A 57,671-nucleotide genomic window follows, 5' to 3' on the forward strand; every position below is an offset into this window, starting at 1 on the left:
TCCTCCTTCTTCGTAGATTCCGAGGAAGCAGCTTGGAACACGAACCGTAAGGAAGAAGGCGGCAACCTGGCCTTTAAAGTGGGTGTGAAGGGCGGCTATGTACCTGTAGCACCAGTAGACACCCAGCAAGACATTCGTAGTGAAATGTGCCGTTTGCTTGAAGAAGCAGGTCTGAGAATTGAGCGCCATCACCATGAGGTGGCTACGGCAGGCCAAGCGGAAATCAACTTCCGTTTTGATACACTCAAGAAAACAGCAGACAACCTGCTCGTTTATAAATACATTGTACACAACACAGCGCGTCAATATGGTAAAGTGGCAACATTCATGCCGAAACCGATTTTCGGGGACAACGGAAGCGGTATGCACGTTCACCAATCTATTTTCGATGGCGACACTCCTTTGTTCTACGAAAAAGGTGGTTATGCTAATCTGAGCGAAATGGCTCTTCATTACATTGGCGGTATTCTGTACCATGCACCTGCGTTGATCGCTTTGACCAACCCAAGCACCAACTCGTTCAAACGTCTCGTTCCTGGCTACGAAGCGCCGGTTAACCTGGTATTCTCCAAAGGTAACCGTTCTGCGGCTGTACGTATTCCAGTAGCGGCTGTAACGCCTAAAGGCTGTCGAATCGAGTTCCGTACACCAGACTCCACAGCTAACCCATACCTTGCTTTCTCAGCAATGCTGATGGCGGGTCTGGATGGCATCAAGCGCAAACTGAACCCAGTCGAATTGGGCTATGGTCCACTCGACACTAACATCTATGAGCTGTCTGACGCTGAAAAAGGCAAAATCCGCAGTGTACCTGGTACACTAGATGAAGCTCTGGACGCTCTGGAAGCCGATTACGAATTCCTGACTGAAGGCGGCGTATTTACGAAGGACTTTATCGATAACTATGTAGAGTTCAAACGTTCTGAAGCTAAATCAGTGAACATCCGTGTTCATCCACATGAATACAGCTTGTATTTTGACTGCTAATACTACATTGATAGCATAGCAGATTTGAATAACACTCATTAGCCTGCGGGGAATAGTTGTTGTTCAAGATAGGTCTCCGGTCTTATGCCGGAGACCTTTTACCATTATGATAAATACTACAAAATGAAGATGTTAAATATATTAACATTCACAGCTTTGTCACATCATAAAGGAAATCGGAAACATTTTTATACAAGTCTTGAACGCATTTATGAATACTGCTATCATAGCGATAATATCCACACCAGAGTAGAGAAGGGATGGGAAATTGTTGAGTAAGAGAGCCTACAATTTTAATGCAGGACCAGCGGCATTGCCGCTCAAAGTACTGGAACGTGTACAAGCTGAATTCGTAGATTTCCAGGGGACAGGGATGTCCATCATGGAAATGTCTCACCGTGGAGCCGTGTATGAATCTGTCCATAATGAAGCGCAGGAACGTCTGCTATCTCTGCTGGGCAATCCACAAGGCTACAAGGTGTTGTTCTTGCAAGGGGGCGCAAGCACGCAGTTTGCCATGCTGCCTTTAAATTTCTTAGGCGAAGGACAGATCGGAAGCTATGTAATGACAGGCAGCTGGTCGGACAAGGCATATAAAGAAGCTAAGCTATTGGGCAAGGCTCACATTGCCGCCTCCTCCGCTGATGAGAAATTCATGCGTCTTCCGAATGTGGATTCCTTGGACTTGCCTGAGAATACTGCATATGTGCATATGACGTCCAATGAGACGATTGAAGGTACACAATTTAAGCAATTCCCGGATACGGGTTCCGTACCGCTGATTGTGGACATGTCCAGTGATATTTTTTGCAAGCCTTTTGATGTTACTCAATTTGGATTGATTTATGCTGGTGCGCAAAAAAATCTGGGACCTTCTGGTGTAACGGTCGTGGTTGCCCGTGAAGAGCTACTGGCTTCCTCACCAGGCAATATTCCTACGATGCTGCGTTACAGTACTTATGAAAAGAATAACTCTCTCTACAATACTCCCCCATCCTTTGCCATATACATGGTGAATGAAGTGCTCAAATGGATCCAGGAGGAAGGCGGTTTAGAAGGCATCGAGCGTGTGAATCAGCAGAAAGCTGATCTGCTATACGACCGTATTGACAGAAGCGAAGGCTTCTATCGTGGTTGTGTGGACAGCGCTGATCGTTCTATTATGAACGTAACCTTCCGCCTTGCGAATGAGGATCTGGAAAAACAATTTATTAAAGAATCCGAACAAGCGGGTTTCATCGGATTGAAGGGGCATCGCAGTGTAGGAGGGCTTCGCGCCTCAATCTACAATGCGGTTCCACTGGAGAACTGTCAAGCATTAGCCGAGTTTATGGATGGATTTAAGCAACGTAACAGTTGATTATACAGACATATATTTCGATACACGATATTTGATATCGAAAAAGTAAAAATAAAGCCTTCCCTGAATGTGTATAGGGGAAGGCTTTTAGTGGTGTAGGGAAATTGATATTTTTTTGTCGTTTGATGTCTATATCCCTCTGATTTTGTTAAAATGAAGAAAGTGTATGTTTTCAGTATACACATTTTAGTTAGACTTTAGGTTATTTGTCTAATGAATTTAATAATGAAAGGAACGAAAAACTGATGCCATTACATATTGTGCTTGTCGAGCCGGAAATTCCAGCTAACACAGGGAATATTGCCAGAACGTGTGCAGCAACCGGAACTCATCTGCATCTGGTTAAGCCACTGGGCTTCCGTACCGATGATGCTACGTTAAAACGGGCTGGGCTTGATTATTGGTATGCTGTTCACATTGAGTATCACGATTCTTTTGCTGAAGTACAAGAGAAATATCAAGAAGGTCGCTTTTTTTATGCGACGACAAAGGCAAAACAGCAGTATAGTGATATTGAATTTCAGGATGGAGACTTTTTGGTGTTTGGTAAAGAAACGAAAGGTTTGCCTCCTGAACTGTTAGCTGCTAATCCTGATACATGTATCAAGATGCCTATGTCAGATAAAGTAAGATCTCTAAACTTGTCGAATTCCGCTGCGATTATCGTATATGAAGCGCTGAGACAATTGGATTTTCCAGGTTTATCGTAAAGAACATCAATCGATCAAGTATAAATGCGAATAAAGAACCAGGACCTTAGTTGCTGATAAAAGTTGCACTATTATTGCTCGAAAGTACATGACAGTAGAGCTTAAATAAAGGATATATGGTCATAAATTTGCGGAAATTCTCTGTGAAGGCTAATGATAATTGGCTTTCCGGTCGATAAAAATATTATAGACATTCTGTACCATACTTTGATATGGTTCATGATTTTATGAAAAAATGTAATAAAATTTCCTGTGATCAGCAGGATTCGACAAAAAGACAGCGAATACTACATAAAGAATAGTGTCTTTGTACCTAGTTTTTCGCCTGGAAAGAAAATTGCAAGCTAATACTCAATAGGAGAGGTGTACGATCACGATGAAACCTGCCGGTGTGGTACGTAAAGTTGATCAGTTGGGGAGAATAGTTCTGCCTAAGTCATTGCGTAAAAGATATCAAATGAATGAGGGAGACCCTGTCGAAATTTTGGTTCAGGGCGACCATATTATTTTGGAGCGTTATCGTCCAAAATGTGTATTCTGCGGCTCAATAGAACAAGTGAACGATTTCAAAGAACGTTATATTTGTGCTCAATGCCTGACAGAAATGACACAGTACTCCTCCTAAATGAGGCAAAAGCATCACGACATTCGTTCGTGATGCTTTTTTTCGGATAGAGCTATGCCTGAACAGCATATATTTAATTGGATAGTAAACTACACTACACCTAACTATTTATAGAACAAAAAATGAGTAGGGACTGGACGCAAATTACCATCTGACGGTTTGTTTACGATTCGGCCGTTTAGTATAAGGGACGATGAACCGCCGCCGTCCAAATTATAAGCATCTTGAACACCCAGATTGAACATCTTCCCTTGGAGTTCTTCGAGCGTTGCACCTGAACCCCCGCTTTCATTGTAGCCGTCTACGACAATAATGAGCAACTGATCATCTTTATAGTTGCCAATGACTGTACGTGGAGCCCGCTTGGGAGAGACTTTCCATTTGTCAGGAATAGGCACTTTTTGTCCCCTTTGCAACAGAACGGGAACAAAGGTAGCTCCAAAGGCAGGTTTTAAGCTGTCAAGAGCACTTTGATTGTAAAATTTGCCCCCAATAAGCTTGCCGTCGTTACTCAATCCGACGAATGACAAGTCCTTAAAACTCGACTGAAAGCCAGTAAGATAGCGGCCGTTCAAGACAGTAGTGCTTAATGGATAGCGTTTGCCATCTCCATCGGCAAAGCCGCCTGCGTTGATGCCTGCAATAGCTCCGTGTCTCAAGACTGCACGCATGGTCGTTTCTGAGCCACCCAATTTGTCATTTCCCAAAGACATTTTCATTGCCGTAGGATCTTTAAGTTTGACTTTCATAGCGTATCCGTGATAAATTCCCGGGTTTACTTTAAACAATTCAATGGTAATCCGGTTGCTATCTACCTGGTAGTAGGGAACCCCCAGTTTGGCAGTGATGCGCCGATTATAGATAACCGCGGGTCGCTTGGACTGCGTAGAGGCAGTCACGACAAGCTGATTCATCGTTTGGGTCGTTTGTTTGTAGAGCTCAGACGTCCGGCGAATCGTAGATAAGGTATACGTTGCTGTTTGCTTGGCTTCATCAAGCTGCTTGCCTACTGATTGCGTTTGTAAAGTAATTTCGGCTTTTTGCAGACTCGGAGATGTAGATTCAGGAAAGCTCAAAGGGGGATGCACTAACAAAATACACCCTAACAAACCGATAAAAGGAGCAAGGGCCAACATAAAGAACCGGTTTACTAGCTTTGCATCTACATTCATTTTAGCAAGTCCATTTTTTTCTGAAGTGTATTGAGCTGCTGCTTGACTTCATTTAATTGAGTATACAGTTTATTACTATTATCGGTCTTGTTATTGGCATTATCCTTTGTAAAGGTCAGTAGTTCGTTGAAGGACTGAACCTTGCCCTGCAATCCGCTAACTTCCTTGGAAAGTGCAGTCAATTGCTTTTCATAGTCAGATTTGAGTACTTGAATTTGTTGGTCTGTATGGGTTTGCATTTCGTTTAGCATTTGCTGCTTTAAGTGATTGCTATACAAATAGGTTGCGAGAGCACCTAGTATAATAAGAATGAACCAAAATAGCAGAAAAGTCTTTACGGGCAACCCCTTTCTTGAATTGCTCCGCCGGGCTTCGGCAGGAGGACGTTCAGGTGAAGCTTGCATGTGATTTTCAACTCCCGTGTAAATTCAAATTTCCAGTCTTTATTTGCAGTACCAATTCTATCATGGGCCTATTTATTTCGCAAAAGCGAAATAGTCATATAAAAATATTGGAAAAAGAGATTGCATCGGAAGGAAGTCCTAGGATACAATTTCCTTAAATCGTTTTCGCTTCCTATACGTTCACATTTACGCAATTTCTACATAAGCACTCTCTAGTTTTGTGATTACTTTCGCTAAATATGTATTTTTTTGTAAATCAGGAGGTTTAGATATGAGAAAAGTATGGCAGGTGGTCATCATAGATATCCATCCTACAAGTATGCTGGGAACAAAGCTTATTTTGGAAGACCAGCAGGATTTGCTTGTTAGAGGGATGTCTTCCTCCGGCACAGAAGGCCTGGAGCTGGTTTGCTCCATTCGCCCGGAAATTATTTTAATGGACTATAGGTTGCCTGAGGGAACGGCGGAACCGTTTTTGACACAAATGCGGGTCTTGTCTCCGGACAGCCATATTGTTATTATGACGGATGAGGACAATATTACGTTGTTCCAGCAGTTAATCTCGCTTGGCGCAAATGGAATGCTATCCAAGCAGGCATCACCGAGCCAGTTAATTCACCTGATCAACGGTTTGCGCGAAGGATTTGCTTCATTACCAATGGATTGGATTCGTTGTGGAAACTGGCCATTTATGCCGTTAATGGGTTCTGAGCCTTTTGACGAATTGACGCAAACCGAAGTTTTTATTATGGAACGTATTGTACAAGGAATTACATATGACAAAATTGCTATCGAGATCGAAGTTAGCCGGCGCTCCATTGATAATTATTTACGTAAAATTTATGCGAAATTAGGTGTGTCCAGCCGGGCGCAGGCGATTGAACGTTATGCCTTATATGCGCGTCAGATGAAGCAGTTATATGCTTGACGCGTCAGCCCGGAGACATGACTATTTTTCAGGAGAAGGAGGATGTTCATGCAATATTCCTTTGCTTCACGAACGGCTGCGATGTTGGCTTCTCCAGTGCGTCATATCCGGGAAAATGCGAGAAGACATTCCTTTATATCTTTGGCTGAAGAATTGCCTGCACAAGAGCTGTTTCCGGTGAAACTGTTGGAAGAAGCAGCTCATGATGTGTTTGGCTCCGGCCCTGACGCCCTCCAGTATGGTGAACCGGAGGGCTATTTTCCGTTGCGGGCATGGCTTGCGGGAGAGTGGGAGCAGCGTAAGGGAGTAAGAGTACCGCCAGGTCAAATCCTTCTCACCACAGGCAGCCAGCAGGCCATTGACTTGATCGTAAGGCTGATGGTGGATGAACGTGATCCGGTATTGGTCGAGAACCCGACATCCCCTGGATGTTTACAGGTACTATCTATGCAAGGGGCGCAGGTCGTTCCTGTAGAATCGGATGGGGAGGGCGTTATTCCCGATAAGCTTGAAGCTTTAATGATCCGTTATCGCCCCAAGCTTTTTTTTGCTACGCCAACGTTTACGAATCCGACAGGCGCCTTATGGAGCGCGGCTAGACGGCAGGAAATTTTGGACCTCTGTAGGCGTCATGAGGTGTTGGTCGTTGAGGACGATTCTTACGGTGAATTGCATTTTAAGCAAAAACACGAAACCCATGATAAGAGTCCACATGCCCAGAGCCGAAAGTTTGCAGAGGCTTACCCCTCACTATTCGCACTGGATCATGCGGGTCAGGGCGGTCAAGTGCTATATATCGGTTCATTTAATAAAACAGTTGCCCCTGCACTGCGAACTGGCTGGGCGGCTGGTCCTGCGCCGCTGATCGAAGGGATGTACGCCTTGAAGCAGCTGGCTGACGTGCAATCCAGTACGATGAACCAACGGCTGCTGTTCCAATTGCTGACCAATTCGCGTTTTCAATGGCATGAGCACTTGGCAATGTTGAACAAGGAATATTCAACTCGGCTCCAATTACTCTTAGAGCTGCTGAAGCGTCCGTTTTGGAAAGACGTGACGTATCATATTCCATCTGGTGGGATGTATGTGTGGGTAAAATTGCCCGCTGGGCTGGACAGCGCCTTGCTGCTCAAAGCGGCGCTACCCAAGGGCGTAGCCTTTATGCCAGGTGCGTTGTGTGCGGTTGGCGATGAAGGTGCGGCCCATATTCGCCTTAACTTTAGCCACCCGGGTCGAGAACAACTGCTTATGGGCATGAATTTAATCGGTGAGACGATCGGTGAATTTACAGCGCGAAGCTAGTAATAACCACTATCCGAGGTCAGTCATCCTCTGCCATCATTCCAGCCGCCGCTTCAATGCCCTGTTGCTGCAGTACTTCTGCATACTCGCTCAGAGCGGCTTCACCGAACGGAGTCAGCCGATAACGCCCGCGGGCTACACGTTCAAACCAACCGTAGTAGTTGCGCTGGAGTACGGCAGCAGCGTCGCTGACGGCTGCTGTGCGGGCGAGCTGCGCCGGGGCGGCTTCCCCCAAACCCTGTAAAGCAGCGGCTACGCGCAGCGCTTTTTCCCGGTAGGCGGTGACCAGCTTGCGCCGGGTGCTCCCGCCGACATTGTGGTCACCGCTGCGTGCGTGAAATTCCCGCAGCAGCTTTTCCTTGCGCGAGCCGCGGCGAACGGTAGTCGTTTTGTAAACATCATCACTAGATGCGACGGGCTTACACAGCACCTCAACGAGCGGAGGCTTTGTTTTAAAATGCGTGACGGTGAGCAAGCCAAGCCCCAACTGGCGGCACAGTCCGACCAGCTCATTCCAGCGTTGATTCACCGCCCCTTTTTTGGCACGATTCCGTTCTACGGCCACATATACATTGCTGCTTAGCTTCAAGCGCTGCATGCCTTGCAGTACCAGCGCCAGGTTAAACGTCTTTTTTATCTCCACAATTAGAGGCGCTTGCTGCCCTGGCTTGATCCCCATCAAATCGCAGTTGCGCACTTCTCCTTTGACTTCATATCCCAAATTTTCAAAAAAGGCTTTGACCGGAGCGTACAGCTCCGTCTCATGCCGAACCGCCATGTATTCTCCCGCTCCTTTATCCCATTATTCCGAGCTTATATTGTACCATAATGCGTCAGGTCCGCGTCGTTGTTGTCTATTTTAGCATAGTGAATCCCTTTGTTTTTGGAAAAAGCCTAGAGACCTGTCACAAAAAAATAGGTCAATTCTGAAATCAATCTGCATAGGTATGTATTACACTTTTTTTAAGAGGATCGCATTATATCCTGAAAGGCGTGACGAGTGTAGCCATAATCATCAAGAGTGGAGGATAGTCATTACGCAGTCATGGGAGGAACCGAGCATGAATATTTTTGACCGCCTTGCGGAGTACCGAGCGGAGAACAACCGCTTGGCCTGGAACGGCACTTTTAGAGAGTACATCGAGATACTCAAGAAAGACCCGACACCGGCGATGACCGCTCATGCACGGGTTTACAAAATGATTGAATCTTTTGGTGTAGAAGAGGTTGGGGGACATAAGCGATATAAATTTTTTGAGCAGGAGATTTTTGGGCTGGATCGTGCACTGGAGAAGTTGGTGGAGGAGTACTTCCATTCCTCAGCCAGGCGGCTCGATGTCCGCAAGCGTATCCTGCTTTTGATGGGACCTGTTAGCGGAGGGAAATCAACACTGGTCACTTTGCTAAAGCGTGGTCTGGAGAAGTTTTCGAGAACAGATCAGGGAGCCGTGTATGCCATAGAAGGCTGCCCTATGCACGAAGATCCCCTTCATCTTATTCCTCATGAGTTGCGTCCCGAATTCGAAAAGGAACTGGGTGTGCGCATTGAAGGTAATCTGTGCCCATCCTGCCAAATGAGATTACGTACGGAATTTGATGGTGATATTGAGAAGGTTCGCGTGGAGCGGGTATTTATATCGGAAGAAAACCGGATCGGCATAGGTACGTTCAGTCCTTCTGATCCGAAGTCACAGGATATTGCCGATTTGACAGGCAGCATCGACTTTTCCACCATTACAGAGTATGGTTCGGAATCGGATCCACGCGCCTATCGATTTGACGGAGAGCTGAATAAAGCGAATCGCGGACTGATGGAATTTCAGGAAATGCTGAAGTGCGATGAGAAATTTTTGTGGAATTTACTGTCTCTGACCCAGGAAGGAAATTTCAAGGCCGGACGGTTTGCGCTCATCAGTGCAGATGAATTGATCGTAGCTCACACCAATGAATCGGAGTATAAAAGCTTTATTGCGAATAAAAAGAACGAGGCGTTGCAATCGCGGATGATTGTAATGCCAATTCCCTATAATCTGAAAGTTTCCGAGGAAGAAAAGATTTATGCCAAGCTCATTGAGCAAAGTGACATGCGTCATATTCACATCGCTCCTCATGCGCTGCGAACGGCTGCCATTTTCTCTGTACTCACCCGGTTGAAAGAAACCAAGAAGCAGGGGATGGATCTGGTTAAAAAGATGCGCATGTATGATGGTGAGGAGGTCGAAGGCTATAAGGAGGCCGATCTGAAGGAGATGCAACATGAGTTTCTGGAAGAAGGCATGTCCGGTGTAGACCCAAGGTACGTCATTAATCGTATTTCCAGTGCGCTGATTAAGCAAAATGTGGAGTCCATCAATGCTCTGGATATTTTACGAGCCATTAAGGATGGTTTAGACCAGCACGCTTCTATCACAAAGGAAGAGCGGGAGCGGTATCTGAATTTCATTTCCGTGGCTCGTAAGGAATATGATGAATTGGCGAAAAAAGAAGTACAAAAGGCCTTTGTGTACTCTTTCGAAGAATCAGCCAAGACGCTGTTTGATAACTATTTGGATAACATCGAGGCTTTTTGCAATTGGGCGAAAATCCGCGATCCGCTCACAGATGAGGAGCTCGACCCGGATGAGCGGCTTATGCGCTCCATTGAGGAGCAAATCGGGGTGTCGGAAAATGCGAAAAAGGCATTCCGTGAGGAAATATTAATCCGTATTTCTGCCTATTCCCGCAAGGGGCGAAAGTTTGAGTATCATCATCATGATCGGCTGCGAGAAGCCATTGAAAAGAAGCTGTTCGCCGATTTGAAGGATATTGTGAAGATCACAACTTCGACCAAAACGCCTGATGCTAATCAGCTCAAACGGATGAATGAGGTGATTAAGCGGCTGATTGAGGAGCATGGCTACACTGGAGCCAGCGCCAACGATCTATTGAGGTATGTAGGCAGCCTCCTGAATCGGTAAGGGGAAATAAACAATTGTGTAATGAGGCTATGGATTGAAATGGATGGTGAAGAGAATCCGGCAGGCACAGAGCGTTTGAGGTGCTGACGGGTTCTTTTTTTGTATGAATAGAGAGTTGGATTTATATGTTTTTCTGAAATTAATATGTAAACAATCACAATCAATCTTCTGCTTTTTTAACATTTTCTAAAAAGTTGCCGATAAATATGGTAATGTAAAATCTATGTAAACTATTATTTGGAGGAACTTATGATTCATGTCGCTGAGAGTAGATTAAAACAGATACAATACATTGGTATTACTGATGGCGATTTGGCTTTATTGCATCATTATCAGGGGCTATTCCAATCTATTGTAAATGAGGTAGTGGATCGTTTTTATGAGCATGTAGAAAAGGTTCCCCATCTCATGTCGATTATCTCTAAATGGTCGAATATTGAGCGACTAAAGCAAACACAACGTGAATACTGGCTTTCTCTCGCAGATGGGAAAATAGATGATCAGTTTATCGAGCACCGCCTTTTTGTGGGGCAGGTACATTCCCGGATTGGATTATCTTCCGATTATTATTTGGGTACGTACATTGCTTATCTGGATATTGCAGTAGACATTTTAAAGCGTTCGGGGATAGAGGATTGGTATTCTATTGTGCACGCTCTTTCCAAAATGTTCAATCTGGATTCCCAACTTGTGCTGGAAGCTTATCAGGAAAAGGAAAAGGAACAAGTTAACGAGCTAGCCGATGAACAAACGCAGATGCTGACTGTGGTGTCCCGAATTGCACAAAATTTGACGGGGATGATTGCCGAACTTAGGGAAAATACCGATAATATCGCGGAGAGTGCCTGCAACACTGCTTCTTCACAGGAACATACAGAGGAACTGGTACTGCAATTGAGCGATGAGATTAAGCATATTGAACAGATGAGCAGTACCATTCGAGAATTGTCCGATCAGACTCATTTGCTGGGACTGAATGCGGCAATTGAGGCAGCCCATGCACAAGAAGCAGGGCGTGGATTTCAAGTGGTGGCGCAGGAAGTGCGAAAGCTGGCATCTAATTCAAAGCAAGCACAGGAGCAAATTCAGCGCAAGGTGCTGGATATTGCCCGTATGCTTGACAGTGTGCAATCCGAAACCGCTGCCACAACAGCCAGTGCCCGGCAACAGGCCTCCAGCTCGGAAGAATTGGCTTCATTCACAAAGCTGATTGAAAACATGGTGAAGGAATTGGAAATGTTGCAGCACTCCTCGGAATTGCTGGAGGTGTGAGATGTAGCTTGAGCAGTATATCCTGGGGAACTGGAAGTTTTCGGGGCGTTAGCTGGCTGGATACTGGCAAAGCGGCGATCTTCCTGTTGGCAGTCCAGTCAACACAACAGAGGCAACAGAGGAAGTGCATATTCCTATGAAAGAATGACCGAATTTTTGAAACAAGGAATTAGAGGAAGCTTTTTTTCCAATCCATATGAGCCGCAAGTACTCTTTTCCATAACTCGTCCCGTTCCTGGTGGCTGTAGTTAACGAGCGGCTCACCAAATACATCAGCCAATACTTCCAGCCACTGCGATTTCTTATCCAGCTCTATTTTTTCCAAACCGTTTAGCCCGCGTTTTTTCCACATACATCCTCTGAGTTCATTCGCTTCTAATGCTTGCCTTTGCCGAATTAGAAACAGGTTAAACCATGGAGATTCCACGGAGCGGCTATAGAAATGATGTTTCGGCTTAAATTCTTCCAAATCCTGAACAACCGTAGGGGCAAAATCAACGCCAACAAATGAAGCGAGCGGGTCATGTTCTAAACGCCAACCTTTAGTAACAACTTCAGATTCCATAACTTTATAACGAAGAGGGGCTTGTTCATAAGTCCCCATAAGGAGTGGAAGAGGCTCATATGGCATATCGCCCAGTCCGACATCTACAATCCATACTTCATCTTCTTGCTGCTCATTTAGCAAGTTCACTGTTAGTCCAAGATGAAATGAATTAATGCGTGGCTCAGCTCCTAAAGGTTGTACCCCAGCATGATGCAAAGAAACTTTGTACCCTAGCGAATGTAGCAGCGCACTAAAGGCACCATTCAGATGAAAACAATAACCACTTCTCCCATGTAGAATGAGCTGAACGGATTCTTGAAAACCAATGGATGCCGGCTTTCTTGCAAAAATGTCCAACGTTTGCCATGAAAGATTTTTTACATGTGCCTTATGCAACTCCACTAAATAGGATGGGGTAGGAGGCTGAACTTCGGAAATTCCAATTCTGTTCAAATAAGCCTTTATTTCTTCTTTTGTCATGGTGTACATGTGCAGTCACCTCTATTGTTAGTTTGCCAAATTCTCTTCTCGAAACAAATGAGCATTGAGTCTTAGCATCATTGTAAAAGGGGTACGTGCTGTGTACAATGCTATAAATTTATGGCTGTACCGGTACAATCAGCAAATCAATTCGTTTAGTAACATGTCGATTTCCCGTAGATGGCTGTCAGAACACAAAAAAACAGACCTGATTATCGGGTCTGTTTTTTTTCTTATTTTCAAGCTAACTAATTATAGCAGTGATCTAAGTTCACGTCGGTATTTGTTCAAATGCACGAACGATGGAATGACTCGCTTGGCAGAACGGAAGCCACCTATTCTAAGGTTGCGGACCACATGATAGGGAGAGATCAATAGCGTATGAAGCAGATGCAGATCCTGAGTACTCAACGGTCGATATCGTTGATAAAAGTCTATCGCGCGCAGCATCTTTGTCGCGTTCCAAAGACAATTCCGATGAAGAAGATGGGAGAGATCTTTCATCCTTACGTGTAGGGAACAATTTTCAAAGTCAATCAAATGGATTTTGAGCTGCCTGTCTTTGACCAGATTGGGATAGTTATAGTCACCGTGTATTAATGCAGCTGCTTTTTGCTCCTGCTGGATTGCAGCTCGAACTTTGGGCTGCTGTAGACGATATAACACTTCTTCACAAAGAGCTAGGAGATGTGCTGTGCCTTTGTAAGGACTGAGACGTTTTTTATATTCAGCTATTTCATCGCTCAAGCCTTCATAACGGATTCTGGAAGGCGGCGCTTCCGTGACAGGAAAGCCTACGGCACTGGTGTGGAATTTGGCTAAAGTAGAAATTCCCTTTTTGAAGTCTATTCTTTTTGTAAATTCCGGTCTGGGTCCATGAACCCAATTAGTTAGTGTATACGAAACACCTTCATAGGTCATGTAGGCTGTTTGCTGTACGGTTGGATAGACCTTTTGGCTACGTGTAAACCCGCGTTCATCCAGGTAGGACAAGACACGTGTAATAAAACGAATCTCTTCTTCCGGAAATTTGTAGGGTTTTAAGCAATAAGTTGTATTAGCGGTTTCAATCTTGTGAATGTCCTTCATTTGACGGCTACGCTGAATTTTGATTCCGTACATTTGCTCAACGTTCGATAAAATCGACATTTTGCTCCTCACTTTCTTTTATACACGGGCCCATTCCTGCAAAATATGGATGATTTGTAATCGAAGAGGCCACGACTGATCCCAGTTGTCTAGGATTTCGCGGTCTCTTGAACGATTCGGATGTCGAGAAGCATGCCAAGCTTCTCGTGGCAGTTTATATAAAGCTGTAACAATCTTCCGCTCAGTTCGGCTGAGTGGTTTGCGTTTTTGATATCCCCTTAACAAGGATTGCACAAATTCAGGATTGAATTGAGTTGTATTCATAAGAGCCTTTGCCAAATCAGCATAGACGGAGCCAATCTTAGCCCGATCCCAATCAATGATTTTGAGATGACCGTCGTCTGAAATAATGACATTCGGGGTGGTGATATCACTGTGTATCAAGGAGGGATGCCGGCGTTCCGTTCGAAGTAGTCTTATAATGGATGCGTCCTGCAAATCCTTCCATGCACGTCTGGATAAACGTATACAGTCCTTGCCATGAGTGTTGTACCAGTTGCGATACTCTTTATCCTTGCGGCTGATTTTTGTCATTTTTTTTTGGAAAAGACGGTCTTGCTTTTTCCATATCCGCAATTGTTGAATGGTTGAAGGGGAATTTCCTTTCTCCATCCGATGTAAGCCGGTGGATGTAGCGTGAAGTGTGGCAAGGGCTAACCCTAGTTTTTCGAAATCTTCAGCGGTTTCCAGTCCCCGTCCTTTGATCCATTGACTTACATAAAATGGCGTTCCTTGATGTAGTGTCCATAGCTTGCCGGAATGAGTAGGGAGCCATGTGGGCATGTAGTTATACTTTCTCTTTTTCAAAAGCCTTATATAGCTCGCAGCTCGTTCCATCTGTTGAATCGTATTGGAACGAGCCATCTTTGAACGACTAAAGGGCTTTAATGCATAAGTTCCCTTTTTCGTTTTTACTTGGATTACTGCATTTTTTCGGTACAGTGATGAGACTAAGCTTGATTTTAAGGGGATCAGGCCGAAACGACGGGTGATTTCGCGAATCTGTGCTTTTGTGTAGGATTTCGCCATAAGAACCTCACTTGACTTTTAATTGAAGAAAAAGGTAATCCTCTGTTAGTTATCAGTCTATTCATGAGGAAATAATAGGTGCAGTTTTATGGAGCTATTCTCTTACTTTTCCTGTTCACATTCGTCAAAAAAACGGAGCAGCGAAAGTTCGCTGCTCCGTTTTAATTTGCTCTGTATTACGCAAGCCTGATTATGAATGATTGATCAGTTATCGTTGTCATCTTCTTCGTCTGTATCCACGATCGCTCCAGACGATGCATGGATTTCAAGCTCGATAGTTCCTTCGTTGGTGAGTACCTTGACCTCATAGATGAACTGTCCGTCTTCCTTATCTAATTTAGAAGACAGAAGGGTACTCCCAGGCACATGCTTAAGTGCAATTTGTCCAGCCTGCTTTTCAGTTAGAGTGACGTGGTTGGGCTTGTAAAAGGAAGACTCGTCATTCGAGTCATGATCAAGCTCAGAATGGGAACGGATAGTTTTCCCGGTATAAGCATCAACATCTATATCCCAATCTTTATCTCCTTGCTGAAGATCCACTTCATAGTATACCTTTCCGTTCTTGCGCTCCAGTTCGACATCCTCAACTTGCGCATCATTTCCCACAGCCTTCTTGGCAATATTGGCAGCAGCAGTCGCTCCAATTAATCCCGTAGGTTTAGCAGCCCATACGGCATTTGCCGAGACACCTGTAACCGTAACTCCAAGCAGAACCGTGGCTGCTATTATTCCTAATGTATAGTTTTTTTTCATTACTTAATTCCTCCTTGAACTGTATGCTTGAATACAGCTTAACCCTTAAATATGAGAGGAACATAATAGAATCATGAGAAAACAATGAGAAGCTATAAGCAAGATCATCAGGGCGTCATGATTCGTCGTGATCCTGTTTTTCTTTTTCCCAAGTGATAGAGTCGATTGAGCCTGATACTGCATTGATCTGCACCACTGCCTCACGCCCATCTTGTATCTCAACCTCAACAAGATAATAGAGGCCTTTGTCATTGCGGTGCAGTTCAATATCATCGGATGTTCCATTCACTGCTTTTGCAGCAAGCTTGGCTGCTTCATTCTCTGTAATGACAAGAGAAACCGGGTCAGGTTTATGGACTGGATTTGATTTGTCACTGGGTTGTGAGGAACCGGGGGGGTGATCTTGGGGTTCCTGCTTTGCATCTGTATACATCTGTGTCCGCTTAATGGATTGAATGACACCATCATAGGCATTGACTTTTATTACATACTTCCCTTTGGTGCGTTCTAGCTTGATCACATAAAAATTATCCAAACGTTGGGATTCGAGCACCTCACCGGGATACTGATGCAATACAGATTGGACCACGGTTTTTTCTTCCAAGGGCGAAGCTGATAACGATCGTGCCCAGGGCCACTGTAAAAGGCAAATGGTGATTAATATAGCCGCTACCATACCTCCAATCATCCAGGTATAGATCGTTTTCATTGGTTTTGCCTCCTTTGGCTTATTATTCTGGAACAGTAGGGAGGATGATCGTTGCAGTTGTTCCACTTCCCTCTATGCTTTCTAGCCCAATTTGTGCTTGAATAGCTTGAGCAATTCCTGTAGCTAATGATAAGCCTAGCCCGGCCCCACCTTCCTCGCGGCTTCTGGCTTCGTCCACACGATAAAAGCGGTCGAAAACTTTAGATAACTTTTCTTCAGGGATTCCAATTCCTTGATCTGTGATTCTTATGCAAGGTTGAGCCGTACCGCCCACAACATCAATCATCAGGTGTATCGGCTCGTCACTGTATTTGCGCGCATTATCCAAAAATATAAATAAAAGTTGTTTTAATTTATTTTCGTCCGTATAGGCGATGCAGTCTGTTTGTACATCCAGTTGAATTTGTCTGGCGAAAGCATTTTCAAATGTAGCTTTCAGTTCTGTCCCTACTTTGGTCAAGCGCACAGGTTCTAACACGACATTCCATTGTTCTTCGTTTCTGGCCAATAGAAGAAGCTGCTCTGCCATATCCTTCATTCGGAGCGCCTCAGAATGGATCGCTTCAACGGATTCGGCAAAAATACTGGGATTCTGCAATCCCCGTCGTTTAAGCAGACTGGCATAACTTTCAATAATGGTTAGAGGTGTTTTCAATTCATGGGACGCATTCGAAACGAAATGTTCTTGGCGAACAAAATTCCGCTCCAGCAATTCAATCATGTCATTAAACGTTTCTCCCATTTCGACTAGCTCGTCGCGTGATGACGAATTGAGCGGAAGACGTTTGAATTTCCCGCTACGTTGAATCTCTTTCATCGTGTTAATCATGGATGTGATTGGATGTGTAATCAGTCTGCCCAGCAGTCTTCCCGATAGGACGACAGGAATAAAAGCAATTCCTGTGACTGCAATAAGTACGATCCTGAGTACCTGAAGCGTCTGCATCGTCGGTTGCAGGCTCTCGGTCACCTGAAGATTGACAACCTCTCCATTCGACCAAATCATGGGGACCGATACGTAAATATAACGGTTGCTTTCATAGGTAATGATGCGAACCTGCCGTGTTTCATTAAAAACGCCCTTCACCAAGCTGAGAGACTGCTCTGATGAAGAGGTGATAGGGGCAAGAAAGTCGCCTTCCGGTCTCATTAGCCGAAGCATACCATCCAGCGGCACATAAGCTCGTAGAAGATCCTCAGTGGCTACGGATACTGGAGCGCGTTGAATGCCATGAATCATGTTTTCTGCTGCGGCTTCTACCTGGTTTTTTCGACTGTCTATCGAAAGTTGGCTGAATAGAAAATAGACTAAGAAATTAATGACTACAAGTAAAACCCCGAATAGTAACGAGGTGTACGTATGGATTTTGTTCTGCAGCTTCATAACGATTCCTTCAGAACATAGCCAATTCCGCGTACAGTATGAATCAGCTCAGGGAGTTGGCGCGAAGGGTCAATTTTATTCCGCACGTAGCGAATATACACATCGACCACATTGGTATCACCAATATAATCAATGCCCCATACATTCTCCAGTAATTGTTCACGACTAAGTACCTGCCGCTGATGTCGAAGTAAATGAACGAGCAAGTCAAACTCTCGCGGCGTAAGCTCAATGTTGTGCTCTCCACGAAGAACTTCACGAGTACCTTCATGGAGACGTAAGTCCCCGGCACTAAGCCATTGATCTGCCACTTGTGAAGCCATGTCTTTCGTTGCACCTACCCTGAGCGCGGCCCTTACACGTGCAAGCAGCTCTTCGATCACAAAAGGTTTGGTAACATAGTCATTGGCTCCCAAATCGAGTCCCTCTACCTTATCCGCAATGGAACTTTTAGCCGTTAGTAAAATGACAGGAACGTTCGCATCATGTTTACGAATCCTCCGCAGGAGTTCGATGCCATTAAGACCGGGAATCATAATATCCAGTAAAACCAGATCCCAACTACCTTTGCAATAGGTCTCCAGTCCGTCAATTCCGTTTTTTTCTTTACTTACTTGATAGCCTTCAAATTCAAGTTCGATCTCTAGAAGTCGGGCAATCTTCTCTTCGTCTTCTACGATCAAAATGGATTGGTTCATAATCATGCCCTCCTGTAGGCGAATAGCCGATACGGAAGTATTTTAGCATATACGGACAGGTAAGACACTTCAAAGCACAGGACTGGGAGAGAAAGAGCTTAGCATAATGCGTTATAATTATGGACAATCCCCTCGATCAGATGTAGCCCCTATCATAGAAAGGGCATTAGCGACCGGGGAGTCAGTGGGTCACATGGCAGTGTTTTACTCAAAACATTATTTTATTATTTGGAAAACAGGGGCAGTCTGATAGATACAGCAAATTATTTTTTTATACATCATAATTCGGTAAAATATAGACTGGAACGGATACGCGACATGACGGATTTTGATCTTAATGATTCCCGCGAGCAGTTTATATGCCATACATGTCTAATACATTATTATTTGCGGGAGTATAAGTAGTCGAACGTTTTGAGGCAGGGAGGGAAGGACATGGATAAAAGAATACTGATAGCGGACGATGAGGCGAGTATTCGAAATGCACTGGCCTATGCGTTAAAGCGGGAAGGTTTTTTGGTGGAAACTGCCGTGGATGGAGAGGATGCATTGGAAAAAGTGCGTTTGTTTCACCCGGATGTGCTCATACTGGATGTGATGATGCCCAAACTGGGCGGATATGAAGTGTGTCGCCGTTTGGAAAGCCGAAAGGGCATCGGTATTTTACTGCTAACCGCAAAAAACGATATCGTCGATAAGGTGCTTGGACTGGAGTTGGGGGCGGACGATTTTATGAGCAAGCCGTTTGACCTAAGAGAACTGCTCGCACGTATTAAGGCATTGGTACGGAGACTGGAACGAGAAGGAGCGCCTGCGCCGGAAGGAACGGAAATAATACTGGACCTGTTGCGAGTGCGTCCGTCCAGTCGAACGGCTGAACTCGGAGCAAAAGCATTGGATCTGACCCCCAAGGAGTTTGATGTGCTGGCGCTACTGGTGTCCCATGCTGGAAGGGTATATACGCGGGACGAGTTGCTGGAACAAGTATGGGGCATCGATTATGCAGGGGGAACGCGGACGGTGGATATTCATATTCAGCGCTTGCGCAAGAAGCTGGAGCCGCACCAGTCGATGCTGCAAACTGTGTATGGAATCGGCTATAAGGCGGAGAAAATGACGTGAACGAACATCATTCACTCCATCCAGAAGGAAGCTTGCAGTCCACTGACCAGCCAAAGCGCAAACGTAAGCGTACAGGCTTGAGCCTGCGCTGGAAATTTCCGCTGGTCCTGGCGGCTTTACTGCTGTTTACTGTCGGTGTGCTGAGCTGGCTCGTACTTACCGGTATTCGTGCTAATCAGACAGACCAAATGAAACGCGGCTTAAAGCGTCAGGCGGAAATCGTGGAGATGCGCGTAAAACAGTCTTACCTGTTGGGAGTTCACCAATCGCCCGAAGACTTCATGAAAAAGCAAGCACCACAGCTTGCCGTGGAGCTTGGCGTATCCAGTAATATGCGCGTTATTTTATATGATGGCCGGGGAGATGAGGTCGGAAATTCTCTACCACTGGCTTATAGAACAGACGTCGGCCAGGCGCTTTCTTATGCGCTCCAAGGGAAAATTGCGTATATTACGGAAGGTAGCTCAGTTACTTATTTGGCTCCGCTGCAAGGTCCGGACGGCTTGCTGGGAGTGGTACAGCTTCATAGCTCAACAGAAGCGCAGCAGCAGTTTTACCGGGCGATCGCCCGCTTGTTTTTATGGACAGGAGGGGCGGTGCTGGTTTTAAGCTTTGTTCTGGGCTTAGGCTATGTCAGCCGCCAGACGAGGGACATCGGACGACTGACTCGCGTTTCTGAGCAGATCTCGGCAGGGCACTTTCCAGAAGCTCGATTGCTGCGACGTCAGGACGAGCTAGGAAGGCTGGATGAAGGGATGCTCCAGATGAGTCATGTGATCCGGGCTAGTATTACCGCGCTCGAGAATGAAAAGCTTCGGCTGGAAGAAGCAGTTCAGCGTTTGCGAGAGCTGGAGCAGCAGCAGAAGACTTTTATTGGCAATATCAGTCATGAACTGAAGACTCCGTTGACCTCTATTCAGGCTTACGCTGATTTGCTGGATATGTATGGGGATGATCCCGAATTGGTGCGTGAAGCCAGAGAAAGTATCGGTAAGGAAACAAAACGGTTGTATGAGCTTGTCGAGGATTCACTGAGACTATCTGTGCTGGACAAATACGATTTTGAATTACATACGGAGGAAGTGGAGCTGCATTTGCTGCTCGAAGATGCAGGTAGCCGAATCCGGGGGAAAGCTGCGGCGCGTGGACTAAATTTTTCGATGGATACCATTCCAGCCAAGGTGTGTGGAGATCCTAAGCATCTAATGCATATTGTACTGAATTTGCTGGATAATGCAGTAAAATATAATCAGGACAAAGGCTGGATCACGTTATCCAATCGAGTGGAAAAGGACACCGTGATAGTGTATATATGCAATTCCGGTCCATGGATTCCTAGGGAAGAATGGGACATGATTTTTGAGCCGTTTGTTACCTTAAGCCGTGATCGTTCTCGCCAGGACAGTGGTACGGGACTTGGCCTGCCTCTGGCACGCAGACTGGCGGAGCGCATGGGTGGAGAGTTGCAGCTTACAGCTTCGGGCGGTACTGGGTTGGAAAATAGCAATGGTCATTCAGTTGCAAGTGGCAATGAATTTTCGCTCAGGCTCCCCCTGTTGGTTCACGATGGCTCTCAGTAGATAGCTATAGAACTGAAAATGTTGTCTTATTTACAATTTGGAAACAATTCGATGTATTCACGAGATGTTCAGGCATTAAGCTGGGGGTAACGTTAACAAGGAGGCCGTTATACATGATGAAGAAAAACCTAGACAGCTACGGGCAAAAGAACGGCTTTCCTCGTCTCGAATATCCCTATGCACGCTTTTTCAGACACAAAGTCACAGGCTTGCTCATGACTGGCTTGATCGCTGGAGGATTGCTCAGCGGCTGCGGCATAAAAAGCGCAGGAGAGACAATTCCAACATCCGGTATGAAACCAGGGCAAAAGCTTACTGTGATTGACATGGGTGCAGCTCGGCAGCAAGTATCGGACGAACTGGTGGTACAATCCATCGACAGGCTGGGAGATGTCTACGCGAGGTCATGGCTGAGTGATGAAGAGCTGATTGTGGAGCGTCAGAATCAGTTATGGATTCATAATGTAAAGACCAACAAGGAGCGAGTTTTAACACCAGATCGTAACGCTCTACAGTTACTTGCAGTGGTTTCACCGGATCAGCGTCATGTCTTTTTCACGGAAGGCAGCACCAGCAGCAAGTATGATATTCAGGGCTATATTTTAGAGCTAAGCAGCGGCAAGGTTACAGCGGTTGGCCAACTGGACATGACTAACGAAGTGAGCTGGGGCGATAAGGATCATCTCATTACAGGTACACCAGACGGTAAGATACATCTGATTGGTCTGAACGGCAAAGCAGAAGAACTAAGCTTTCAAGATCCGAATCGCTCAGAATTAATTACTCATGTCGAAAAAGTGGGTAACGACATATTTTATACAGGCAATGATAAACAAGGGTATCCGGTACTGAATCGGTTCTCTCTCAATCATCCTCAAGCTGTGACCATTGCAGAGGGGGCCATGTCTTTTGCTGTGTCGCTTGATGGTAAATCTATTGCCATTGAAAAGCGGAAATGGAATACATCCGAACCAGCCTGTATGATCATTTTGGATGAACAAGGCAAAGAGAAAGGAATCGTGGGTCAAGGGACTTTAATGAGTCGTGGAAGCTGGTCCAGCGACGGGACCAAGCTTGCTTTTTCCATTTATGATGAGGATCAGCAAGGAATGAGAGGGCTGTATGTGTTTGACCAATCCACGGGTAAAACCACTCCCGTTACGACCGATATCCAATCCTATGACAGTCCAACAGTGTGGAGCCCTTCCGCCCGGTTTTTATCCATGTACCAGAACATTTCGGAAGGTGGAAAACAACTGAATCAGAGCTACATCGTCGAATTTAAGAAAAAGTAGTAAAAAAAGGCGCATTTCCTTCTTCGGAATGCACCTTTTTTAAATTAGGCTGGCTATTCGATTGTGGGTCACTGCACAAACTTGCGATGATGTTTCTTCCCATCATATGAAAATAAGGCGAGCTTCCCCTCAATCATCGTTTCCAAATGAACGGTACGCCCCCACAGTTGATATACATATGGAAGCGTGCGCTCCATATATTTTAAATCCAGCTCAATGCCTTCATACTGATGCTTGAGCTTTAACTCGCCCGTATGCAGGTAGTCTCCGTCCTCAACGACGATGTAAGGGGAGCCTCCATTTACGCGTGAGAACACAAGCTGATCCCGTATGTTTTCCCAGGATTTATCGGTAATTTTCCAATCCGGTCCCCGTTTCTCAAACACGTACAAATCTAAATCCTCTGTTAGCTGCTTGGTCATGTAATTGCGTATAAAAGAGGTGTCCGAATCAAACTCTCGCACCTCGAACATTTTAGCTCGGCCCTCGCCCGGTTTGCGTCCTTGGCGCTCTTGCTCCTCGCGAGTCGGGTTATCCCATCGCTTTTCAATATCTTCAAATATCTTCAATCCCAAATAATACGGATTCAAGCTTTGCTTGGAAGGCTGCACAACGGAAGCATTCAGCATGGCAAATTCAACAGTTTCATCCCCGGTCAAATCCAGTTCCCTGACAATCCGTTGATGCCAATAAGAGGCCCAGCCTTCATTCATGATTTTGGTCTCCATTTGGGGCCAGAAATACAGCATTTCATCCCGCAGCATCGTCATGATGTCCCGCTGCCAATCCTCCAGTACCTCGGAGAATTCCTGAATAAACCAGACAATATCTTTTTCAGGTTCCGGTGGGAACTGGCGTACCTTGATCCCCTCGGTCTCCGCCGAATCATGCTGCTTTACTGTGTCCAGTGACCACAGATCATCGTAAGGTCCGATGGGACGCTGGTGTTTTTTAGGTTCTTTTTGCTCCTTGATTTTGAGTTCCATGTATCGTTGTTTATCTAGATGCCTTGGTTTGATGAGCTGTGGGTCTACATGCTCTTGTATCGCCAGTACAGAGTCAATGAAGGATTCCACGGCCTTTGAGCCGTATTCCATTTCATAGCTGCTGATCCGTTCTGCGGTGGCAGACATGCTCTCGACCATATTGCGGTTGGAGGCCGAGAAGCGGGCGTTGTGTTTGAAAAAGTCGCAGTGCGCCAACACATGAGCGACAATCAGTTTATTTTGCACCAACGAATTTCCATCCAGCAGGAAAGCGTAGCAGGGATTGGAGTTAATGACCAGCTCATAGATTTTACTCAATCCAAAATCGTACTGCATTTTCATCTTGTGAAATGTTTTTCCGAAACTCCAGTGGCTGAAGCGCGTGGGCATACCATACGCACCGAATGTGTATACAATATCCGCCGGACAAATTTCATACCGCATCGGATAGTAGTCGAGACCGAATCCATTTGCAATCTCCATAATTTCTGATATCGCGTATTCCAGCTCTTTCTGGTCGGTACTCATCCCACCGTTCCCCCTTCCCGTTTGCGAAAAAAGGTGCGTAGGGCTTGGTATACCTCACCTTTTTCCTTGATGACATAGTACATAAACTGATCTGCCTTAATATTCTTGTAGGCTGACATCAGCGTACTGCTGCGATTATATTGGTTCACTTCTCCATAGCCGAACATATTGCTGCGCTTCATAAGCTCCTCGATTAGTTTCACACACCGTTCATTGTCTGAGCTTAGGTTATCGCCATCGGAGAAATGGAAGGGATAAATATTATAAGTCGAAGGAGGATAGCGTTTATCGATAATCTCCAATGCTTTCAAATAAGCAGAAGAGCAGATTGTGCCACCACTTTCACCGCGAGTAAAAAATTCTTCCTCCGTAACCTCCTTGGCTTCGGTATGATGCGCAAGAAAGACAATTTCCACCTTTTCATATTGGCGACGCAAAAAGCGAGTCATCCAGAAAAAGAAGCTGCGGGCGCAATATTTTTCAAAAGATCCCATACTGCCTGAGGTGTCCATCATAGCGATAATTACAGCATTGGATTGGGGAACGGTTTTCTCTTCCCATGTTTTGTAACGAAGATCGTCCGGACTAATATGATGGATGCCCGGATTCCCCTCACGAGCGTTGCGGCGCAGATTTTCGAGTATCGTTCGCTTCTTGTCAATGTTCGCTTGCATGCCTTTTTTACGTATATCATTGAATACGATAGATTCAACCTCAATTTGATCCTTATCTTTTTGCTGCAAATGCGGCAATTCCATTTCCTCAAACAGCATATCTTCGAGTTCTTCTATGCTGACTTCAGTTTCCATAATATCATGTCCTGGCTGGTCGCCTGCTTTCTCACCTTTACCTGGCTTCTGGGAAGCAGGATCCCGTCCGATGACATCCCCCACCTGACTGTCGCCATCCCCTTGACCTACATGCTTTTGCTTTTGGTAGTTATAAATGAAGCGATATTCATCCAGACTGCGAATGGGCACTTTGATAATCTGTTGACCGTCCGACATTATAATATTTTCTTCCGTTATCAGATCGGGTAGATTTTGCTTAATGACATCTTTGACCTTCTGCTGATGGCGTTGCTGGTCCTGGTACCCTTTGCGATGCAGCGACCAATCTTCGCGGGATACGACGAATGAATATGGCTGGCGTGGTTCCGTCATTGTTAGGCACCCCCCAAGTGGATACACGGCACAGTTTGGCCTTGTTGGTTATTAAGTATATTCACGGGGATGTACGATATGTGATGGAACTCGATTTAAATTCTGCCCGTTTGCTTTTATAATGAAAGTAAAAAATGTAAAAAAAGAATGGAGAACCTTGGTTATGGAAGAAATTGCAGTGCTTATCGTAGACGATGAACAGGGACTGCGAGATATGCTGACAACAGTTTTAAAAAAAGAAGGGTTTCTACATGTTAAGCATGCAGCCACGGGTCAAGAAGCGTTGCAAATCGTGATGGAATCTCGTATTGATGTGATTGTGCTTGATGTTATGCTTCCTGATCGTGATGGATTTGAGGTGTGTCGTCAGATGCGTCTATACACGGAAGCTCCTATTCTTTTTTTGACGGCAAGAGATACAGATTTGGACAAATTAATGGGATTTGGTATTGGTGGGGACGATTATATTACCAAACCGTTTAATCCGTTAGAAGTCGCTGCACGTATGAAAGCTCGAATGAAATATCGAAAAGTGACAACAGCGGACATGAAGCCTGCCTTACGAACCTTAGATTTTGGATATTTTTGTCTGGAATTGGAATCAGGTGTGTTGTATGTGCAAGACCAAGAGGTCGATTGTCCTGCACGTGAATGGCTGCTGCTGGTATTTTTGTGCAAGCATCCTAACCGTATATTCAGTGTGCGTCAGCTATACGAAGCAATATGGAGCGAGACCTTCCTTGGTGATGAAAAGACAGTAGTCATTCATATCTCTCGTTTGCGAAAAAAAATAGAACCTGATCCCAAGCACCCGCAATTTTTAGTTAATGTAAGAGGGCTAGGTTATAAAATGATATCAGTCAAGAGGGGGGAGCAAGAATGAACTCTCTCGTCAAGATGTCCTTTCGTTTTATAAAAGTAACATTATGTTTTGCTCTAGCCTATGTTCTTTGTTTTCTTATCTGTACTGTTATATATATTTTTATAAAAAGTACATTTGGTACATCTCATAATATGAATATTGATCTCTTCTGGATCGGACTTGGAATCGTGCAGAGCCTTGTGTTTATAGTTGTCTATGGATGGTATATAGGCAAACCCTTGGTGTATGTAATTAAATGGATTGGAAATATAGCAACAGGGGAATTCCAGGCACCGCTAAGTGAGCTAGAACTGCCAGAGCGCAAAAAAAATCAGAGAAATAATTATAAGCCTCCGTATCAATTGTATAAAGAAGTTTTTGAACAAATGAACATCTTATCTGCTCAATTGCGCAGTAATGAGGAAGAGAGAATAGAAATAGAAAAGCGAAAACAGCAGTGGGTAGCAGGCGTAAGCCATGATCTCAAAACACCATTATCCTATATTGAAGGATATGCAGCCATGCTGACTACTCAAGAGTATGATTGGTCCGATGAAGAAAAAAGAAGCTTTAGTATGGCTATCAGTGAGAAAGTAACGGAAATGAAGCAGTTAATTCAGGATTTGAATGCTTCTATGCAGCTCAAGGAGGGTGCCTTGCCGATCCAGCTGAAGAAGGAGGACATTGTGGAGTTTCTCCGCAATACAGTCATAGATATCGCTAACCATCCTTCGGCCGAGCAGTACGAATTTTCTTTTATGTCATTGGAGGCAGTATGTACCATGCCCTTCGATAGTAAATTATTAGGTAGAGCGCTGAAAAATTTTCTGATGAACGCAATCATTCATAATCCTTCAGGTACACATATTTCAATGGATGTAAATAAAGAGAGCGATAAGCTTCATATTTCGATCGAAGATGATGGAAAAGGAATGAATCCAACTGAATGTATACAGGTGTCTCATTCCAAAGAGCATGGCATATCTATTGCCAAAAGCTTTATTGAAGCTCATAACGGAACGCTTCATATTCTTCCGGGAAGTAAAAAGGGTACCAGGGTGGAAATTACTTTGCCGCTAAATATGTAACTCTTTAACATCTTTGCCCTCACATTTTGGAGTCCGCTCGTTTTTTTGCCTGTTGTTTAGGAACTGTTTACCTGATGTTAACTTTCCTTCTGTAAACTGTATGTAACTAAAACTTCAGCATTAAAAGTCGAGAGGAGATCAGGAAATGTCTGAATATGTAATACATACACAGCAGCTAACCAGGCGTTTTGGAAAACGAGAATTTGTCAAACAAATAAATCTCCAGGTACCTGAGAAGCAAATTTACGGATTTTTGGGACCAAACGGGGCGGGAAAAACGACCACGATTCGTATGCTACTCGGGCTGATTAAATCCACATCCGGGGAGATTGAGATTTTTGGGAAAAAGCTCAAGGATCATCGCATGGAAATATTAAAGGATGTAGGTTCTCTGGTTGAATCACCTGCCTATTATGCCCATTTGTCTGCATATCGAAATTTGGAAATCGTTACAACAATGCGTGGGCTGCCGACCCGAAAAATTCATAAAGTGCTGGATTTGGTGAGATTAAGCAAAGATGCGTATCGACCGGTAAAAGGATACTCCTTGGGGATGAGGCAAAGGCTAGGAATTGCCATGGCGTTGATTGCTGATCCCAAATTGTTGATTCTTGATGAACCGACGAATGGTTTGGACCCGTCTGGTATCCAGGAAATTCGGGAGTTAATTATGAGCCTGCCTGATGCTTACGGAATGACGGTATTGGTTTCGAGCCATCTACTAAGTGAAATCGAACAGATCGCAACCTATGTAGGGATTATTAATCAAGGGGAAATGATATTCCAGGGAACGATGAAAGAACTTACAGACAAAAGCAAGCCTCAATTATTCATTGAAACCCAAAATCCTGTTCAGGCTGCTGGAGCCCTGATGCAGCATGGATGGATTGCCGGAGCTGAATCCTTGGAGCAAAAAGAGGTCATAACTCCTATTGTGGATCGGCAACAATCATCGGAGATGATCAAAGTGTTGGTAGAGCACAATCACCCCGTCTATCGGGTAAGGGAGAAGAAAAAAACATTGGAGGAAATATTCCTGGAGCTGACGGGTAAGGAGCGAAGCTTATGATACTCCAAGTTATCAAGGCGGAAGGATATAAGCTGAAAAAAATATGCTGGTGGCTTCCTCTAATACAGGGCTGCGTCCTTACAGGGATGACTGTCATGGAATGGTATCTCTACTTTCGTCAGGGGCCAGGAGGGGTCTATGCTGGTTTTGCGGTTATGTTTATGTTCATCTCGTTTGTGATGCTGCTTGGCGGTACACTTCTAGCAAGTATTATGGCGGGTACAGAGCATGATACCCAAACATGGAAGCAGCTTATGGCCATGCCGGTTCCCAGAAGCTACATCTACTTATCCAAAATGTTTTGGATTGTGATTCTGCAGTTTGGTACTGCCTTGATTACGATAGCAGGGATGAGTCTCATCTGGGTGCTGTATACAAACGAGCCCATTCCTTGGCGAGTTATGCTGCTGCAGCCGATTAACGCCAGCTTGGCTACTCTGCCTGTACTTGCAATTCAACTTTGGTTGTCTACGCTTTTTACTAATCAGGCATTCCCGTTAGCATTTGGCATATTTGGTTCTATTGCCAGCTTGTTTTTGGCACGAACCAGTATTCTTTGGATTAAATTATTACCTTGGTCGTATCCGGCTCTATCAAGTCCTCTAATTAAGGGATACGTAATGTGGGTGATCATTGCTTTATGTGCAGGGGTCATCTTCACAGGACTCGGTACTCTACAGTTTAGAAAGCATGAATTCAAATAGGAGGAGGAGAAGTATGGGATCCATTTTACGCGTGGAAGCGATGAAGCTTCAATGGGTCATGGTATGGATTCTCATTATATTAGATGCAGTTATCAATTCTTTAATGGGAGTCCTGGAACTGAACGATTTGAAGCAGTTTTATGAGCCTAGCTGGTTAATGCTATACACCTATGCGGCGCAATTTCACTCGATGTTTTTTTATCCGCTTTATTGTGGAATTATCGCTTCTCTTTTGTGCGCATACGAACATCGAGACGGGGGATGGAAGATTTTATTGAGCAGTCCATATCCCCGTCAGCGAATCTATTATGCAAAATATATATTGCTCATTCTCATCCTGTTTCTTGATCAGCTTACATTCATAGTAGGATATTTTGTAGGTGGGTATATAGCAGGTGCTCCAGGAAAAATCCCTTGGTTGCTCGTCCTTTCTACCGGATGGGGAGGGTGGTTCGGGATTCTACCATTGGCAGCCCTCCAGCTTATGCTCTCGGTGAAAATTCGCAATTTTGGAGCTTCACTAGGAATGGCTATTTGCTGTGTGGTGCCTAATATTGTTATGACAGGCTTTCACTCTTCCATAGGCGCATGGTTTCCTTTTACGATTCCTTATTATATCATGTTGCCGCAAACAGCGAGCTATGCTCCTAGAGTTGAGCCTTATAGTCTTGGTTTGATTGTACTTTTTACGTTTTTAGCCTATCTATTTGCTGGAAGAAAGATGTTTGTGAATAGGGATTGGCTGTAGCTAGGATAGCATGAGCATGTAATCCCAGGGCATCTCTTTGTTCTCAGAAACACTTAATAAAGCAGAAGCAATCCCGGCGACGCCTTCAAGCAGGCCTGCTTTTGTCAGCCAGGCCAAAGAGCTGTCTGCCCTTGGCTCGGGGTCCAGATATCCAAGTGGGCTATCGGCTTGAAAGCGATCTATCAGCTGACTGGTTAAGTGTTGAATAAGCGGGATAAACGCTGGTTCCTTACTGTGACACCACATTCGCCAGGAGATCGTAAGTAACCCGGCAAGACCATGACACAATGCAGAGGAGTCCATTTCCTGCTTAGTAACCTCATAGGTAATGGCACCGATACAGGCCTTCACAGCCATTTTTTGCAGTTCTTCATCATGAAGAGCCTTCCCGGCAAGATATAAGGAACAGGCAACGCCGGGAGTACCGTAACACCAGGCTTCTCTTGCTCGTTTTAAATCTAACTGTAAAGAGCCTGTTTCAGCTTCAAAAGGAACAATATGAGGCCAGTAGTAGCCGTATGTATCCTCATTTTTATACTTAAGCAGCCATTCTGTAATCGTTTCAATCGCTTGATATTGGCCTTTTACTTCAATTCCAGAACTGTAAGCTACAGATAGTAAGGCCAATGGTCCGGGAATGCCGTGTGCCATTCCGCAATTGAAATTACCCATAGCATAATTGCTTTTATCACGATCCAAAAATTGGAACTTTTGTGGAGAGTACCAGCCTGGAACATAGAGGTTGTGAATTTTTATAGGATATGTGAGATCGGTTAAAAATTGAAGAATAGGCTCGACAAGAGGAGTACAACTAGGATCGGTTGAGTTCATCACAATATATCTCCCAATCCCGGAGGCTCCTGAAATCGTATCAAAGGATTGCATGGGCATCCCTTCGTGCAGAGCTAATTGTGCTGTATTCAATTGCAGCCATTGTTCTGTCAGAGGAATCATCCATTCATGTATTTGCTGTAAAAAATGGCTGTAGTATTCGCCATGATTGGAGGCTTCTCTCACAGAAGAAGCGATGCCGGTCCAGCCGCTGTAAAGTGAGACATCATTCAGACCTTTTTTAGCAAGTGAAGCTTGAATGTGCTTCATATTCAAGTAGATTGCCTGATTCCAATCATACGTGGAGTCTGAAGCACGACATTGAGATAGTAAAAAAATATTACCCGGATAACCGTGTGAAAGCGAAGTATCTCCCCATGGGTGATATTTTGTTTCGGGTGAAATATTTTGCTCTGCGTGGACTGCTTTGTAGACCGATTCAGGGTTACTCAGGCGCAAGGCGATTGTTGTACTGAAGTCTTTTGCCTGTAATTGATCGCATGCTTCCATAACAAAATGGTCCGTTTTCATACGAATGCCCCTTTCATTTTTTCCTTCATTATATTGTTGCTCAAAGCTGGCGAGTTGTCCTTAAAAATTCTAAAAAGTAACGAGGGATTATCTTAATTGCATTCACTAAATTTAAGATGGATGTAAGAGTTTTATAAAGTCTAGTTAAGATTATATAAATTATAATAAAATTGTAAAAAATAAAAGGAGGTAGCAAAATGAAAAATCAATTTGATCTGGACTTGCAAGTTGCCAAAAATGAGGTTGCTCCTAAAGAGGTTCAACCAGCTAGCGGTCTTATTTGTACTCCTTCATGTGCAACAGGTACTTTGAATTGCCAAGTTAGTCTTTCTTTCTGCAAAACGTGTTAATAACGAGAAACAAGGTACAAAAGGCACGGTTTTATAACCGTGTCTTTTCCCGGTTATAAAATAGGGGGAGGAATTATGGTTGGAGATTTGCAGGAAAGGTCAGTTGAGATCAGCAAAAATATTACACAAAAACTGATAGACCTATCATATACAGAAAAAATAGTTCATCATAGAAACAACCTTTCACCTTCGCGTGGGACGGCCCCTTGGAATCCCGGCTGGCTTGCTGATGGAGTTCCAGGTGTATTCGTGCTGTTGGCCGAGTGGGGTTATCTGAAACCTGATCAGAATTGGGCAGAACATGTGCATACACAGTTGTTGTATTTACATCGCAATTCTTTAATATTACTACCCGATATATCTCTGTACTATGGTTCTACAGGTGTAGCATATGGAATATTGCTTGCCTCAAATAACAGAGCTAATTATCAGCAACTGTTAAATCAAATAAATGATTATATTCGTACTCAATGGGTAAAGTCACCCGTTATAAATACAATTACAGAGTTCAGCAAGCAGATGGACGTTATCCACGGCCTGCTCGGAGTGGGCAGATACACATTAGAGATTCCTGAAGACGACGAGAAGATGTGCAATCTGACCCATCAACTATTAGATACTATAACGCACTTTATACCTGAATATATACATTCGGTATCAAGGGGAAGTTCGACTTCGATTCATCTAGGAATGGCGCATGGCATCACCGGAATCCTTGCACTACTTGTCACTGCCCTACAAAAAAAGATTAGAGTTAAAGGATTACATGAGGCTATAGAATATATAGCCGATTTTTTGCTTATTCAAATTCAGGAGGATCAATATGGTTTGTATTGGCCTGTAAGCTCTCAAGCGACTTCAATGAACAAGACAGATAACAAAGAAGGAATGAGAGAAATTGAAGGCTGGTGCCATGGAACCTGTGGGATAGCATGGACTTTATTCAGAGCAGGAATGGAGTGTAGCAATGAAGAATGGACAAAGATAGCTGAACAAGCTATGAAATCCGTATTTTGCTTGGATGATGAGCTTTTAAACGCGCTATCCCCCACTTTCTGTCATGGATTGGCGGGTTTGCTTCATATGGCTCATAGATTCTATTACTTCACTGGTAATCAAGCTGCATTAGGCTTTGCCGACCAAATAGCATTAAAGTTGATGAATCTATACGATGAAGAGCTCCCATTTGGTTATCAGGACTTGGAGGGGACAACTCATGTTCATAATATAGGAATACTGCAAGGGGCAACAGGAATTGCATTAAGCTTGTTGGACTATGGAGTAGGGAAGGAACAACCTAAATATTCAGGGAGATGGAGTGAATTGTTTCTAATTTCGTAAAAGCTCTGTCTTAACTGCTTATTTGAAGCCGTGTTTTTGGGGAGGATTAGATGAAACAAAAATTTATGGTTATATCATCCTTTAAGAAGATTAAGCATTTTTTTGAGACTTTAAGCACTCCAGAAAACATTCAAATTATGTTTTATGATTCGCTTTACCAGGCTCTACCGGATATTGATGAGCAGTGCATCGGTGTAGCTTTGAATCAGGATCATGTAACGCTAGAGGATTTATCTCACTGGCACACCATTAAAGAAAAATTTACAGTCCCATTTATCTTCCTATCCTATCATTGTGATGACAAACGGCAATTGGATCTCCTCAAACAACTGCTTTCCATGGCTTCATCTGAATATGGGTTGGAAAGAGATCAGGAGGCAATTAGTTTATCACCCAATGTCATTTTTGATCCTGCTGGTAAGGTTATTTGGAAGCAAGGACATGAGCATATGCTGACGATGATGGAATTTCGATTATTGATGTATCTCCTTACAGCGAAAGAGTGTGCATCCACGATTGATCACATTATAGACAGAGTATGGGGAGTTGATGCTTTTACTACATCTAATACGGTGTATGTGCATATCCGAAAATTGAGAGAGAAAATAGAAGATGATCCAAGTCATCCGAAAATACTGGTAACATGCCATGGAATCGGTTACAGGTTGAATATATTTCCTAAAAACTTGGAGGTGGCCAGTTGTGAAGAGACAACTGCATTACACTGATGCTCATAACCTACATAGAGAACCGAGAGATAAGAATGAACGATGGTTCAGCGCATGTGATTATTTTCTAATCAGAGCCCCATTACTACCGTTAGAGCAATATTTTGAGGTGTTTTCGGATCAAGATGTAGATAGCCATCTTTCTTTGGAGGAAATCACTCGTCGACTAAAGCTTGTTTCCCGTGAAGCTGTAATTCGAGAAGCTATTTCATTGGCCTCTCCGTCCCTTATGCAGTTTCTACACTACTTGAACGATGACGATGCTTTGGAAGATAAAGGAGAGTTACAAAAGTATGAGAAGACGCTGAATAGCTTTTATCGTTATTTTATTCGGATGACTACCCGAACGACTCCATTTGGATTATTTTCAGGGGTGGGGCAAGGGATTTGTAAGGATACTACCCATTTGGACATAGGTACCTATCATCAACATTTGAAGAGAGCCAGACCTGACATGGAATGGATATATAAGATTGTCCGAAAAATGGAGTCTGACCCAGTCATATTTGATCAATTAAAGGTTTTCTTAAACCGAACGGTTATGATCAAGGGCGATCGCGCCAAATTACCATTTCGGCCTAAGCATGGAGCGGCAGAAACCGATGATTCGGCCGAAATGTTTAGTTCCATTCGGCTTACGGACGTCGTTCGCCTGACGTTTGAAGCTGCTGAGCATCCGATTCAGGTGATGGAGCTTAAAGAATTACTATTGAAGGCATTTCCTGACGCTACTACGGAAATCATCGCTCATTTTTTGCAGCAGCTTGTAGAGCAAGAGTTTATTTTGAGCGAGCTTAGACCTCCACTGATGGATCACTCACCTTTTCATTACATATTTGAAAAAATTAAAAAAATGGACATGTCTGATTATTGGACTGACATTTTACACGAAATTGATATTTTATTACGACAATACAATCAGTGCATGATTGGAGAAGGAGAGAAGGCCTACCGAGAACTATGTGGAAAAATGCTAGATATCATTGCTGTAAAAACGCCTGTACAGGTCGATGTCAAATTAGCTCAAGAAGTAACGCTGCCGAGACATGTGCTCGATGATGTTGCATTAGGAGCTGAAGTGATGTGCAGGTTGTTTTCATCCCCAAAAACGGATGAACTTGACGAATATTTAAATCGTTTTTTGGAAAAGTACGGAGTGTACCAGGAGGTCCCTATCAATGAACTGTTTGATGAGGATTGGGGACTTGGTATACCAAAGACGTATCGTACCAATGAGAAAAAATCAATGGGCATGGAAGCATTTAAACGCAACGCAGTTCTCTTTCAATGGCTTTCGAATGCCATTGCCAACCATGACATAGAAATCGTTCTTTCAGATGAGCAGTTGGAGCAGCTGACGATATCCGATAATGATGACACTTCCCCGGAATCTTTGGAGGTATACTACAGTATATTTGCCGAATCACCTGAAAAAGTTGATTTAGGAGACTATAAGCTTTTACTTGGGCCCAGCGCCGGTTCTAATCGGGCAGGTAAAACTTTTGGACGTTTTCTGGATATGTTTAGTGAAGAGTATGTTCAGAAATTCTCTGATATTTATGATCATCACCGATGCTTTCATCCCGACGCCTTGTTGGCAGAGATGGTTTTTATGCCTGACCAGGGAAAAATATCGAATATATCACTGAGCAAAAATTTTATGGAATATGAAATCGTGTCCGGAACGACCTCTTCTAAAGATGAGGAGCAGACACTACACATGGATGATTTATTGATAGGTGCAACTCACGACCGTTTCTATGTCAAGTCCAGGCGTTTGGGTAAAGAAATCATCCCCCTGCAAACCCATATGCTTAATTACAAGCTTTCACCGCATATATTCAGATTCTTGACCGATATCACCAACAAAGAGCTTGGCACATGGTCATACTTTGACTGGGGGCCACTAGAGCAGTCTCCTTTTTTGCCAAGACTTGTATATGGAAAAATTGTTATTAGTGCTGCGCAGTGGAGGCTTGGCAAGGCTGCATTGAATATTTCAGATTTAACTGAGCCTCAAGCAAGGGAGGAGCTTTTTCATACTTGGAGAGAACAGTGGAATGTGCCACGCTATGTTTATTTAACGATGGGAGATAACCGACTGTTATTGGACCTGTGCAATCTCTTCCATATCAAAGAATTGCTTCGTGAGATGAGCAAGATGAGGGAAGGACAGGAACTGCTTCTTACCGAGTGTTTGGGCGATCCATTCCATACCCCGCTACATGGGACCGCTGGAAGATATATGGGGGAATTTGTGTTTCCGCTCAAGAAGAAAAAAATAAAGGGGAAGCCGAGTATTCCAAGTTTACCCCACAAGATGGATTCTCAAAAATTCATGGCTTATACCCCTTCGGGCATTCATAGAGGGTTCCTTCCAGGAGGTGAATGGCTGTACCTTAAATTGTATGGAGTCAAGGAAAGGGAAACGGATCTTATTTCCTTAAGCTTGGATCAACTCCGAAATAACCCGGAATTTGAGGATTGGAGTAAAAAATCTTATTTTTTGCGGTACGTTGATCCTGAGCATCATATTCGTCTGCGGTTTCAAGGAGAGCCAGGTCAACTATGGAGTGCTGGCTTGGCGCAATTAAATCAGTGGGCAGGTGAGCTGCGTGAAGAGGGACTTATCACCCATATGGTACTGGATACATACCTTCCTGAGTTGGAGAGGTATGGAGGGCAGACACTTATGGACCTGGCAGAACAGGTTTTTGACGTGGATAGCCGATGGGTTATCGCCTATATGGCAGGAATTCGTTCCAAAGCTTTCAATCTGGACATAGAGATTGCAGCTGTGATTAACATTATTCACTATTTAAGCAGTTTTGGTTTAACGATTCAGGAGCAAGTGGACTGGCTAGAAGGTAGAATTGACAGCAAGCCTTATATGAAGGCGTTCAGGGATGTTAAAAAAGCATTGATTACTGCTGTAGAATCGGAATATGAATGGATTAGACAAGCGGATACGGCTACACAGGTCGCTTTGTTGGCACTTGTAGAAAAAAGACAGGCCATGATTCAACAGTATGCTCAAGCGATAACCCTGGCTGAAAACAATCATGAGCTTACGAATCATGCTAATGATATTTTAGGCAGTATCATTCATATGCACCTGAATCGTCTGCTGGGTGTAAATCGGGAACGGGAAATGAAATGTATGGCTTTGGCAAAGCATACAGCGGCCAACCTGTTGCATCGGAAAGGAGTGCGCCATGTCACAGTCTAAAGGACAAACCAATGACCTGGTTTCCTTGTCCTACCAAAATATATTTCGTACCTTTTTATTTTGGCCTCGTATATTCAGGCTGCTTTGGGACACACACCCTACTTTTTTGATCGCTATACTTATTACAAATTTGTTGAAGGGTGCCGTTCCTGCTGTGATCCTTTTAGCAACGAGGGAATTAATTAATAGTGTTGTGGCAGGAGCGTCAGGAGGAAGCTTTCAGCCGGTTTTTATAGCTTTTGGTGTTCTAATAGGTGTCAATTTGCTGTACGATCTGATCAATATTGGGGAAAGCTTTTTTCGTAAAATGTTTCAAAGCCGGCTATCAAACCAGGTAAATATCAGAATTATTGAAAAAGCACAAAAGATGTCTTTGCAGTCGTTTGAGGATGCAGATGTGCAAAATATGCTTCAACGTGCTCAGGGAGAAGCAGATTACAGACCATTTGAAATATTTACTCAGATCCTCGCCATTATGAGCAGTATGGTAACCTTATTTTCGACGGGTGCTATTCTTATTGCGTGGAGATGGTGGGCATTTTTATTCATTTTTCTCATTCCATGTTTGTCATTCTATTCCTTTTTACGCATTGGGCAAAGAGAATTTAATGTTCACTTTCAAAGAGCAGGAAGACAACGCGAATCCTGGTACTTGTCTTTTTTGGTGACGAGAGATAATAGTTTTAAAGAAGTGAAAATATTTCAACTAGGAGATTACCTGCGAAAAAGATATAAAATGATACTCGAAGGGTTTTATCGTGAGGATAAAGTGCTAGCGGTTCGTAGATCCTATACTTCTCTTGCATTTCAGATTGTGAATCAGGGTGCATGCGCATTTATTATTTTCATGGCCATACAAGCCACTTATGTTGGTCAAATTTTAGTGGGGAACCTGGTGAGCTTAATTCAAGGTATCACGTTAACCCAGTCAACGTCGCAGAGCATTGTACAAGGTATTTTAAGTCTGTGTCAAAATAATTTGTATATTAAGCAGCTTTTTGACTTTCTGGATATGCCGGAGGAAACGAAAATGCAAAAGTCAGTTCAACACTTGCCTTTGTCCGCTATACACAGTATTGAATTTCGGAATGTATCGTTTAGATATCCTAACACAGAGGAGAATGCCATTTCTAATGTTAGCTTTACTCTTCATCAAGGAGAGAAGCTAGCCATTGTAGGGAGAAATGGATCGGGTAAATCAACAATTGTGAAGTTACTCACTCATCTGTATTCTGATTTTGAAGGAGAAATCTTAATTAATGGACACTCAATACACGAATTGGATAAAGACAGCTTTAGGGGAAAGATAGGCGTCGTTTTTCAGGACTTTGTACATTATGAGATGTCTGTTAGGGATAATATAGGCTTTGGTCATGTGGCTTCCAGAGAAAATGATGAGGCCATTTGGGCAGCTATTGATAAGGCAGGCATTGTAGATTTGATAGCTGGTCTGCCAGAAAAACTGAACACTCTGCTTGGAAAATGGTTTGAAGATGGACAACAGCTATCTGGAGGGCAGTGGCAGCGCATAGCAATAGCTAGGGCTTTTATGAGAAATGCTGATATCTATGTGTTGGATGAGCCGAGTTCTTTTTTAGACCCACACGCAGAGAAGGAAGTTTTTCAAAAATTTGATCAGCTTGTTCACGAGAGAATAGGAGTATTTATTTCACACAGATTGTCCTCCGCACGTATGGCGGATACCATTATTTTAATGAAGGAGGGCAGAATTGTGGAAGCGGGCAGTCATAAACACTTAATGGATATGGACGGAGTATACGCTGAAATGTTCAGGCTACAAGCATCTTCGTATCTTTCACAAGGAGAAAGTGAACTTGAGCAAGAGATGCTGTCACCTCCGTTGGTAAAGGCGACAGGCGGATCGTAAGAAAGGACAAATCCCCTCCTATTTTAGGAGGGGATTTTCTATCCCAACCACAAAACTCGAACTACAGCCATACTCACAATACCCACAACCACAGTAGCCAGCAAATTTTTGCTCCACAAAGCGGTCACCAGCGTAGGAAGGACCGCTATAAGCACTTGCCCATTAAGAGTGACCGAGGTTTCAGTTCGTACGAGCATATTTTCCATGACCAGTGCCGTGAAGATGCAAATGGGGATGTAGGACAGCCACTGTAACACAGGTTTGGGCAACGTCAGTTTTTGCAGCACGACGAAGGGGATGATTCTCGGAATTGCTGTGACAATCATGCCGCCGATAATGATATACAGGACATTGGGACTAATATTCATTTGTCAGTTAACACTCCAATCGTTGCGGTGATCATGGTCGCTACAATGACGGCGATATGTGATGGCACCCACCAGGATAAAAGGTACATTAGAACGGCCATACATAGCACAAGTAGCAGGCGATGCTTGAGTTTGGAGGTCTGGACACTTTGGAGCTGGGAAATGAGTAGGGCCAGAAACATTGCAGGTAAGGCAAAGTCTAGACCAAAAGCTTCCGGCTGGGAAATCCAATTCCCTAGCACTCCACCAGCCACACAGGAAGCAATCCAAGCGAGATAAGCTGTAATATTAAGTCCGTTCATCCAGCGGTCACTGACCTGCCCGCCTTTAGCCAATTTATCCGACGCTACCCCAAAGGATTCATCCGTCAAAAGGATACCGATGCCTATGTTTTTCCACAGTGAGTATTTAGAAAAGTAAGGAGCCAATGACGCACTTAAAAGCAGATGGCGAGCATTCACAATAAATGTCGTTAAAATAATGACAGACGGAGGACTGGCTGCCGCCAGCATCGAGCACATAATAAACTGGGAGGCGCCTGCGTATACAAGCGCTGACATCAGACCAATTTCCATGGTGCTAACCCCTGATGAAGCGCCCACAATGCCAGCTGCGAATCCAATACATACATAACCAAGCAGTGTAGGAATACAATCTTTAACCCCTTGTAAAACGCTCAGTGAATCGGGCTTCGTTCCGCTCAATTCCGAAGCTATGGACATGTTAACCTTACCCCCAGTGTATAAATTTTATAATAGTATATAACGGAAATTGTGAAGTATCAATATATTATACAATTGTATGCTATATTGAATAATCCCTATAGCGAACAAGTAGTTCGTAAAAAAAGGGCGCCCCAGTCAGTTCATGACTTATGGGACAACCCTAAGGTGGTGACTTATATAAGCTCCTGCCGTTTTTTCAGATATCCGTAGAGGATCATTCCCGAGACCGCGCAGATGGCTGCACATAGACCAATAACTCCATATCCCGCCTGAAGCCCGCGCAGTATGCCAAGCTCAGTGGTTGCTCCGTAGACTATCTTGACCCCTTCGATTACCCAGCCGATCACATAGTTGCCAATGACACTACCTATGCCCATCAGTGTGACGACGAACGTAATAGCTGTATCACTGTCTTTCGGATATCTCCGTGCTATGAACGCCATCACGGTCGGATAGATCATTGCAATGCCGGCACCCGATGCGGCAAAGAGAAACGCCAGTCTCTCCCCACCCGCGATTGCTGCAAACGTACATATCGCTGAGAAGGCGGAGAATAGAATCGTCGAAAGTACAAACCCCATCCGGTCTGTGAGCGGACCAAGCAACAGGCGCCCCAACGAGAAGGTAAGAAAAAACGCTGAGAGCATGCTGGACGCCTTCACCGTGCTCCATGAATACGCTTTCTCTAAAAAGTTGACTAGCCAGCCCCCAACTGCGAGCTCAGAGACTACCCCAAACGACAGGATCATTACCATCATCCAGAGTGCAGGATCGCGGGTTAGGGTCTTGAGTGAGGTCCGTTCCTCATGCTGCAGATCGTCTCCCGGGAAGGTGCTGAGCAGCGCGGCCACAATCGGCAGCAGGCAGAGCGACAACATAGCCAGATACATTCCCCGCCAGTCTAGCGTATGCCCAAATACCGTCAGTGACATGACTCCCGTCGCCAGCAAAGGGGCGACTGTTGAGCTAAGCCCATAGAAAAAGTGAGACAAATTCATCATCGTGCCGGTATTTTTCACAAAAATCCTCGCCCCCAAAATTGCGAGTGCAATCTCCAGCATGCCGTTCCCGATATACATCAAGAAGTAGGACGAAGCGAAGAACGGATACGTGTGCGACAGGTAGATGAACACTCCCGAGATGATCATGGAAGCAAAAGAAATGATGCTGACCGCCTTGATTCCCCACTTACGGACAAGGACAGCGGTGAACGAGCAGGCAATCAAATAACCAAGTGCGTTTAGAGACAACAATGTTCCGAGCTGCTGTTCATCCAGATTGAAGTCGAATTGAATGCGTGGAATGGCAGGACCTTTTATATTTTCCGAGATACCAAATACAATAAAGCCAATAAAAATTGTCGCCAGCTGCATCATGTACATGTGGCGGGACTTGCGGGTTTGCGGATTCAAATTTAGTCCCTCCTAGATAGTCAACGTTGATTTTCTCGCCTGTTGGGTGTTCAGGGATGGAAAAGTCACAGGATAGCGGCCCCCTTCAGGATATTACAATAGTTTTGAAAAACGTTTTAGTAAGTGAAGTTTAAGGACATTTATAGTTAATGTCAACAGTAAATTATAGCTACAGCGGACACTTTTGTGTATTCTTCATATATAGACTTTGGGATACGAGGAGGTATAATTCGGTGGATTCAATGCAATATATTATTGGTTCTAATTTGGCTCAAATTAGGAAAACTAGAGGACTTAGTTTGGATAAGGTGGCTGAACTGACAGGGGTTAGCAAAGGGATGCTGGCTCAAATTGAGAAGGGGAAATCTAATCCTACGGTAACCACACTTTGGAAGATTGCGAACGGCTTGCACGTATCCTTCTCCACCTTTCTTAAGGAAGACCCGCCGCAAATTACGAAGATTCGTAGAGCAGATCTGCATCCAGTTATTGATGAGGACGGTAACTATTTTGTTTACCCTGTCTTCCCGTATCACTCGGAAAAGAAGTTCGAGGTATTCACGGTAAGTCTGAAGCCAGGCTTTACACACAAGGCAGAAGAGCATCTGGGAGAGGAAACGATCCTCATGATCCGTGGGGAAATGTACTTTGAAATGCAGGGGCAACAGCTCCAATTGAGTGCAGGGGACGCCGTACAATTTCAAGGATCTGATATCCATACCTATCGTAATGATTCGGATGAGGATGCCGATTTTTATGTATTGATTTATTATGCGGATTAGTGGGATGATTAACATAGTCTACAACAGACTTCCACACAGGATTCAGCAAAATCCTGAGATATAAAAAGAGAGCAACGAGGAAAAGAGAGGAAAGAACCCATGGAAAGCAAGTACATCCGAGAAACCTACTGCTTTAAGACGTCCCGAGTATTTCCCAACGATATCAACAATCATAACACGCTCTTTGGAGGCCGATTGATGTCGTATATCGACGATATCGCATCTATTGCTGCCGCCAAGCTGTGCCGTACGAACACAGTAACAGCCTCGACGGATTCGGTAGATTTTTTGCTGCCTATCCACCCGAGCGATTCTGTCACGCTGGAAGCGTTCGTAACTTGGACAGGCCGCAGCTCGATGGAGGTGTTCGTAAAAGTGATTCGCGAGGGATTGATGACTGGTGATCGCAAAATTGCAGCTACCGCCTTCCTGACCTTTGTGGCATTGGACGAGAACAATCGTAAAGTGACCGTCCCACAGGTGATTCCGGAAACAGAGGAGCAAATACAATTACACCAGACGGCTCCATCGCGCGCAGCCATACGGCGTCAGCGGAGGGAAGAAAGCAAGCAGCTGGCTAGTTTTCTGACGACAGATTTTCCGTGGGAAGTGTAGTGTACTAGACATCACCCATTTTACCGTTTTAGCATAAAAAGGAGCCGTTTTCCGTTAGAGATCACTACGATCTGTCGGATGACGGCTCCTTTTGATAAGGATCTGAGCTATTCCACTTTGACTATACGGAAATGCTGGTTCGTCCCGCCATTATCGCCCCATTGAATGGCTTTGGCTCCATCGGCAGTGGCACCTTCGGAAATGTCGATTAGCTTGCCCGTTGCCCGATTTTTCAGCTTATAATAGCCTCCGGTTACGGATACGAGCTGCCAATGCTGGCTGGACCAGCCTCCATCATTCCACTGTTCAATAACTGCGCCGTCTGCTGTAGCACCGCTTTCAACACCAATCAGCTTCCCGCTGTTCCGATTCACAATTTTATAATATCCGCCGCCTGCATCCTTAAGCTGCCATTGCTGGCTTGGCGCTCCGGAATTCGCACGCTGCTCTAAATCTGCTCCGTCTGTCGTCGCATTGCCAATGATGCCTAGCGGCTTGTTGCTCTTGCGGCTTACCAGCTGATAATAAGCATCCGGGTCGATGACCATCGGCGTAGTTACGCCCTCAACTACACCACTGGCGGTATCAATGCTGATGCTGTCGAACCAATCCATAGCTAATGAGGTCGCGGTTAGAAAACGCAGCGGCAGCCATACATATTGAGAATCCTGCACAGGACCGCTCCACGCCCCAGCCCAACGGTCGCCCAAATACAGATACGAGGTCGTCTGCGTACCTTCAACAGGAATGACGTAAGCCGACTGTGAACCATAGGTTGTACTATCCCCGAAGTTCATCGTATTGCTCCAGGTTCCTTCAATGCTCGATGCGGTAGCATACTTGGCCTGATTGGGATTCCAGCCGGTTGCCCCGGATGTAATCAGGAAGTAGACGTCTCCTTTTTTGAACATCGCTGGAGCTTCACGATATTGTCCTGGCCAAAGTGTAGTCACCAGCGATTCAACTTGAAGGAAATCCGGTGTCAGACGATAAATGTTCAGATCCGCGTTTACACGGGTAGCCGAAATCAGGTATGCAGTACCGTTATCGTTGTATACGGTCATATCGCGCGAATCATAATCCAGCGGACGGAAGCTGCCCTGATACGTATAATCTCCGTCTACAGTATCGGATGAGGCAACTGCCACTCGTGCTTCGTTGTAATTAATCCCGTTTTCCTTGTGCATCCATAATACGTATTTGCGTGTTTTTTCGTTATAAATCACTTTCGGACGTTCAATATTCGATACATTCAGCTCTGCGGCCGAACTGCTGGTCAGCACGTTTTTACGAAACTCCCAATTTTTTAAATCAGAGGAACGATAGGCGGAGACCGCCTTGAATGTTCCATTCGGATTACGATTTTCACCAAACCAATAATAATAACCGTCCACTTTAATCATCCCGCCCCCATGGGCATGGACCACGTTTCCATCTGTATCTTTAAACTGAATGCCATTTACTACATTCGCTGAAGCAGCTGAAGCGATCTTAGGTGAAAACATCTGAAAAATGCTTAACGAAAGCAAAATAGTGAGCATAATACACAGCAAGCGGGCAAAATCATATTTCATTGTTTCGTCCTCCTCTGTATGGTTATTTTAAAGCGCTTTCATTAATAGGATCTATGAAGTAGTTTTGATAGAACTGCTTATCCCAATTGTATCCATATTGAATTGAAAGTGCTAGAGTAGTATATTGACCATGTATATGGCAAGCGTCATCCCAATTTAACAGACTTTAATCAACTGGTGAGTGTTACAAACTGGCTAATATCCATTAGGTATACAGGAGGCGACCATGGAAATATACGCGATTGATACAAGCAAGCCGGAGGCTGAGGAACATTATGAATTACTGGTAAATCAGGTTTCACTGGAAAAACAGCACAAGTTGGATCGTTTTTTACATCGAGAAGACGCTTTGAGGGGGTTATACGCCGATGTGCTGTTAAGGTGGTTGGTTTGTCGGCAATTAAAAATACCAAATGCCAGCCTTCAGTTTACATACAATGCTTTTGGCAAGCCCTCCTTGTTGAATGCGCCGGCATTCCATTTTAATGTTTCCCATTCGGGAAAATGGGTAGTATGCGCCATTGATGATCACCCGCTTGGTATTGACATTGAACAGCTCCGTCCTATTGATTTTGAGGTAGGCAGGGTATGCTTTTCAGACACAGAGTACGATGCATTAATGCAGCAGGATGCAGAGAGTCGTTTAGACTATTTTTACGATCTTTGGACGCTCAAGGAAAGTTTTGTGAAGGCCGAAGGGCAGGGGCTGACGCTGCCGTTAAAGTCTTTTTCATTCGAGTTGGAAGCACGACCGTTTATAGGTTTCACGACAGAGGGTTTTACTACAGAGTATTGTCATTTTAAGCAGTATGAGCTAGACCCAGATTATAAAATGGCTGTCTGTGCAGCTCATGATCACTTTGCGCAGGAGGTACAGCAGGTAGATATAAATACACTACGTTTGGAAGTGGCAACCTTGGCGTAATATGCAGCAGATCAAGCATATAGTTGGAGAAAAGGAGATGAGTGGCGTTGACATTCGTTTTGTTCAAGCACGGCAGGTTATATGGGGACTGGGCTTCCAAAGGAGACTCCATCGTTGTACAGCATGGCCGCATACAGGCCATTGGATATGCCCGGGAGCTTGAATTGCAGTTGTCCGGTAAGGAGTACGAGACGGTGGATTGGGAGGGTGCCAATGTACTGCCGGGCTTAACTGATGCTCATATGCATTTGTCTATGCATGGTATGAAGCTGGCTATGCTGGATTTCACATCAGCTACTTCCAAGGACGAGATGCTGGCTATGCTGCGCAAGCGGGTCGCTGTAACACCGCCGGGAGAGTGGATTTTAGGACTTAATTGGAACGAAAACGCGTTTATTCCTGTTGAAATTCCAAATATAGCTGAGCTGGATGCCATTACAGATCAGCACCCGGTATATCTGACTCGTACGTGCTTTCATACGTTTTTGGCCAATTCAGAGGCATTTCGGCGTGCAGGTATTCACGAGAACACCCATGATCCGGCTTCAGGAGCCTATGGACGAGACGCAGAGGGACGGTTAAATGGTTTGATTTATGAGGAAGCATCCTTTGCCTTTACAAGCGTGCAGCCAGAGCCGGATTATTCGGCGAAGAAGGATACGATCCGGCGAGCTTGTCTGGATGCGCTACGGCTGGGTCTGACTGCTGCACACACGGAGGATTTACGTTTTTTGGGCAGCGTAGAGACGATGCAGCGAATTTACAAGGAGCTGCGAGAAGAAGGTCTTGCTTTTCGCACACACCAGCTCATCTATCATCCATTTATGGAAGAAGTGAAAGTACAGAAGCTCCGTGCAGGTACCGGAAATGAGTGGTTCAAAATCGGTGCGATTAAAATGTTTGCTGATGGCGCTATTGGTGGAAGAACGGCTTTATTATCCGAACCTTATAGTGATGCTCCACATACGTGTGGAATGGCCATCCAACCACAGCCAGAGCTGAATCAGATGGTGGCAGCAGCCAGAGCCGCAGGCTTTCCAGTGGCTGTACATGCCATCGGAGATGGGGCGGCGCACATGATTTTGACAGCGATGGAGGCCCATGGACTAACGGAGGAAAGCGGGTTGCCGGATCGTCTGATTCATGGGCAGGTGCTACGGGCTGATTTGGTTAAAAGAATGGCGAAGCTGCCGCTGATTGCAGACATCCAGCCTCGTTTTGTCGCAAGTGATTTTCCCTGGGTGCTGGATCGGGTTGGGAAAGAACGGACCGAGTATTTATATGCCTGGAAAAAGCTGCTGCAAGCAGGCATTCCGTGTGCTGGAGGCAGTGATGCGCCGATCGAGCCCCTAAACCCATTTCTGGGTATACATGCGGCAGTGACTCGCGCCAAGCCGGAAGAAATGCATGAGGGCTATCTTCCCGCTGAGAAGCTGGATGTTCACGAAGCCATTCATCTGTTTACTATGGGAAGCGCAGTAGCGGCTGGGGAAGCTGATGAAAGAGGGACAATCGCTGAAGGCAAAGCCGCTGACTTTACCGTTATTGACCGCGATGTATCGGAAAGTCACCAAGCTTTGCTTGATGTTAAGGTACGAATGACCGTTGTGAACGGGCAAGTTGCATACCGGTCGTAGGCTGGTGATACGTATGTATGGCAAAAGCCTTCAACTTCACTTTTTACGTGAGGTTGAAGGCTTTTGAATTTTTACAAGCCACGCTGTATGAAGCGGTCCGCATTTTTCACACTGGCCCACAGATCAGAGCTTGCGCCGCCTGGATACCAGTAGGCGAAGCCAGCAAATCCTTGATCCTGACCCAAGCGGTACTTACGAGTGATGGATCGCCCTTCTTCCAGCCATAGCTTATGAAGCTGAGTATCTTTGTAAGACACGGTATACTGCTGAATATCCTCGTTCCAGATCGGTTTGGAGGAGATACGGGACACCAGCAGATTTTGCAGATCTAGTGAAATATCAGAGGAAGCGATGGATTGCCCGTTAGCGTTAAGTGTCCAATTCCGTGTAAATAACGGCAGCGCCAAAATTGCTTTTTCCGGATCGGTGGTTTGTACAAAGCGCCGCACGCTTTCACGCAGCCATGGCAGGGAGGACACGGAGCCGGGGATCGAGCTCCCCCCCCAATGCTCGTCATATCCCATCAGGATTAGATAGTCTGCCACAGCGCCAAGCTTTTGATAATCAAAAGCGGCAGTCCAGTCCGTTCCGTAATCAGGAGATACACAGAGCGCCAGTACTGCATTTTGACTTTTCAACTTCGCTTTTAATTGTTGGACGAACAATGTAAGATAGGCACGGTCCTGACCATCTACATTTTCAAAATCAATGACAAGCCCGTCTAAACCATGTACAGATACAGCATTGGCAAGCTGAGTTATGGTTTTAGCCCGTAGAACCTCACTGGACAGAATTTGGTGTGTCAACGCCAGGTTGGAACGGTTGCCCACCATAGCCCAGATTTTTTTTTGATGCTGTTTGGACCAGGAAAGCAGCGAAGAGTTGGTGTAATCGCTGATACTGCCCGTTTCGTTCAGAAAAAACCAGCGTGGTGACAGGGTGTTGATGTTGGATTGAAGCACCGTATTTTGAAATTGCTGAACGGTTTGGTCATATTGCCAGCCTAATCGAATGGAAGAAGCGGTGGAAGCAGCTTGGCGAGCATGCTGTGTTGAATACGTCAGCAGACGCTCCAATAGTGCCGCTGTTTCTTCACGAGTGAGAGAAGATGCCGGGTGGAAATAGTTATTTCCACCTTTCATAAATCCGTAACGATTCACGGTGGTTACCCCTTCAAGAGCCCAATCTGCAATTTCGTCACGATCGGTGAAAGAGGATGTGGTGCTACCTGATCCGCCCGAAGAGCGGATGAGACGTGCAATCATTAAGGCTGCTTCTTGCCGGGTTATAGGACTGTTGGGTTGGAATGTGCCGGACGTTCCTCCCTGTACGATATCGAGCTGCGAAGCCGCTTCGATCCAACCGTAGTACCACGCTTGCTTGGGAACATCCCTATAGGAGGAGACAGCTGCTTGTACAGGCTCCAGAGCGAGGACACGATCCAATGCGGTAACCCATTCAGCTCTGGTAACGGCCTTTTTAGGTGAGAAGTAACCAGGTTGTGTACCGTTCAAAATTCCTTTAGCGTGTAGGGAAATAATAGACTGATAGGCGTAGCTGTGTGAAATATCTCGAAAAGCTACGCCGGTTGCTGCTGCCGGGGCAGCTAAGTATGAAGTGAATGCTGTGAATATTGTAATGGCTGTAGTTGCCGATAGAGTAAACCTGGTTAGCCAACGCGATCGTTTGGAACTCATCCCAATAACCTTCTTTTTTATGATAGATTGTAAGTGTATATATTGTTACTCGACGAATAATACTATCAAAAAGAGGAAAGTTATTCATTGCTAAATTGCTGGAAAAATACCAAAAAACCCGCTACCGATGGGTAACAGGTTTGATATTGGATAAACTATGCCTTTTTGGCATACATAATACCGATCGTTTGTGGACCACAATGACTGGATATAACACAGCCTGCTGTTGTTAACAGTACCTCTTGTGCGTTCGTTTCCTCTTTCAGACGTGCTTGCAACATCAGCGCATCTTCCTCAGCCAGAGCGTGCACGACAATGATCATATCGTTATCCATCAAATCCCGCTGGTTCAGGGCATTTTGCAGCATTTGTTCCAGTGCTTTTTCACGTTTGCCGCGGACCTTGTAGGCAGGCGTCATTTTTCCATCAATCACTTTGATTACCGGACGAATTTTGAGCAGACTGCCGATCAGGTTTTGCATGCCTGAGCATCTTCCGCCTTTATATAGATATTCGAGTGTATCAATCACAAATTCCGTGTCGATTAGCGGTCTGGTTGCCGTCAACATGTCTACAATCTGCTCTATCGTACTACCGTTTGCTGCCGCGCGAGCAGCTTTCATCACAAGCAGGCCAAAGCCGCACGAGAGATTTAGGGAATCAAAAACCGTAATGCGACCTTCTGGAAATTCGGAGGCAGCGAGCAGCGCATTCTGGTACGTCGATGATAGCTCGGAGGACAGACTTATATATAAAATGTCCTCTCCTTGTTCTATGTAGGGCGTAAAGGCTTGAATAAAATCTGCCGGAGAAGGTGCGGCGGTACGAGGTAAGCGTCCCTCGCGGCTGACACGCTGAAATAATTGTTCCGGGTGAATGTTCACCCCATCTTGCAATGCTTCATCACCAAATACGGTATACAATGGTACAATGCTAATCTCGTACTGTTGACGCCAGTGAGCAGGAACATCACTGGTACTGTCTGCAAAAATTTTAATTTTGTTCATACATTAAATCCTCTCTGTGAGATGCAGAAAAATCATAAAGATTGCACAGACGAAGGATAAATATCCGCCGTGCTATTCGGAATGGCGAGACCGATGGCAAGTAGTGCAATAAAGCCTACAATAATGAGTGCATTAATGATTAATCCAATAATAGCAAAGGTTTTCTTACGGTTTTTTAACGCAATGCCGATGATTCCGACCACAAGTCCGCTACAATTGAGCAGCAGGCTGCCTAAAAAAATAAAGGGAATCAGCATCGTTCCGGTTTGCTGCAAAGCGACTTCCGGGTTCATAGTTTGGTATTGGCTGAAATGAGCCATCAGATTAATGACCATAATAGCCAGAATAATATATCCGATCAGACTGACGAGCGACATAATAAAAGAAGCAATTCCGGGGCCGGAATGCTTGAGCTTGACCGGAGGCTGGAACACAGGAGCTTCTGAAAAAACAGGGTGCTCCTCAGACGCAGCAGGCTTTTGCAAATTAGGATCTTGGTTACTCATTTTTTCAACTCCTTGAACATAGTCCGAACAGGTACTAATTTTCCACAAAATAAACAAAAAAGCAAGCCACTTTACACATTACCCTCCAATAGACAGGGCTTAATCATCGAATTTTGTATGCGGTTTGTTTACACACACTGACTGGTAAACTTCATGCTGTTCCGATAAAATAAGAAGAACATTCGGGTAAAAGGATCAGTGAAAAGGAGTATAAAAAACATGCAACGAAGATGGATTATGGTAGGATCTATAATGATGATGTTGGCGGTAGCCATTGGAGCGTTCGGGGCGCATATTGTAAAAGCACGGATTGACGCGGATGCATTGGCCGTATATGAAACCGGTGTGAAATATCATATGATTCACGCTGTCGGATTGCTGATCATTGCGTTGGCTGCCGGACAGTGGGGCCCTTCGACCCGCTTAAGATGGGCTGCGCGGCTGTTGTTCACGGGTATCATTTTATTTTCCGGTAGCCTGTATGTGCTAAGTTTAACCGGAATCCGTGTGCTGGGTGCGATCACCCCATTAGGAGGCGTGTGTTTTATTGCAGGATGGATATTGTTGGCATGGGCTGCTGCCGGTCTAAAGAAAGAGAATTAGAAAGCTCATTGCCCCATTTTAAAAAAGAGAATCGATAGGAAAGACGCCATGCTTTTCCTATCGATTCTCTTTTTTCATGCTTACTTGTTCTAGTGAGATATTACATTTACGATGTGATCTCATCAATCTCATTCATTTTAAAGGAGTACACTTGCTTCTCATCAACATGATACACACTCAGCAGGTTATTATCATGATCCAGGTTGAGTATGCGGCATGGAATGCTGCGCTGTCCGCCGTAGCGGTTCACGATTAACCGTACAAGCGTATTATCATGTATATAGCGTTTGATCCATTCGTACGTACTAAGGTCTTGTTGTATTGCAGGCTTTGGCTGTACGTGGGATTGTTTGATCTCTTGAATAACGGGTGTCTTGTTCGTAATTGCGGCTGATTTCTTTTTGGAGAATTTTTCCGCAAGCGTAGCGGCTGCATCAGACGGGCTATTAACGGCCGACTGTTTTTTTAGATACAATGCAGCTTCAATTAAATTACCAAGTTCGATACCGGATTGAATCCGACTATCCGCAATTTGTTCGTTTTGGCTCAAGAGATGAAGCAGGAACTGAAGGGCCTCTACGTTCGAACGACCTTTAACTAATACATCAACATTAAATAAATAACTGGTTTCGTCTTGATTTGATTCCTTTTTCATACATCCTCCAGCCCAAGCCCTGGGTAATTAGTCTTTTGTAGTACCTATCAATATATCATTAAAATGTAATCTGTCATAGGGCCTAGGGCCCTGTTGTTGGACATTAGCAAAAATAAGTTCTATATAAAGCCCTATGCGCTAAATTTTTTCTGAATCCACAGGAAATGTACATTTTAGCATGTGTGTACATGAATGAGGACTGTATATGAGAAGAATGAATAGAGCTAAAGTATGCATATACCGAGAATAAGTGAGGTGGGGAATGAAATCAAGTAATTTAAATTTTAAATATTTTACAAAAAAGTATAGCGTGGCATATCTTCATTAAGGATCTTTTTGCGCCGAGAAAAAAATTAAAATCCCCCTTAACGAAAGAGGGATTTAGCATATCGAAAACATGGTATATTATAGTAAGCAAAAAATAAAGTGGATGTTATATTCAATCAAAATGGGATTCGTTGTGATTGAATATGATAGTCATGTTCGACTGCCCAACTCACAAGACCACTCCAGAAATTTTCACAGACTGAAATGATCTTTGTTGGTTCCGCTAAATCTCCGAACATAACCAACTTAACCAGATGATCAAATCCCTCTGGACGACCCGGCAGTTCCAGTGCTTCTGGTAGAACCATTGAGCCCGTTGAGAAAAGCTTCTGATTGTGTAACCCAACTAACATAGCTCCATATTGGGCAAACTGCATGATCAAGTACGGCAAGTAGGTACGAGGGCCATTTATAGTGACATTTCTAAGCTTTCCAATAAACTCATACATTTCACCTACAAGCACTTCGTTGATTGCATGCCTGAAATCTTCCTTTGTTGGGGATTCGGCAGCTTCCTTTAATATGGAAAAAAAGTCTTTAGGATCATACAGACGAAGTGGGGAAAAGAAGGGTCCATGTGTCAACGGCCACGTACCCTCAACAGTAGAGGCGGTTTTCAGAAGAATGTCTGAACTACAGACGTTCACCTCGGCTTTCCAGGGACCCGCCGACCATTCATGGCTAAAATCTACGGGAGCGTTGGATTCACTTAGTACACAAAACATTTCAATATCTGAGAAAGGGCCGTCCGTACCTTTGGCAACAGATCCATAGACCCCTATAGCTAGAATTTTGTCTTTGTATACTTCATGTAACCTAGCAGCTATTTCATGGCACGTCTGAAGCCTCTCATTTCGGGAAATGTGGACAGGTCCATTCATGTTCATTTGTGATTCTCCCTCCGTTTTTAGCAAGCATGGTATGGAGTGCTGTGGGGAAATAGCGACAAGTGAAAACATCTATTTTATCAGTAGTGTGGTGACTTATGAAGCCCTTTGTTAAGAGAACTAAAAACATTACGGTCAATAATTTTATTTTTCATTGTGTGATTAATGAAATGCCTAGCAGAGATTTTGTCAGTCTTAGAATATACTCTTCCAAAACTTCATTTTTTGAAGTGAGCTTTTCATGGAAGGGGAACTGGTCCATCAACCTTCATAAACCCAATACTTGTGCCCGTATCATTAAATATGCTATAGCACTCGGATGGGATTACAGCCAAGAAAAGAAACAGATGAAAATGGATCAGGCTGATTTTCTTATAGCCGAACTAGGCTTAGAGGACTAAGGTGAAGTGTTTGATTGTACGAACTAAGAGACTTGTCCAATCTACTGATTCGCCATTTGGTTCGCCATTCAGCGAGGGTTTAATTTCACCTGTGAGCCCTTGCCGCCCGTCTGGATTCCAGTTTCCTTTACACCGACTTCCTTCAGATCGCCCAGTAGACGCTCCAGCACCGCTTTGGCGACAGGTGCTTCTTTTGCGCCTGAGGCCTTAACGACCAACTGTACCGGTTTACCAGAACGCAGTTGTTTGTCCGCCTGACGCAGCTTCGTGTCGTAATCATGCTCCTCAATGTGAGCGGTGAAGCGAAGCTCCTTGACCTTTTCTTTACCATGGTTTCCTGCGGCTTGGCCGTTATTTGTTTTGCTTGCTGCGGCTTTTTTTTGCACAAGCGCTTTTCCTTTGCCCTTTGCAACCAAGCTGCACGGTGGCGGACTACTCATCAGTGAGGTGCAGACCAGGTCCACTCCCTTGGATCGGGCCATAGCCAAGGCTTCTGACTTGGAAACAACGCCGAGCTTCTCCCCCGAGAGTCCGGTGAGCACCACCTCGTCAGCTTTAATTTGCTCGTTAATTAATACTGCCACTTCAATGTAGCCTCCCTTAAACAATGATAAAACTATCATATACGGAACCTATGTGCGATTCAATTGAACTTCGATATATCCTTATTGACAAAAATCACTAACCCCTATACTCTTTTACTGATAATGATTATCATTTTCCGATGCATATACATACAGGGGTGATTGAGAGAAATGAAAAAGATGTTGAATGGCCTATTGTTATTTGTAGTTTTTGCGATTGTATTGGCAGGCTGCGGTTCGGCTGGGAATAGCTCGAAGACGGAAGGGGCTACAGGGTCTGAGCAGACATCTACAGCGGCTGGTCCGGTTACGGTTAAGGACGACCATGGGGAAGTCAAGCTGGACAAGCCAGCGGAACGTGTCGTTGTACTCGAATGGACGTTTACCGAGGATCTGATTGCACTTGGCGTACAGCCGGTCGGGAATGCGGACAATGCCAATTACAAGCTGTGGGTGACACCAGAGGCGAAGCTGGCTGATACCGTAACGGATATCGGTACACGGGGCGAACCCAATCTCGAAGCGATTGCGGCGCTCAAGCCGGATCTTATTATCTCTAACGCCGATAACAATGCAGCGATCTATGCACAGCTTAAGGGAATTGCACCGACGATAGAATACGATCCTTACAAAGGAAACGGCTATGATTACGACCGTATGGTCGAGATTTTCAAGCAAATCGCGGTGGCTACCGGTAAAACGGAACAGGCTGATAAAGTATTAAGCGAGCTTGACCAGCACTATGTAGAGGCAAAGGCAACATTGGAGAAAGCGGGCAAAGTAGACTTTCACTATGCGCTGACACAGGCCTTTACAGCTCAAAATGCTGCCAGTCTGCGAATGTTCAAGGATAATTCAGTTGTAGCGGGTACGCTTGCGAGAATCGGCATGGTGAACGACTGGAAGTCGGACCAGACTGAGAAGTACGGATTTAGTACCGTTGGAATCGAAGCTCTTCCAGCTGTACAGGACAGTAATTTTATCTACATTACGCAGAAGACGGACGATATATTTGGCGCTGCGATGAAGAACAACACGGTATGGAACGGACTGAACTTTGTTAAAGAAAAACGCACCTACCCGCTAGACGGTACAACATGGACTTTCGGCGGCCCAATTTCGTCCAAAGTACTGGTTGATCAAGTAGTTGGAGCTCTGACGAAATGACCCGAACGGACACAACGGGATTATCGAAGACTTGGCGTATAGGAAGCATCTTTGGGGGCGGCTTGATCGTCCTCATCGTGCTTTTTTTTGTAAGCTTGTGTTATGGGGAGGCTTCGATCCCGCTCCATACAGTCATCGAGGCGTTGACCCAGCGTCAGGATACGCTTGAGCATAACATGGTTTGGGATCTTCGGATGCCGCGTACGGTCATTGGAATCCTGGCTGGCGGTGCGCTGGCCATCGCGGGTGCTTTGCTTCAGGCCATCACTAAAAATCCACTGGCAGCTTCTGATACCCTAGGGATAAACGCTGGTGCCTACTTTGTGGTCGTACTGGGTGCGGTGATGTTTCCCGGATTGCTGCACCAGGCGCCATTTCTATTTGCCGCTGCTGGCGGTCTGTTGGCAGCGGTGTTGGCTTACTTTATGGGCGGGGGAAGAGCTGGAACTCCGATTCGGTTGGCGCTTGCCGGCTTGATCGTATCCATGGTTCTTGGTTCGTTCACCGGAGCGCTACATATCTTTTATTCATTTGAAACACAGGGACTGTTTCTCTGGGGTTCGGGCTCACTGGTGCAAAATGATTGGAGTGGGACGACTTACGCTTGGCCTTGGGTCGTAGGACTCTCGGTCATTGCTGTCTTGCTGTCAAGGCAGTTTGATGTGCTGGATCTGGATGAGTCCACATCCACGTCCCTTGGACAAAAGGTTAGCTTAACCCGGGCGGTGGGTATTGTATTGGCGGTTCTGCTGTCGACCATTACAGTCAGCGTCATTGGGCCCATCGGGTTTGTAGGTTTGGTGGCTCCGCATTTGGTGCGCCTAAGCGGGTTGAAAATGCATCGTTGGGTGCTGCCCGGTTCCTTCCTCTGGGGGGCACTGCTGTTGATCGGCGCAGACGTGCTGGCGAAAATGATTCACAAATCAAGCATGGATCTGCCAACCGGAGCGGTCATGGCCTTGATTGGGGCACCTTGGTTGATTTGGCTGATTTTGCGGAAAATGAAGCTGCCATCCGGTATCGGCGGACAGTCTTCCATGAACATAGGTGTGCGCTCTCGGAAATTACCGTTTGGCAGACTGGCTACAATATTTGCGTGCTGTGCCGTGCTGCTAACGGTATTCAGCCTGATGTTTGGAGGAATGCGCATTCCAGTGGGGGATCTGCTATCAGGCCTGTTTGGCGGGGAGAGTGCGAATTCGGCTTTGCTTCAATTTAGAATACCACGTACGCTGGTGGCGGCCGGGGCTGGTATCGCGCTTGCGGTCAGCGGCGTCTTGATCCAACTAGCGGTTCGTAATCCTTTGGCGGATGCCTCGATCATTGGAGTTTCGTCAGGGGCTGGTTTCGGTGCGCTTGCAGTGATTATCGTGTGGCCTGGGCTGCCTATTTATATGCTGCCCATCGCGGCGATTGCTGGAGCGACAGTGTCGGCAGCGGTGATCTTCTTTTTATCGTGGAACAAGCACCTAAATCCGTCAGTGGTCATCCTGCTTGGGATTGCCGTATCTGCCATCGGATCAGCCGGTATTCAGGTGTTGATCATCCAAGGTTCGCTCTGGGGTAGCACAGGCTATATCTGGCTGACTGGTAGCACCTACGCTCGAAACTGGGGGCAGGTGGCAACCATTCTGGCCTTTCTACTCGTGTTGTTGCCAGTAGCATGGTGGCTGGCTCGCCGTTTCGATCTTTTGGTATTTGACGATAGCAGCGCTATGGGACTGGGGCTTCCGGTGCGCCGCACCCGGCTGTGGGCGATGGTAGTAGGTGTGCTGCTGGCGGGTGGAGCAGTAGCCTGTGTGGGTACAATCGGCTTCATTGGGCTGATTGCTCCGCATATCGTGCGTACGTTGATCGGGCACCATGTACGCCGTTCCATTGTTCTGTCTAGCATCTTGGGAGCGGTCATGCTGGTGCTGGCGGATACGATTGGACGGACCGTGCTTGCGCCGACCGAAATTCCTTCTGGATTGCTGATTGCACTAATCGGTGCACCGTATTTTCTGTACTTGATGTACCGCTCGAATAAGAGTAAATCTGTGTAGTTGAGATGACACGAACAGGCTGTTTCCAAGCGGATTCTCCGTGAGGAAGCAGCCTTTATTATTTTTTTCTATGTAATCATCTGAGGAATCATCTGAATTAAATATTTACAAATCTAATAAAGTAGATATAATGTGAAGTATGGAACCGTCATTGATTTATAAAGCTTTGTCGAACGAGACTCGTCGTCTGATTATGCAGTGGTTAAAAAAACCAGAAGATTATTTTGATGAGCAGGCTTATTTAAAGCAAGGGCTCAATTTTCAAATTGGTGTATGTGTGGGAGATATTCAGGCCAAATCGGGACTTGCACAGTCTGTAATCTCAAGTTATTTATTAACGATGCAAAAATCCGGTTTGTTAGAGTCTGAGCGAGTAGGAAAGTGGACGTACTACCGTCGGAATGAAAAAACAATACAGGAATTTGCCGAGTACATCCAAAAAGAACTATAAACAGAAAGGAGTTTTTTTTCACATAACATATCTATAAATCTATATATATAATTAATTGGAGGCTTATACTTAAATATGAAAAAGGTTAACCCGTTACTTATTATCATTCTAGCTTTGGGCGTGTTCGGCATTATTACAACGGAAATGGGGATTATAGGCGTTCTTCCCCAAGTCACTCAAAAATTCAATATATCAGCTTCCCAAGCTGGTTGGCTCGTCAGTATATTTTCTTTCGTTGTTGCGATCTCAGGACCGTTTTTGACCTTACTCGTTTCTGGCATGAATCGTAAAGTTGTTCTATTAATAGCAGTATTCAGTTTTGTTATTTCAAATCTTGTCTATGCCTATACTACTCATTTTGAGGTCATGCTCATTTTTCGTGTTCTTCCTGCAATATTTCATCCTGTCTTTTTTTCAGTTGCCCTCGTGACCGCATCTAATCTTGTTCCCCCTGAAAAGAGCAGTAAAGCCGTCACCAAGGTTTTCGCCGGAATCACGGTGGGATTTGCTTTTGGCGTACCCTTGACTTCTTATCTTGCTGAGAAAATAGCGTTAGAAGCTGCTTTCTGGTTTGGAGCTGTCGTAAGCATGATTGCATTTGTAGGAATCCTCATATGGCTTCCTTCTCTACCTGTTCAGGAAAAAATGTCTTATGGCAGACAGCTAAGTGTATTACGCAAGCCTCAATTATGGTTCAATATTGTGTCAGTTATTTTTATCTTTGCAGCTATGTTTTCAGTGTATAGCTATTTTGCTGAATATCTTGGAGAAATAACCCGTATGAACGGGTCATG

At 44.8% G+C, this 57,671-nt stretch carries 54 protein-coding genes and 1 pseudogene (2 of these 55 running past the window's edge); 32 read left to right on the forward strand and 23 right to left on the reverse strand.

The window, feature by feature from the left end:
* From glnA to MKX36_RS07295, 4 genes are all read left to right on the forward strand, one after another.
* On the forward strand, nucleotides 1-987 hold the 3' portion of the coding sequence (glnA, locus tag MKX36_RS07280) for a type I glutamate--ammonia ligase (protein WP_016820503.1). 438 nt of this gene lie to the left of the window's left edge; only the last 987 of its 1,425 coding nucleotides appear in the window; its start codon lies beyond the left edge, outside the window; its stop codon occupies nucleotides 985-987.
* Nucleotides 988-1,255: 268 nt separating this feature from the next.
* Nucleotides 1,256-2,347, forward strand: a complete 1,092-nt coding sequence (gene serC, locus MKX36_RS07285) for a 3-phosphoserine/phosphohydroxythreonine transaminase (protein WP_016820502.1) — start codon at nucleotides 1,256-1,258, stop codon at nucleotides 2,345-2,347.
* Between the two features lie 245 nt (nucleotides 2,348-2,592).
* Nucleotides 2,593-3,057: a tRNA (uridine(34)/cytosine(34)/5-carboxymethylaminomethyluridine(34)-2'-O)-methyltransferase TrmL gene (gene trmL / locus MKX36_RS07290; RefSeq protein ID WP_017426659.1), complete on the forward strand. Its 465-nt coding sequence runs from the start codon at nucleotides 2,593-2,595 to the stop codon at nucleotides 3,055-3,057.
* 376 nt (nucleotides 3,058-3,433) lie between these two features.
* Nucleotides 3,434-3,682, forward strand: a complete 249-nt coding sequence (locus MKX36_RS07295) for an AbrB/MazE/SpoVT family DNA-binding domain-containing protein (RefSeq protein WP_014599574.1) — start codon at nucleotides 3,434-3,436, stop codon at nucleotides 3,680-3,682.
* A gap of 104 nt (nucleotides 3,683-3,786) precedes the next feature.
* On the opposite strand, the gene MKX36_RS07300 is transcribed toward MKX36_RS07295, so the two are convergent.
* Nucleotides 3,787-4,854, reverse strand: coding sequence for a phosphodiester glycosidase family protein (locus MKX36_RS07300; RefSeq protein WP_340864460.1), 1,068 nt, complete (start codon nucleotides 4,852-4,854; stop codon nucleotides 3,787-3,789).
* On the reverse strand, nucleotides 4,851-5,258 hold the full coding sequence (locus MKX36_RS07305; RefSeq protein ID WP_017426660.1) for a hypothetical protein: 408 nt from the start codon (nucleotides 5,256-5,258) through the stop codon (nucleotides 4,851-4,853). The genes MKX36_RS07300 and MKX36_RS07305 overlap by 4 nt, the downstream gene beginning before the upstream one ends.
* A 271-nt stretch (nucleotides 5,259-5,529) precedes the next feature.
* Here MKX36_RS07305 and MKX36_RS07310 point away from each other — a divergent pair, with 271 nt between their 5' ends.
* Together MKX36_RS07310 and MKX36_RS07315 are read left to right on the forward strand one after the other, a co-directional pair.
* Nucleotides 5,530-6,186, forward strand: a complete 657-nt coding sequence (locus MKX36_RS07310; protein WP_330720171.1) for a response regulator transcription factor — start codon at nucleotides 5,530-5,532, stop codon at nucleotides 6,184-6,186.
* 48 nt (nucleotides 6,187-6,234) lie between these two features.
* Entirely contained in the window at nucleotides 6,235-7,488 is a 1,254-nt protein-coding gene (locus MKX36_RS07315) for an aminotransferase-like domain-containing protein (RefSeq protein WP_016820497.1), read from the forward strand.
* Between the two features lie 19 nt (nucleotides 7,489-7,507).
* Here MKX36_RS07315 and MKX36_RS07320 read toward each other — a convergent pair whose 3' ends face one another.
* Entirely contained in the window at nucleotides 7,508-8,266 is a 759-nt protein-coding gene (locus MKX36_RS07320) for a DUF2161 domain-containing phosphodiesterase (RefSeq protein WP_017426661.1), read from the reverse strand.
* A gap of 283 nt (nucleotides 8,267-8,549) precedes the next feature.
* Between MKX36_RS07320 and MKX36_RS07325 the strand changes: the two genes are divergently transcribed.
* Both MKX36_RS07325 and MKX36_RS07330 read left to right on the forward strand, forming a co-directional pair.
* Nucleotides 8,550-10,445, forward strand: coding sequence for a PrkA family serine protein kinase (locus tag MKX36_RS07325; RefSeq protein ID WP_013370145.1), 1,896 nt, complete (start codon nucleotides 8,550-8,552; stop codon nucleotides 10,443-10,445).
* Between the two features lie 249 nt (nucleotides 10,446-10,694).
* On the forward strand, nucleotides 10,695-11,717 hold the full coding sequence (locus tag MKX36_RS07330; protein WP_025364462.1) for a globin-coupled sensor protein: 1,023 nt from the start codon (nucleotides 10,695-10,697) through the stop codon (nucleotides 11,715-11,717).
* Between the two features lie 169 nt (nucleotides 11,718-11,886).
* On the opposite strand, the gene MKX36_RS07335 is transcribed toward MKX36_RS07330, so the two are convergent.
* The 7 genes from MKX36_RS07335 to MKX36_RS07365 form a co-directional block, all read right to left on the reverse strand.
* Nucleotides 11,887-12,753: an arylamine N-acetyltransferase family protein gene (locus tag MKX36_RS07335; protein WP_340864461.1), complete on the reverse strand. Its 867-nt coding sequence runs from the start codon at nucleotides 12,751-12,753 to the stop codon at nucleotides 11,887-11,889.
* A 243-nt stretch (nucleotides 12,754-12,996) separates the two neighbouring features.
* Complete coding sequence (locus MKX36_RS07340) at nucleotides 12,997-13,893, reverse strand: phosphotransferase (RefSeq protein WP_016820493.1); 897 nt, start codon at nucleotides 13,891-13,893, stop codon at nucleotides 12,997-12,999.
* Between the two features lie 18 nt (nucleotides 13,894-13,911).
* Entirely contained in the window at nucleotides 13,912-14,922 is a 1,011-nt protein-coding gene (locus MKX36_RS07345) for an aminoglycoside phosphotransferase family protein (protein ID WP_019686778.1), read from the reverse strand.
* A 204-nt stretch (nucleotides 14,923-15,126) separates the two neighbouring features.
* Nucleotides 15,127-15,675, reverse strand: a complete 549-nt coding sequence (locus MKX36_RS07350) for a PepSY domain-containing protein (RefSeq protein ID WP_107733916.1) — start codon at nucleotides 15,673-15,675, stop codon at nucleotides 15,127-15,129.
* 115 nt (nucleotides 15,676-15,790) lie between these two features.
* Nucleotides 15,791-16,384: a PepSY domain-containing protein gene (locus MKX36_RS07355; protein ID WP_016820490.1), complete on the reverse strand. Its 594-nt coding sequence runs from the start codon at nucleotides 16,382-16,384 to the stop codon at nucleotides 15,791-15,793.
* A 22-nt stretch (nucleotides 16,385-16,406) separates the two neighbouring features.
* Entirely contained in the window at nucleotides 16,407-17,768 is a 1,362-nt protein-coding gene (locus MKX36_RS07360) for a sensor histidine kinase (protein ID WP_340864462.1), read from the reverse strand.
* The gene (locus MKX36_RS07365) at nucleotides 17,765-18,466 is read right to left on the reverse strand and encodes a response regulator transcription factor (RefSeq protein WP_025364466.1); all 702 of its coding nucleotides are present in this window, start codon (nucleotides 18,464-18,466) and stop codon (nucleotides 17,765-17,767) included. The genes MKX36_RS07360 and MKX36_RS07365 overlap by 4 nt, the downstream gene beginning before the upstream one ends.
* A 189-nt stretch (nucleotides 18,467-18,655) precedes the next feature.
* On the opposite strand from MKX36_RS07365, the pseudogene MKX36_RS07370 reads away from it, so the two are divergent.
* From MKX36_RS07370 to MKX36_RS07385, 4 genes and pseudogenes are all read left to right on the forward strand, one after another.
* Nucleotides 18,656-18,871 (forward strand): annotated as a pseudogene (locus MKX36_RS07370) (helix-turn-helix domain-containing protein); the annotation flags it as partial.
* A gap of 30 nt (nucleotides 18,872-18,901) precedes the next feature.
* On the forward strand, nucleotides 18,902-19,588 hold the full coding sequence (locus MKX36_RS07375; RefSeq protein WP_025364467.1) for a response regulator transcription factor: 687 nt from the start codon (nucleotides 18,902-18,904) through the stop codon (nucleotides 19,586-19,588).
* The gene (locus MKX36_RS07380; protein WP_340864463.1) at nucleotides 19,585-21,168 is read left to right on the forward strand and encodes a sensor histidine kinase; all 1,584 of its coding nucleotides are present in this window, start codon (nucleotides 19,585-19,587) and stop codon (nucleotides 21,166-21,168) included. Before MKX36_RS07375 ends, MKX36_RS07380 begins: the two co-directional genes overlap by 4 nt.
* Before the next feature lie 113 nt (nucleotides 21,169-21,281).
* Nucleotides 21,282-22,463 carry a WD40 repeat domain-containing protein gene (locus MKX36_RS07385; RefSeq protein ID WP_340864464.1) on the forward strand — a complete coding sequence of 394 codons (1,182 nt, stop codon included), beginning with the start codon at nucleotides 21,282-21,284 and terminating at the stop codon, nucleotides 22,461-22,463.
* A 68-nt stretch (nucleotides 22,464-22,531) separates the two neighbouring features.
* Here MKX36_RS07385 and MKX36_RS07390 read toward each other — a convergent pair whose 3' ends face one another.
* Complete coding sequence (locus tag MKX36_RS07390) at nucleotides 22,532-23,977, reverse strand: SpoVR family protein (RefSeq protein WP_102997733.1); 1,446 nt, start codon at nucleotides 23,975-23,977, stop codon at nucleotides 22,532-22,534.
* The gene (gene yhbH / locus MKX36_RS07395) at nucleotides 23,974-25,140 is read right to left on the reverse strand and encodes a sporulation protein YhbH (protein WP_031463169.1); all 1,167 of its coding nucleotides are present in this window, start codon (nucleotides 25,138-25,140) and stop codon (nucleotides 23,974-23,976) included. Before yhbH ends, MKX36_RS07390 begins: the two co-directional genes overlap by 4 nt.
* 163 nt (nucleotides 25,141-25,303) lie before the next feature.
* Here yhbH and MKX36_RS07400 point away from each other — a divergent pair, with 163 nt between their 5' ends.
* From MKX36_RS07400 to MKX36_RS07420, 5 genes are all read left to right on the forward strand, one after another.
* Entirely contained in the window at nucleotides 25,304-26,023 is a 720-nt protein-coding gene (locus tag MKX36_RS07400; protein WP_025364471.1) for a response regulator transcription factor, read from the forward strand.
* A 131-nt stretch (nucleotides 26,024-26,154) separates the two neighbouring features.
* Nucleotides 26,155-27,090 (forward strand): sensor histidine kinase, encoded by a 936-nt coding sequence (locus MKX36_RS07405; RefSeq protein ID WP_226888706.1) that lies wholly within the window; start codon nucleotides 26,155-26,157, stop codon nucleotides 27,088-27,090.
* A gap of 145 nt (nucleotides 27,091-27,235) precedes the next feature.
* Entirely contained in the window at nucleotides 27,236-28,159 is a 924-nt protein-coding gene (locus tag MKX36_RS07410) for an ABC transporter ATP-binding protein (RefSeq protein WP_044788205.1), read from the forward strand.
* Nucleotides 28,156-28,863, forward strand: coding sequence for an ABC transporter permease (locus MKX36_RS07415; RefSeq protein WP_016820479.1), 708 nt, complete (start codon nucleotides 28,156-28,158; stop codon nucleotides 28,861-28,863). The genes MKX36_RS07410 and MKX36_RS07415 overlap by 4 nt, the downstream gene beginning before the upstream one ends.
* 13 nt (nucleotides 28,864-28,876) lie before the next feature.
* A complete protein-coding gene (locus tag MKX36_RS07420; protein ID WP_016820478.1) occupies nucleotides 28,877-29,611 on the forward strand; it encodes an ABC transporter permease in 735 nt (244 codons plus the stop codon).
* On the opposite strand, the gene MKX36_RS07425 is transcribed toward MKX36_RS07420, so the two are convergent.
* Nucleotides 29,612-30,973 carry a lanthionine synthetase C family protein gene (locus tag MKX36_RS07425; RefSeq protein ID WP_103042325.1) on the reverse strand — a complete coding sequence of 454 codons (1,362 nt, stop codon included), beginning with the start codon at nucleotides 30,971-30,973 and terminating at the stop codon, nucleotides 29,612-29,614.
* A 197-nt stretch (nucleotides 30,974-31,170) separates the two neighbouring features.
* Here MKX36_RS07425 and MKX36_RS07430 point away from each other — a divergent pair, with 197 nt between their 5' ends.
* The 5 genes from MKX36_RS07430 to MKX36_RS07450 all read left to right on the forward strand — a co-directional run bounded on the left by MKX36_RS07430 (nucleotide 31,171) and on the right by MKX36_RS07450 (nucleotide 38,509).
* Nucleotides 31,171-31,323, forward strand: coding sequence for an FDLD family class I lanthipeptide (locus MKX36_RS07430; RefSeq protein ID WP_016820476.1), 153 nt, complete (start codon nucleotides 31,171-31,173; stop codon nucleotides 31,321-31,323).
* Nucleotides 31,324-31,398: 75 nt separating this feature from the next.
* Complete coding sequence (locus MKX36_RS07435; RefSeq protein WP_016820475.1) at nucleotides 31,399-32,664, forward strand: lanthionine synthetase C family protein; 1,266 nt, start codon at nucleotides 31,399-31,401, stop codon at nucleotides 32,662-32,664.
* A 50-nt stretch (nucleotides 32,665-32,714) separates the two neighbouring features.
* Nucleotides 32,715-33,392: a winged helix-turn-helix domain-containing protein gene (locus MKX36_RS07440; protein WP_016820474.1), complete on the forward strand. Its 678-nt coding sequence runs from the start codon at nucleotides 32,715-32,717 to the stop codon at nucleotides 33,390-33,392.
* Complete coding sequence (locus tag MKX36_RS07445; protein WP_340864465.1) at nucleotides 33,367-36,621, forward strand: lantibiotic dehydratase; 3,255 nt, start codon at nucleotides 33,367-33,369, stop codon at nucleotides 36,619-36,621. The genes MKX36_RS07440 and MKX36_RS07445 overlap by 26 nt, the downstream gene beginning before the upstream one ends.
* Nucleotides 36,622-36,775: 154 nt before the next feature.
* Entirely contained in the window at nucleotides 36,776-38,509 is a 1,734-nt protein-coding gene (locus MKX36_RS07450) for an ABC transporter ATP-binding protein (protein ID WP_340864466.1), read from the forward strand.
* Nucleotides 38,510-38,547: 38 nt separating this feature from the next.
* On the opposite strand, the gene MKX36_RS07455 is transcribed toward MKX36_RS07450, so the two are convergent.
* The 3 genes from MKX36_RS07455 to MKX36_RS07465 form a co-directional block, all read right to left on the reverse strand.
* Nucleotides 38,548-38,877 carry an AzlD domain-containing protein gene (locus MKX36_RS07455; RefSeq protein ID WP_025364478.1) on the reverse strand — a complete coding sequence of 110 codons (330 nt, stop codon included), beginning with the start codon at nucleotides 38,875-38,877 and terminating at the stop codon, nucleotides 38,548-38,550.
* Nucleotides 38,874-39,599: an AzlC family ABC transporter permease gene (locus tag MKX36_RS07460; RefSeq protein WP_016820470.1), complete on the reverse strand. Its 726-nt coding sequence runs from the start codon at nucleotides 39,597-39,599 to the stop codon at nucleotides 38,874-38,876. The genes MKX36_RS07455 and MKX36_RS07460 overlap by 4 nt, the downstream gene beginning before the upstream one ends.
* Nucleotides 39,600-39,775: 176 nt before the next feature.
* Nucleotides 39,776-41,014 carry an MFS transporter gene (locus MKX36_RS07465; RefSeq protein ID WP_017426681.1) on the reverse strand — a complete coding sequence of 413 codons (1,239 nt, stop codon included), beginning with the start codon at nucleotides 41,012-41,014 and terminating at the stop codon, nucleotides 39,776-39,778.
* 233 nt (nucleotides 41,015-41,247) lie between these two features.
* Between MKX36_RS07465 and MKX36_RS07470 the strand changes: the two genes are divergently transcribed.
* Complete coding sequence (locus MKX36_RS07470; RefSeq protein WP_017426682.1) at nucleotides 41,248-41,796, forward strand: helix-turn-helix domain-containing protein; 549 nt, start codon at nucleotides 41,248-41,250, stop codon at nucleotides 41,794-41,796.
* A gap of 99 nt (nucleotides 41,797-41,895) precedes the next feature.
* Entirely contained in the window at nucleotides 41,896-42,411 is a 516-nt protein-coding gene (locus MKX36_RS07475) for an acyl-CoA thioesterase (protein ID WP_014599583.1), read from the forward strand.
* 107 nt (nucleotides 42,412-42,518) lie between these two features.
* Here MKX36_RS07475 and MKX36_RS07480 read toward each other — a convergent pair whose 3' ends face one another.
* Nucleotides 42,519-43,985 carry an RICIN domain-containing protein gene (locus MKX36_RS07480; RefSeq protein WP_340864467.1) on the reverse strand — a complete coding sequence of 489 codons (1,467 nt, stop codon included), beginning with the start codon at nucleotides 43,983-43,985 and terminating at the stop codon, nucleotides 42,519-42,521.
* Nucleotides 43,986-44,211: 226 nt separating this feature from the next.
* Between MKX36_RS07480 and MKX36_RS07485 the strand changes: the two genes are divergently transcribed.
* Together MKX36_RS07485 and MKX36_RS07490 are read left to right on the forward strand one after the other, a co-directional pair.
* Nucleotides 44,212-44,910, forward strand: a complete 699-nt coding sequence (locus MKX36_RS07485; protein WP_340864468.1) for a 4'-phosphopantetheinyl transferase family protein — start codon at nucleotides 44,212-44,214, stop codon at nucleotides 44,908-44,910.
* Nucleotides 44,911-44,957: 47 nt separating this feature from the next.
* The gene (locus tag MKX36_RS07490) at nucleotides 44,958-46,547 is read left to right on the forward strand and encodes an amidohydrolase (protein WP_340864469.1); all 1,590 of its coding nucleotides are present in this window, start codon (nucleotides 44,958-44,960) and stop codon (nucleotides 46,545-46,547) included.
* 71 nt (nucleotides 46,548-46,618) lie between these two features.
* Here MKX36_RS07490 and MKX36_RS07495 read toward each other — a convergent pair whose 3' ends face one another.
* The 3 genes from MKX36_RS07495 to MKX36_RS07505 all read right to left on the reverse strand — a co-directional run bounded on the left by MKX36_RS07495 (nucleotide 46,619) and on the right by MKX36_RS07505 (nucleotide 49,757).
* Nucleotides 46,619-48,244, reverse strand: a complete 1,626-nt coding sequence (locus tag MKX36_RS07495; RefSeq protein ID WP_340864470.1) for an S-layer homology domain-containing protein — start codon at nucleotides 48,242-48,244, stop codon at nucleotides 46,619-46,621.
* Nucleotides 48,245-48,399: 155 nt separating this feature from the next.
* Complete coding sequence (locus tag MKX36_RS07500) at nucleotides 48,400-49,251, reverse strand: DegV family protein (protein WP_019686795.1); 852 nt, start codon at nucleotides 49,249-49,251, stop codon at nucleotides 48,400-48,402.
* Nucleotides 49,252-49,283: 32 nt separating this feature from the next.
* Nucleotides 49,284-49,757 carry a hypothetical protein gene (locus MKX36_RS07505; RefSeq protein WP_017426689.1) on the reverse strand — a complete coding sequence of 158 codons (474 nt, stop codon included), beginning with the start codon at nucleotides 49,755-49,757 and terminating at the stop codon, nucleotides 49,284-49,286.
* A gap of 219 nt (nucleotides 49,758-49,976) precedes the next feature.
* Here MKX36_RS07505 and MKX36_RS07510 point away from each other — a divergent pair, with 219 nt between their 5' ends.
* Nucleotides 49,977-50,360, forward strand: a complete 384-nt coding sequence (locus tag MKX36_RS07510; protein ID WP_016820461.1) for a DUF423 domain-containing protein — start codon at nucleotides 49,977-49,979, stop codon at nucleotides 50,358-50,360.
* Between the two features lie 106 nt (nucleotides 50,361-50,466).
* On the opposite strand, the gene MKX36_RS07515 is transcribed toward MKX36_RS07510, so the two are convergent.
* Entirely contained in the window at nucleotides 50,467-51,015 is a 549-nt protein-coding gene (locus MKX36_RS07515; protein WP_016820460.1) for a hypothetical protein, read from the reverse strand.
* Nucleotides 51,016-51,458: 443 nt separating this feature from the next.
* The gene (locus MKX36_RS07520) at nucleotides 51,459-52,229 is read right to left on the reverse strand and encodes an ANT(4')-I family aminoglycoside nucleotidyltransferase (protein ID WP_025364484.1); all 771 of its coding nucleotides are present in this window, start codon (nucleotides 52,227-52,229) and stop codon (nucleotides 51,459-51,461) included.
* A 98-nt stretch (nucleotides 52,230-52,327) separates the two neighbouring features.
* Between MKX36_RS07520 and MKX36_RS07525 the strand changes: the two genes are divergently transcribed.
* Entirely contained in the window at nucleotides 52,328-52,630 is a 303-nt protein-coding gene (locus MKX36_RS07525; RefSeq protein ID WP_017426691.1) for a hypothetical protein, read from the forward strand.
* Between the two features lie 68 nt (nucleotides 52,631-52,698).
* Here MKX36_RS07525 and infC read toward each other — a convergent pair whose 3' ends face one another.
* The gene (gene infC / locus MKX36_RS07530; protein WP_019686800.1) at nucleotides 52,699-53,214 is read right to left on the reverse strand and encodes a translation initiation factor IF-3; all 516 of its coding nucleotides are present in this window, start codon (nucleotides 53,212-53,214) and stop codon (nucleotides 52,699-52,701) included.
* Nucleotides 53,215-53,385: 171 nt separating this feature from the next.
* On the opposite strand from infC, the gene MKX36_RS07535 reads away from it, so the two are divergent.
* From MKX36_RS07535 to MKX36_RS07550, 4 genes are all read left to right on the forward strand, one after another.
* The gene (locus MKX36_RS07535) at nucleotides 53,386-54,381 is read left to right on the forward strand and encodes an ABC transporter substrate-binding protein (RefSeq protein WP_340864471.1); all 996 of its coding nucleotides are present in this window, start codon (nucleotides 53,386-53,388) and stop codon (nucleotides 54,379-54,381) included.
* A complete protein-coding gene (locus MKX36_RS07540; protein ID WP_340864473.1) occupies nucleotides 54,378-56,426 on the forward strand; it encodes an iron ABC transporter permease in 2,049 nt (682 codons plus the stop codon). The genes MKX36_RS07535 and MKX36_RS07540 overlap by 4 nt, the downstream gene beginning before the upstream one ends.
* A 139-nt stretch (nucleotides 56,427-56,565) precedes the next feature.
* Nucleotides 56,566-56,877: an ArsR/SmtB family transcription factor gene (locus MKX36_RS07545; protein WP_014599587.1), complete on the forward strand. Its 312-nt coding sequence runs from the start codon at nucleotides 56,566-56,568 to the stop codon at nucleotides 56,875-56,877.
* A 75-nt stretch (nucleotides 56,878-56,952) separates the two neighbouring features.
* Nucleotides 56,953-57,671, forward strand: partial view of an MFS transporter gene (locus tag MKX36_RS07550; RefSeq protein ID WP_340864474.1) — the 5' portion only. The gene runs 457 nt beyond the window's last position; 719 of the gene's 1,176 nt are visible here — the first part of the coding sequence; the start codon lies at nucleotides 56,953-56,955; its stop codon lies beyond the right edge, outside the window.

This window comes from Paenibacillus sp. FSL W8-0439 (assembly GCF_038008995.1).
Classification (GTDB): domain Bacteria; phylum Bacillota; class Bacilli; order Paenibacillales; family Paenibacillaceae; genus Paenibacillus; species Paenibacillus polymyxa.

Excerpts from the sequence above, each read along its gene's own strand:
- MKX36_RS07365 (WP_025364466.1), bottom strand. The coding sequence starts at position 18,466 with ATGAACCAATCCATTTTGATCGTAGAAGACGAAGAGAAGATTGCCCGA.
- trmL (WP_017426659.1), top strand. The coding sequence starts at position 2,593 with ATGCCATTACATATTGTGCTTGTCGAGCCGGAAATTCCAGCTAACACA.
- MKX36_RS07440 (WP_016820474.1), top strand. The coding sequence starts at position 32,715 with ATGAAACAAAAATTTATGGTTATATCATCCTTTAAGAAGATTAAGCAT.
- MKX36_RS07505 (WP_017426689.1), bottom strand. The coding sequence starts at position 49,757 with ATGAGTAACCAAGATCCTAATTTGCAAAAGCCTGCTGCGTCTGAGGAG.
- MKX36_RS07525 (WP_017426691.1), top strand. The coding sequence starts at position 52,328 with ATGAAGCCCTTTGTTAAGAGAACTAAAAACATTACGGTCAATAATTTT.
- MKX36_RS07435 (WP_016820475.1), top strand. The coding sequence starts at position 31,399 with ATGGTTGGAGATTTGCAGGAAAGGTCAGTTGAGATCAGCAAAAATATT.
- MKX36_RS07390 (WP_102997733.1), bottom strand. The coding sequence starts at position 23,977 with ATGAGTACCGACCAGAAAGAGCTGGAATACGCGATATCAGAAATTATG.
- MKX36_RS07345 (WP_019686778.1), bottom strand. The coding sequence starts at position 14,922 with ATGGCGAAATCCTACACAAAAGCACAGATTCGCGAAATCACCCGTCGT.
- MKX36_RS07430 (WP_016820476.1), top strand. The coding sequence starts at position 31,171 with ATGAAAAATCAATTTGATCTGGACTTGCAAGTTGCCAAAAATGAGGTT.
- MKX36_RS07515 (WP_016820460.1), bottom strand. The coding sequence starts at position 51,015 with ATGAAAAAGGAATCAAATCAAGACGAAACCAGTTATTTATTTAATGTT.
- MKX36_RS07415 (WP_016820479.1), top strand. The coding sequence starts at position 28,156 with ATGATACTCCAAGTTATCAAGGCGGAAGGATATAAGCTGAAAAAAATA.
- MKX36_RS07535 (WP_340864471.1), top strand. The coding sequence starts at position 53,386 with ATGAAAAAGATGTTGAATGGCCTATTGTTATTTGTAGTTTTTGCGATT.
- MKX36_RS07545 (WP_014599587.1), top strand. The coding sequence starts at position 56,566 with ATGGAACCGTCATTGATTTATAAAGCTTTGTCGAACGAGACTCGTCGT.
- MKX36_RS07410 (WP_044788205.1), top strand. The coding sequence starts at position 27,236 with ATGTCTGAATATGTAATACATACACAGCAGCTAACCAGGCGTTTTGGA.
- MKX36_RS07455 (WP_025364478.1), bottom strand. The coding sequence starts at position 38,877 with ATGAATATTAGTCCCAATGTCCTGTATATCATTATCGGCGGCATGATT.
- MKX36_RS07350 (WP_107733916.1), bottom strand. The coding sequence starts at position 15,675 with ATGAAAAAAAACTATACATTAGGAATAATAGCAGCCACGGTTCTGCTT.
- MKX36_RS07300 (WP_340864460.1), bottom strand. The coding sequence starts at position 4,854 with ATGAATGTAGATGCAAAGCTAGTAAACCGGTTCTTTATGTTGGCCCTT.
- MKX36_RS07325 (WP_013370145.1), top strand. The coding sequence starts at position 8,550 with ATGAATATTTTTGACCGCCTTGCGGAGTACCGAGCGGAGAACAACCGC.
- MKX36_RS07315 (WP_016820497.1), top strand. The coding sequence starts at position 6,235 with ATGCAATATTCCTTTGCTTCACGAACGGCTGCGATGTTGGCTTCTCCA.
- MKX36_RS07480 (WP_340864467.1), bottom strand. The coding sequence starts at position 43,985 with ATGAAATATGATTTTGCCCGCTTGCTGTGTATTATGCTCACTATTTTG.
- MKX36_RS07540 (WP_340864473.1), top strand. The coding sequence starts at position 54,378 with ATGACCCGAACGGACACAACGGGATTATCGAAGACTTGGCGTATAGGA.
- MKX36_RS07510 (WP_016820461.1), top strand. The coding sequence starts at position 49,977 with ATGCAACGAAGATGGATTATGGTAGGATCTATAATGATGATGTTGGCG.
- MKX36_RS07320 (WP_017426661.1), bottom strand. The coding sequence starts at position 8,266 with ATGGCGGTTCGGCATGAGACGGAGCTGTACGCTCCGGTCAAAGCCTTT.
- MKX36_RS07475 (WP_014599583.1), top strand. The coding sequence starts at position 41,896 with ATGGAAAGCAAGTACATCCGAGAAACCTACTGCTTTAAGACGTCCCGA.
- MKX36_RS07495 (WP_340864470.1), bottom strand. The coding sequence starts at position 48,244 with ATGAGTTCCAAACGATCGCGTTGGCTAACCAGGTTTACTCTATCGGCA.
- MKX36_RS07420 (WP_016820478.1), top strand. The coding sequence starts at position 28,877 with ATGGGATCCATTTTACGCGTGGAAGCGATGAAGCTTCAATGGGTCATG.
- MKX36_RS07305 (WP_017426660.1), bottom strand. The coding sequence starts at position 5,258 with ATGCAAGCTTCACCTGAACGTCCTCCTGCCGAAGCCCGGCGGAGCAAT.
- MKX36_RS07360 (WP_340864462.1), bottom strand. The coding sequence starts at position 17,768 with ATGAAGCTGCAGAACAAAATCCATACGTACACCTCGTTACTATTCGGG.
- MKX36_RS07340 (WP_016820493.1), bottom strand. The coding sequence starts at position 13,893 with ATGTCGATTTTATCGAACGTTGAGCAAATGTACGGAATCAAAATTCAG.
- MKX36_RS07355 (WP_016820490.1), bottom strand. The coding sequence starts at position 16,384 with ATGAAAACGATCTATACCTGGATGATTGGAGGTATGGTAGCGGCTATA.
- MKX36_RS07330 (WP_025364462.1), top strand. The coding sequence starts at position 10,695 with ATGATTCATGTCGCTGAGAGTAGATTAAAACAGATACAATACATTGGT.
- MKX36_RS07385 (WP_340864464.1), top strand. The coding sequence starts at position 21,282 with ATGATGAAGAAAAACCTAGACAGCTACGGGCAAAAGAACGGCTTTCCT.
- MKX36_RS07335 (WP_340864461.1), bottom strand. The coding sequence starts at position 12,753 with ATGTACACCATGACAAAAGAAGAAATAAAGGCTTATTTGAACAGAATT.
- MKX36_RS07425 (WP_103042325.1), bottom strand. The coding sequence starts at position 30,973 with ATGAAAACGGACCATTTTGTTATGGAAGCATGCGATCAATTACAGGCA.
- MKX36_RS07295 (WP_014599574.1), top strand. The coding sequence starts at position 3,434 with ATGAAACCTGCCGGTGTGGTACGTAAAGTTGATCAGTTGGGGAGAATA.
- yhbH (WP_031463169.1), bottom strand. The coding sequence starts at position 25,140 with ATGACGGAACCACGCCAGCCATATTCATTCGTCGTATCCCGCGAAGAT.
- MKX36_RS07405 (WP_226888706.1), top strand. The coding sequence starts at position 26,155 with ATGAATATTGATCTCTTCTGGATCGGACTTGGAATCGTGCAGAGCCTT.
- MKX36_RS07310 (WP_330720171.1), top strand. The coding sequence starts at position 5,530 with ATGAGAAAAGTATGGCAGGTGGTCATCATAGATATCCATCCTACAAGT.
- MKX36_RS07520 (WP_025364484.1), bottom strand. The coding sequence starts at position 52,229 with ATGAACATGAATGGACCTGTCCACATTTCCCGAAATGAGAGGCTTCAG.
- MKX36_RS07375 (WP_025364467.1), top strand. The coding sequence starts at position 18,902 with ATGGATAAAAGAATACTGATAGCGGACGATGAGGCGAGTATTCGAAAT.
- MKX36_RS07500 (WP_019686795.1), bottom strand. The coding sequence starts at position 49,251 with ATGAACAAAATTAAAATTTTTGCAGACAGTACCAGTGATGTTCCTGCT.
- MKX36_RS07485 (WP_340864468.1), top strand. The coding sequence starts at position 44,212 with ATGGAAATATACGCGATTGATACAAGCAAGCCGGAGGCTGAGGAACAT.
- MKX36_RS07460 (WP_016820470.1), bottom strand. The coding sequence starts at position 39,599 with ATGTCCATAGCTTCGGAATTGAGCGGAACGAAGCCCGATTCACTGAGC.
- MKX36_RS07400 (WP_025364471.1), top strand. The coding sequence starts at position 25,304 with ATGGAAGAAATTGCAGTGCTTATCGTAGACGATGAACAGGGACTGCGA.